Source organism: Methanosarcina sp. MTP4 (genome assembly GCF_000970045.1).
Taxonomy (GTDB): Archaea; Halobacteriota; Methanosarcinia; order Methanosarcinales; family Methanosarcinaceae; genus MTP4.
The window spans coordinates 346029-403699 of sequence record NZ_CP009505.1 but is presented as its reverse complement, the minus strand read 5'-3'; the positions used below and the strand labels follow the sequence as shown (position 1 = coordinate 403699).

Annotated in this window: 48 protein-coding genes, 3 tRNA genes and 1 pseudogene (2 of these 52 cut by a window edge); 22 read left to right on the top strand and 30 right to left on the bottom strand. The window is 47.2% G+C overall.

Features of this window, described 5'->3' with window-relative positions:
* Positions 1-148 carry the 3' portion of a radical SAM protein gene (locus MSMTP_RS01775; RefSeq protein ID WP_048177395.1) on the top strand. Its footprint begins 845 nt before the window's first position, so the window shows 148 of its 993 coding nt (coding positions 846-993); its start codon lies beyond the left edge, outside the window; the stop codon is at positions 146-148.
* A 330-nt stretch (positions 149-478) separates the two neighbouring features.
* Here the strand turns inward: MSMTP_RS01775 and MSMTP_RS20295 are convergent.
* The 10 genes and pseudogenes from MSMTP_RS20295 to MSMTP_RS01730 all read right to left on the bottom strand — a co-directional run.
* Positions 479-652 (bottom strand): annotated as a pseudogene (locus tag MSMTP_RS20295) (SUMF1/EgtB/PvdO family nonheme iron enzyme); the annotation flags it as partial.
* 327 nt (positions 653-979) lie between these two features.
* A complete protein-coding gene (locus MSMTP_RS20290) occupies positions 980-2728 on the bottom strand; it encodes an SUMF1/EgtB/PvdO family nonheme iron enzyme (protein WP_082090454.1) in 1749 nt (582 codons plus the stop codon).
* Positions 2729-2733: 5 nt separating this feature from the next.
* Positions 2734-3132, bottom strand: a complete 399-nt coding sequence (locus MSMTP_RS01765) for a hypothetical protein (RefSeq protein ID WP_048177394.1) — start codon at positions 3130-3132, stop codon at positions 2734-2736.
* Positions 3133-3511: 379 nt separating this feature from the next.
* Positions 3512-6085 (bottom strand): SUMF1/EgtB/PvdO family nonheme iron enzyme, encoded by a 2574-nt coding sequence (locus MSMTP_RS01760; RefSeq protein WP_048177392.1) that lies wholly within the window; start codon positions 6083-6085, stop codon positions 3512-3514.
* A gap of 252 nt (positions 6086-6337) precedes the next feature.
* Positions 6338-7105 carry a hypothetical protein gene (locus MSMTP_RS01755; RefSeq protein ID WP_048177391.1) on the bottom strand — a complete coding sequence of 256 codons (768 nt, stop codon included), beginning with the start codon at positions 7103-7105 and terminating at the stop codon, positions 6338-6340.
* Positions 7106-7438: 333 nt separating this feature from the next.
* On the bottom strand, positions 7439-8959 hold the full coding sequence (locus tag MSMTP_RS01750; RefSeq protein WP_048177389.1) for a HEAT repeat domain-containing protein: 1521 nt from the start codon (positions 8957-8959) through the stop codon (positions 7439-7441).
* Between the two features lie 201 nt (positions 8960-9160).
* Complete coding sequence (locus MSMTP_RS01745) at positions 9161-9949, bottom strand: S-adenosyl-l-methionine hydroxide adenosyltransferase family protein (RefSeq protein WP_048177387.1); 789 nt, start codon at positions 9947-9949, stop codon at positions 9161-9163.
* A 115-nt stretch (positions 9950-10064) separates the two neighbouring features.
* A complete protein-coding gene (locus MSMTP_RS01740) occupies positions 10065-10856 on the bottom strand; it encodes an epoxyqueuosine reductase (RefSeq protein WP_048177386.1) in 792 nt (263 codons plus the stop codon).
* A 212-nt stretch (positions 10857-11068) separates the two neighbouring features.
* A complete protein-coding gene (locus tag MSMTP_RS01735; RefSeq protein WP_048177384.1) occupies positions 11069-11533 on the bottom strand; it encodes a methylated-DNA--[protein]-cysteine S-methyltransferase in 465 nt (154 codons plus the stop codon).
* A gap of 765 nt (positions 11534-12298) precedes the next feature.
* A complete protein-coding gene (locus tag MSMTP_RS01730; RefSeq protein WP_231582876.1) occupies positions 12299-14326 on the bottom strand; it encodes a M3 family oligoendopeptidase in 2028 nt (675 codons plus the stop codon).
* Positions 14327-14647: 321 nt separating this feature from the next.
* On the opposite strand from MSMTP_RS01730, the gene MSMTP_RS01725 reads away from it, so the two are divergent.
* From MSMTP_RS01725 to MSMTP_RS01715, 3 genes are all read left to right on the top strand, one after another.
* A complete protein-coding gene (locus MSMTP_RS01725; protein ID WP_082090699.1) occupies positions 14648-15514 on the top strand; it encodes an outer membrane lipoprotein carrier protein LolA in 867 nt (288 codons plus the stop codon).
* Positions 15515-15585: 71 nt separating this feature from the next.
* Positions 15586-16806, top strand: coding sequence for an outer membrane lipoprotein-sorting protein (locus MSMTP_RS01720; protein ID WP_048182466.1), 1221 nt, complete (start codon positions 15586-15588; stop codon positions 16804-16806).
* Between the two features lie 136 nt (positions 16807-16942).
* Entirely contained in the window at positions 16943-18040 is a 1098-nt protein-coding gene (locus tag MSMTP_RS01715) for an outer membrane lipoprotein-sorting protein (RefSeq protein ID WP_052718462.1), read from the top strand.
* A 233-nt stretch (positions 18041-18273) separates the two neighbouring features.
* Here the strand turns inward: MSMTP_RS01715 and thiC are convergent, their stop codons facing one another.
* Positions 18274-19560: a phosphomethylpyrimidine synthase ThiC gene (thiC, locus tag MSMTP_RS01710; protein ID WP_048177382.1), complete on the bottom strand. Its 1287-nt coding sequence runs from the start codon at positions 19558-19560 to the stop codon at positions 18274-18276.
* Between the two features lie 172 nt (positions 19561-19732).
* On the opposite strand from thiC, the gene MSMTP_RS18850 reads away from it, so the two are divergent.
* Positions 19733-19891 (top strand): hypothetical protein, encoded by a 159-nt coding sequence (locus tag MSMTP_RS18850; protein WP_156153642.1) that lies wholly within the window; start codon positions 19733-19735, stop codon positions 19889-19891.
* 51 nt (positions 19892-19942) lie between these two features.
* Here the strand turns inward: MSMTP_RS18850 and aglJ are convergent, their stop codons facing one another.
* The 11 genes from aglJ to MSMTP_RS01655 all read right to left on the bottom strand — a co-directional run bounded on the left by aglJ (position 19943) and on the right by MSMTP_RS01655 (position 33542).
* A complete protein-coding gene (gene aglJ, locus MSMTP_RS01705; RefSeq protein WP_048177380.1) occupies positions 19943-20851 on the bottom strand; it encodes an S-layer glycoprotein N-glycosyltransferase AglJ in 909 nt (302 codons plus the stop codon).
* 128 nt (positions 20852-20979) lie between these two features.
* Positions 20980-21531 (bottom strand): TATA-box-binding protein, encoded by a 552-nt coding sequence (locus MSMTP_RS01700; RefSeq protein WP_048177379.1) that lies wholly within the window; start codon positions 21529-21531, stop codon positions 20980-20982.
* 195 nt (positions 21532-21726) lie between these two features.
* Complete coding sequence (gene scpB, locus MSMTP_RS01695; protein ID WP_048177377.1) at positions 21727-22842, bottom strand: SMC-Scp complex subunit ScpB; 1116 nt, start codon at positions 22840-22842, stop codon at positions 21727-21729.
* A gap of 170 nt (positions 22843-23012) precedes the next feature.
* The gene (locus MSMTP_RS01690; protein WP_052718244.1) at positions 23013-24146 is read right to left on the bottom strand and encodes a segregation/condensation protein A; all 1134 of its coding nucleotides are present in this window, start codon (positions 24144-24146) and stop codon (positions 23013-23015) included.
* Positions 24139-27666, bottom strand: a complete 3528-nt coding sequence (smc, locus tag MSMTP_RS01685) for a chromosome segregation protein SMC (protein WP_048177376.1) — start codon at positions 27664-27666, stop codon at positions 24139-24141. Before smc ends, MSMTP_RS01690 begins: the two co-directional genes overlap by 8 nt.
* 135 nt (positions 27667-27801) lie before the next feature.
* Positions 27802-28653 (bottom strand): hypothetical protein, encoded by an 852-nt coding sequence (locus tag MSMTP_RS01680; RefSeq protein WP_048177374.1) that lies wholly within the window; start codon positions 28651-28653, stop codon positions 27802-27804.
* Between the two features lie 495 nt (positions 28654-29148).
* Complete coding sequence (locus tag MSMTP_RS01675; RefSeq protein WP_231582875.1) at positions 29149-29325, bottom strand: hypothetical protein; 177 nt, start codon at positions 29323-29325, stop codon at positions 29149-29151.
* A 377-nt stretch (positions 29326-29702) separates the two neighbouring features.
* The gene (gene feoB, locus MSMTP_RS01670) at positions 29703-31682 is read right to left on the bottom strand and encodes a ferrous iron transport protein B (RefSeq protein WP_048177371.1); all 1980 of its coding nucleotides are present in this window, start codon (positions 31680-31682) and stop codon (positions 29703-29705) included.
* A 187-nt stretch (positions 31683-31869) separates the two neighbouring features.
* On the bottom strand, positions 31870-32535 hold the full coding sequence (locus MSMTP_RS01665) for a metal-dependent transcriptional regulator (RefSeq protein ID WP_048177369.1): 666 nt from the start codon (positions 32533-32535) through the stop codon (positions 31870-31872).
* A gap of 208 nt (positions 32536-32743) precedes the next feature.
* Positions 32744-33199 (bottom strand): N-acetyltransferase, encoded by a 456-nt coding sequence (locus MSMTP_RS01660; protein ID WP_048177367.1) that lies wholly within the window; start codon positions 33197-33199, stop codon positions 32744-32746.
* A gap of 265 nt (positions 33200-33464) precedes the next feature.
* Positions 33465-33542 (bottom strand) — tRNA-Arg (locus MSMTP_RS01655).
* Positions 33543-33796: 254 nt separating this feature from the next.
* Between MSMTP_RS01655 and MSMTP_RS01650 the strand changes: the two genes are divergently transcribed.
* From MSMTP_RS01650 to MSMTP_RS01615, 8 genes are all read left to right on the top strand, one after another.
* Positions 33797-34351, top strand: a complete 555-nt coding sequence (locus MSMTP_RS01650) for a biotin transporter BioY (RefSeq protein ID WP_048177365.1) — start codon at positions 33797-33799, stop codon at positions 34349-34351.
* Between the two features lie 178 nt (positions 34352-34529).
* The gene (locus tag MSMTP_RS01645) at positions 34530-35354 is read left to right on the top strand and encodes an energy-coupling factor transporter ATPase (RefSeq protein WP_048177364.1); all 825 of its coding nucleotides are present in this window, start codon (positions 34530-34532) and stop codon (positions 35352-35354) included.
* Positions 35330-36235: an ATP-binding cassette domain-containing protein gene (locus MSMTP_RS01640; protein ID WP_048177362.1), complete on the top strand. Its 906-nt coding sequence runs from the start codon at positions 35330-35332 to the stop codon at positions 36233-36235. The genes MSMTP_RS01645 and MSMTP_RS01640 overlap by 25 nt, the downstream gene beginning before the upstream one ends.
* A complete protein-coding gene (locus tag MSMTP_RS01635) occupies positions 36228-37001 on the top strand; it encodes an energy-coupling factor transporter transmembrane protein EcfT (protein ID WP_048177361.1) in 774 nt (257 codons plus the stop codon). The genes MSMTP_RS01640 and MSMTP_RS01635 overlap by 8 nt, the downstream gene beginning before the upstream one ends.
* Positions 37002-37183: 182 nt before the next feature.
* Positions 37184-37510, top strand: coding sequence for a helix-turn-helix transcriptional regulator (locus MSMTP_RS01630; RefSeq protein WP_231582874.1), 327 nt, complete (start codon positions 37184-37186; stop codon positions 37508-37510).
* Positions 37507-38922, top strand: a complete 1416-nt coding sequence (locus MSMTP_RS01625) for an SO_0444 family Cu/Zn efflux transporter (protein WP_048177357.1) — start codon at positions 37507-37509, stop codon at positions 38920-38922. The genes MSMTP_RS01630 and MSMTP_RS01625 overlap by 4 nt, the downstream gene beginning before the upstream one ends.
* Before the next feature lie 49 nt (positions 38923-38971).
* On the top strand, positions 38972-39529 hold the full coding sequence (locus MSMTP_RS19845) for a PspC domain-containing protein (protein ID WP_082090452.1): 558 nt from the start codon (positions 38972-38974) through the stop codon (positions 39527-39529).
* Complete coding sequence (locus tag MSMTP_RS01615) at positions 39530-39745, top strand: hypothetical protein (RefSeq protein ID WP_048177355.1); 216 nt, start codon at positions 39530-39532, stop codon at positions 39743-39745. It begins immediately after the preceding gene.
* A gap of 66 nt (positions 39746-39811) precedes the next feature.
* On the opposite strand, the gene iscB is transcribed toward MSMTP_RS01615, so the two are convergent.
* A complete protein-coding gene (iscB, locus tag MSMTP_RS01610; RefSeq protein ID WP_052718243.1) occupies positions 39812-40831 on the bottom strand; it encodes an RNA-guided endonuclease IscB in 1020 nt (339 codons plus the stop codon).
* Positions 40832-41377: 546 nt separating this feature from the next.
* Positions 41378-41452: transfer RNA gene (locus MSMTP_RS01605), tRNA-Arg, on the bottom strand.
* Positions 41453-41917: 465 nt separating this feature from the next.
* Between MSMTP_RS01605 and ilvE the strand changes: the two genes are divergently transcribed.
* Entirely contained in the window at positions 41918-42796 is an 879-nt protein-coding gene (ilvE, locus tag MSMTP_RS01600) for a branched-chain-amino-acid transaminase (RefSeq protein WP_048177353.1), read from the top strand.
* Between the two features lie 284 nt (positions 42797-43080).
* The gene (locus MSMTP_RS01595; protein WP_048182450.1) at positions 43081-44997 is read left to right on the top strand and encodes a molybdopterin biosynthesis protein; all 1917 of its coding nucleotides are present in this window, start codon (positions 43081-43083) and stop codon (positions 44995-44997) included.
* A 412-nt stretch (positions 44998-45409) separates the two neighbouring features.
* Here the strand turns inward: MSMTP_RS01595 and MSMTP_RS01585 are convergent, their stop codons facing one another.
* Positions 45410-45598: a pentapeptide repeat-containing protein gene (locus MSMTP_RS01585; protein WP_048177351.1), complete on the bottom strand. Its 189-nt coding sequence runs from the start codon at positions 45596-45598 to the stop codon at positions 45410-45412.
* A 30-nt stretch (positions 45599-45628) separates the two neighbouring features.
* Between MSMTP_RS01585 and MSMTP_RS01580 the strand changes: the two genes are divergently transcribed.
* Positions 45629-46723, top strand: a complete 1095-nt coding sequence (locus tag MSMTP_RS01580; RefSeq protein WP_048177350.1) for a GTP-binding protein — start codon at positions 45629-45631, stop codon at positions 46721-46723.
* Positions 46724-46967: 244 nt separating this feature from the next.
* On the opposite strand, the gene MSMTP_RS01575 is transcribed toward MSMTP_RS01580, so the two are convergent.
* Positions 46968-48080, bottom strand: coding sequence for a methylcobamide--CoM methyltransferase (locus MSMTP_RS01575; protein WP_048177349.1), 1113 nt, complete (start codon positions 48078-48080; stop codon positions 46968-46970).
* Positions 48081-48256: 176 nt separating this feature from the next.
* Between MSMTP_RS01575 and MSMTP_RS01570 the strand changes: the two genes are divergently transcribed.
* From MSMTP_RS01570 to MSMTP_RS01560, 3 genes are all read left to right on the top strand, one after another.
* Positions 48257-48508: a type II toxin-antitoxin system HicB family antitoxin gene (locus tag MSMTP_RS01570; protein ID WP_048177347.1), complete on the top strand. Its 252-nt coding sequence runs from the start codon at positions 48257-48259 to the stop codon at positions 48506-48508.
* 335 nt (positions 48509-48843) lie between these two features.
* Positions 48844-49137, top strand: coding sequence for a hypothetical protein (locus tag MSMTP_RS18845; RefSeq protein WP_156153641.1), 294 nt, complete (start codon positions 48844-48846; stop codon positions 49135-49137).
* Between the two features lie 2272 nt (positions 49138-51409).
* Positions 51410-51482, top strand: a tRNA-Gln gene (locus tag MSMTP_RS01560).
* A 245-nt stretch (positions 51483-51727) separates the two neighbouring features.
* On the opposite strand, the gene MSMTP_RS01555 is transcribed toward MSMTP_RS01560, so the two are convergent.
* The 3 genes from MSMTP_RS01555 to MSMTP_RS01545 form a co-directional block, all read right to left on the bottom strand.
* Positions 51728-51910 (bottom strand): hypothetical protein, encoded by a 183-nt coding sequence (locus tag MSMTP_RS01555; RefSeq protein ID WP_048177344.1) that lies wholly within the window; start codon positions 51908-51910, stop codon positions 51728-51730.
* A gap of 549 nt (positions 51911-52459) precedes the next feature.
* Positions 52460-53707: an ABC transporter permease gene (locus MSMTP_RS01550; RefSeq protein ID WP_048177343.1), complete on the bottom strand. Its 1248-nt coding sequence runs from the start codon at positions 53705-53707 to the stop codon at positions 52460-52462.
* Positions 53700-54731: an ABC transporter ATP-binding protein gene (locus MSMTP_RS01545; RefSeq protein ID WP_048177342.1), complete on the bottom strand. Its 1032-nt coding sequence runs from the start codon at positions 54729-54731 to the stop codon at positions 53700-53702. Before MSMTP_RS01545 ends, MSMTP_RS01550 begins: the two co-directional genes overlap by 8 nt.
* Before the next feature lie 90 nt (positions 54732-54821).
* Between MSMTP_RS01545 and MSMTP_RS01540 the strand changes: the two genes are divergently transcribed.
* On the top strand, positions 54822-55490 hold the full coding sequence (locus MSMTP_RS01540) for a dihydrofolate reductase family protein (protein ID WP_048177341.1): 669 nt from the start codon (positions 54822-54824) through the stop codon (positions 55488-55490).
* Between the two features lie 152 nt (positions 55491-55642).
* Here the strand turns inward: MSMTP_RS01540 and MSMTP_RS01535 are convergent, their stop codons facing one another.
* A complete protein-coding gene (locus MSMTP_RS01535; RefSeq protein WP_048177340.1) occupies positions 55643-56026 on the bottom strand; it encodes a hypothetical protein in 384 nt (127 codons plus the stop codon).
* Positions 56027-56640: 614 nt separating this feature from the next.
* On the opposite strand from MSMTP_RS01535, the gene MSMTP_RS18835 reads away from it, so the two are divergent.
* Both MSMTP_RS18835 and MSMTP_RS01530 read left to right on the top strand, forming a co-directional pair.
* Entirely contained in the window at positions 56641-56877 is a 237-nt protein-coding gene (locus MSMTP_RS18835) for a hypothetical protein (RefSeq protein WP_156153639.1), read from the top strand.
* Positions 56874-57671 carry the 5' portion of a proton-conducting transporter membrane subunit gene (locus MSMTP_RS01530; RefSeq protein ID WP_231582982.1) on the top strand. The gene runs 1158 nt beyond the window's last position, so only the first 798 of its 1956 coding nucleotides appear in the window; the start codon lies at positions 56874-56876; its stop codon lies off the right edge, out of view. Before MSMTP_RS18835 ends, MSMTP_RS01530 begins: the two co-directional genes overlap by 4 nt.

Sequence of the window (57671 nt, the reverse complement as noted above, 5' to 3'; positions counted from 1 at the left end):
CGGGTTTGAAAAGGTGTGGAGAGATTCGAAAGCCAGGCGGGAAGAACTTGTGAGGAACTGTGATGGGTGCCTCTTTTTCGGGTATGCGGAAAATAGTTTGATGCAGGGGTTTAATCCGGAAGTTTTGATGTGCTATGAGTGGATGTAACGCCCGAATTGCGATTCGGGAGCCCGCGTCCTTTTCGGTCGCTGCGCTCCCTCAAGAGGACTTGAAGTTCGGTGAGGGGAGAAATTGGAGCCGGAGCAACCTTGAATATCATCTTCCGTCTGTCTTGTCCCGCACTTTCGGTGCGGCATTTCTCCAAAGTAGAATATAATGAAGCAGCAAGAAAAAAAAGTGTGTAAACCAGAAGAAGCACCTGACTATATGAACCGCTACCGCCTTCGAAACCTCAGCATAATCAGCATTTAGCCCTACCAGAGGCAGCGGTTCGAATTCTCTTTGTCCGGCAGACACCGGCGCAGGACTGCGGTCTGGTCACCGCCGGGGCACTGGCACAGCATCCGTAAACACTGTAACTTCGGGCAGTGGCGGTGAACTCAGAAGACGGAAGCCAACGTTGTTGTCGCGGTTGTCGGGGTCGTTCCTGTTGCGGTTAGCCGACCGGCAGTTCCTGGCGTTGTTGTTCCAGCTGCCGCCCCGTATTACACGGTTGGAGCTATTGACGACCGCTAGCCCTGTACTTTATCAGTAAGAAATCAATAAAAGCATTACTGAAGAATTTAAGGGAATTATATTTACAAAGTGGGGTGGCTCAGCACCTCAGGCTCGGCGGCTTGCGCACCCGAATTGCGCATCGGGAGCACGCGTCCTTTTCGCTCGCTGCGCTCCCTCAAGAGGACTTAAAAAAACGAGGAAGACTCAGGCGCGGCTCAGCACCTCAGGCCCGGCGGCTTCGCACGCTTCGGGCCTTCGGGCTTCACCGGGGTTATTTTCTATGGCCACCGTAAAGTGGTAAAGTGGTAAAGTCGAAAGTGGTTACAGTTTCCTCAGAAGACGGAAGCCAACGTAGCTGACGCGGGAGTCGGGGCCGGGCCCGGCGCGGGAAGCCGACCGGCAGTACCTGGCGAGGTCGCCCCAGCTGCCGCCCCGAATGACACGGTTGGAGCTATTTCCATCTTCCCAGGCACTACCATCAGAAGGAGCACCATTATAATCTGAATGGTATCTGTCCTGAACCCATTCCCACACATTTCCGTGCATGTCGTAAAGGCCCCAGGGATTAGGCTTCTTCTGTCCAACTAGATGAGTTTTACCTTCTTTCAAAATTTTGTCCCGATTTTCCTTCCATTCTTCGAAAGTTGAATAACCACTGTACCATGCATAATCCCCAAGTTTTGACTCGTCATCACCAAAAGAATATTTAGTGGTCGTTCCGGCACGGCATGCATACTCCCATTCAGCTTCAGAGGGTAAAAGGTACTTATCCGTGTCTTCCTTTTCATTGAGTTTTTTGATAAATTCCTGAACATCCTTCCAGGAAACAGATTCTACAGGTCTATCATCACCTTTGAAACTGGAAGGATTATCACCCATTACTGCTACCCATTGTTTTTGAGTAACCGGATACTTGCCCATGTAGAAAGGATTCTTAAATTGTACATTATGAGCCGGAATTTCGTAGTCGTACCTGTCCTTTTCATCAAGAAGGGAGCCCATCTCAAACTCGCCTGCAGGGATTAATATAAATTCCATTCCAGTAAAAGGACTGGTGAAGGTTTTTGGAATTTCTTGTTCCCGATATTTTTCCAGAACATACGATTTTTCAATATCTTCATTTTCCAAGTAGCATTGAACAGTAGGAATATAGGTCTTAACACTAATTCTGCCAGCCAGAAGATCTTCCAGAGAACTCCTTATTTCTTCATCATTTTCTGTTAATTCCTCTGGTTTTTCATAGGCATCAATGAGAACAATCATAGATATATCATAAACACTGGCAGGGAGTTCTTTTCTGATTTTTTTAACCAATTTGTTCTTTTTCTGAATGAACTCCTTCTCTTTAACCTTCAAAGGGTTCTTCCCGATAATGATCCTGCCTTCACCTTCCACTTTTATATATGGAGTTTGAGAGCATCTGGCTGTAGTATTTTTATGAGCATAATTATACAAGTCTACAAGAGATATGTCTCCGTTTCTGTCACCTGCAACTGCCCCACTCCTCAGTCCTTCGACCAGATAATGTGTAAAAACACCATGTTCCAGTTTTTCATCCTCTTTGGCTACATCAAATTCACTTGATGCGGATAGTATAGCCGTACCCGAACCGGAAGACCTGGCAAGGATTTTTTTTAGATTATTACCTTTTATGCCTGCAGCCCCGCTGTAACAGCAATCGAGAATGACAACAAATGTCTTGCACTTTGAAGCATCTATACACTTCCTGATCATTGAGTAGTTTAACGAAGTAGCAAGCAACCGGTCCATTCTGGTGTTGTTAAACAACAAACAGAGATCATGCTGCGTGTCAGGTTCACCATGCCCTGAAAAATAAATAAGGAGTGAATCGTCGTACTCCGCTTTATTAAGTAATCCCTCAATGTCACAAAAAGTCTGTACGCTAGTTTTGTCTGTGGAATCTACAACTTTATCAAATCCACAGATATCAGAGTCAAGAAGAATATTTTTTATTTCTTTTGCATCTTTTTGTGCAAAGCGTAAATTGGGGATTTTGCTGTCGGAATACTCATTAGTACCTATGACAATCCCAAACTTTTTTCCAGCCATAGTACTTACTCTTGCTCATTATCTTCCTGCTGCAGATTTCGGTATATTTCGAGGGCTTCATCAACAGACAAATTAGAGAGAACAAACTCGTCCCCATTCCGGGAATTAAGCTTTACATTTGCCTTTTTCCGGTTTCTTTCCCAGACATCAATAAATTTAATGAGAACGTAAAAAGAGTTTAAAGTAACACCTGTAAACGTAAGAACATCAAATGAGATGATTATATCAGCCTTTTCTCCCTCTCGACCCTTACGACTTGAAGGGTCAATTGAACCTTCAGGAAGTTTCTTACGAATCTGATCATAGAGCATATGGCACTGTTTTTGCCAATAAGTCGAAGATTCCTCAACTTCTTCGGATTCAAGGATGATTTGAAAATCAAATTTTTCAGAGGTATTCTCCATTTGCCAACAGCTCCACATTACCAGGAATTACAATACTGTATAATACAATATAATATATGATTTACTCTTTTACAGATATTAAATTTTCAGTTTTAGTGTTATAGCTTCGATTTGCGGTTTGCTGACCGGCAATTCCTGGCGTTGTTGATCCAGCTACTACCCCATATTACACGGGAAGAGCTATTGACGATCGCTAGCCCTATACTTCATCAGTAAGAAATCAATAAAAGCACTACTGAAAAATTTAATGAGATTATATATAAAGTGGGATGGCTCAGCACCTCAGGCTCGGCGGCTTCGCACGCTTCGAGCTTCGGGCTTCGCCGGGGTTATTTTCTACATCCATTGTAAAGTGGTAAAGTAGTAAAGTGGAAAGTGGTTACGGTTTCCTCAGAAGACGGAAGCCAACGTTGTTGTCGCGGTTGTCGAGGTCGAGCCCGTTGCGGATTGCCGACCGGCAGTTCATGGAGCCGTAGTGCCAGCCGCCGCCCCGCACCACACGGTAGGAGCCATTTCCATTTTCCCAGGCACTACCATCGGAAGGAGCACCTTCGTAGTTATCATGCCATCTGTCCTGAACCCATTCCCAGACATTTCCATGCATGTCGTAAAGGTTCCAAGAATTATGATTCTTCTCACCAACTGGATGAATCTTCCCACCGGAGTTACCTGTATACCAAGCATAGTCTCCAAGTTTTGACTCGTCGTCGCCAAAATAAAAGTTGGTGGTTGTACCAGCCCTGCAGGCATATTCCCATTCAGCTTCAGAAGGAAGGCGGTACTTGTCAGTGCCTTCCATTTTATTGAGTTTTTTGATAAATTCCTGAACGTCATTCCAGGAAACAGATTCTACAGGCAGGGTATCACCTTTGAAACGAGAAGGATTATTGCCCATAACTTTTTTCCACTGTTTCTGAGTAACCGGGTATTTACCAAGGTAAAATAGATTTTTAATGGTTACTTTATGGACAGGACCTTCGTTATCCCGCCTCCCGTCTTCACCATCAGGTGACCCCATCATGAAATCTCCCGCAGAAATCCGCACAAATTCCATATCAGATAGCGAACTAGACAAATTCTCATCAGGAGGTTCAACCACAGGAGAGATCTGCAACAACTTACTAAAGTCAAGACCTGAAAGGGTATAGTTAGCTTTCTCTTCTGAGAGATTGCCCTCTTCTACGCAACCGTACTTCAATAAGCGGATCAACTTTTCATCCTTGGTCCATTCCTCCAAGTTTTTATTTTCACCTTTCGGATCCAGTGCATATGCCTGTAACTGGTTGAGAAGCTCACTGTTAGAACTGAGAGCAGAAATCAGGGAAGGCCAATTCATGCTTATTGCCACAAATTTTGCAAGTTTTCTGCAATTCCACCTGTTTTCAGGATTTGTGCCTGGATCATAGGAAAGGAGTTCCGTTCTTTTGCCTATAGTTCTCTGAAAACGGAACAGGTTGAAGAACTGTTTCATACGACGAGGGTTTCTATCAAGAGCTGGAGCAACCATTTCCAGAATGTGATCCCATTCCCCTGATTTTTCATCACAGTCCTTGTCGTTCAGGATCTTCTCCTCTTTTTCAGGTTCTTCCTTTGCAGTACCCTCAGGAACCCCTTCCTCGGTTTTGGCACTTTCAGTACTTTCCTGAGGGATGCTTTCTTCATCGGTCTGCGAACCGGAGTGGGTAATCTTAAATTTACTGAATACTTTCTTTAAATTATTACTCAATGGATTATCAGATAGCCAGGACTTTTTTGAGGGAGGATCCTGCTTCTTTTGAGGATTCATAAATTCCTTAAAATCCTCATTTTTGGGACTGGGCACTTTAAAAGGAAGCTGGATGAATTTTTCAATATAATCATAACCGTATTTAAGTCCCTTGACACCCAGGTACCCGAGGACTTTTTCGTTTTTAGCTGCAAGTCCTGCAGAGATGACTTTGCGATCTATACCTATGGAAAAATAAACATTTGCTTTATCCGAGATCATGAGGTTAAGCGCCTGCATGAGTTCTGCCGCTTTTGGGACTTCGCAACGGTCAAGGTCATCAACGAAGACATAAACCCTTGAATTTCCTACATAGGATTCAATTATCTTGTCAAAATCAGAATGGAAGTGCTCTATGAAAGATATGTGTGCCGTGTAATTCGGATTGGATATAAATTCACTGAAATCAAAAGGATTTCCAACAAAATTTTTAATTTCTTTAATAAGATAAAATGATTGAAGTAAAAGACCAATAATTCCGGCCAACATTAACAAAACATTAACAGATGTCCTGAATTTAGCATCAACTAAACCAACGGAGGTCGAATTATTTACTAGGTTAGCATCAATAGAAGAGGTAGAATTTGAAGGATTTACCAGATTTAAAAAAAGATCTATTGGGCCTGTAAATGGAGAAACAGAGAATGATATACCCATAGAATATGAGAATAAGCGCTCCATCAAATGCGGAATGGATAAAATAAATGAAGCCCAAAGTGCTAAAATAATTAAGATAAAAATTACACGTGAAAGAATATGAAGAATGATTGAACTTTCATTTTTCCACTTAAACTTAAGTCTTAGCCATACCAGGTTTATCTTTGCCCACTGACGCCCCCTCCAAGAAAGCTGTTCCGACAGCTTCTCCATTAAATTAAGGGCAAAAGCAGCCCATAACTCATCTTCTTTTTCATATCTCCAGCAATTGAACCACACCGTGAAATATCTCTTTCTTTTACTTTTGCGGTCATTTCCCTCTTCGATTTTCTTTTTCAATTGTTGCATGAAAGAAGACTTGCCACATCCCCACTGCCCCTCAATAGAAAGAGTGATCGGAGCTAAAGTGTCCTCATTGGTAAGAAATTCTGCGATAGCCTCGACGTAAGGTTTGAATCCGAGTGAATCATCCTCTGCTGCAGTGTCACGACGCATACAGTTAGAAGCTGAGTTCGATTTATCGCCTGCCAAAAGAATTTAGCCCCATCTTTAGTTCAATTTTCTGAACAGATTCCGAATAAATTTATGCGGAAGATAAGTATTTTTAAACAATATATTCCGGAGGATGTCAATATTGTAAGATTGTTTACCGGAAAGCTGTATAAATATTTACTGAAATATCCAGCCGGATATAAGAGAGAAAAATCAAAATTTAAGGCACATTCTCATGATTTTCTCTTATTATGTATTCCAGAAAAGCCTTACTGCTAAAGGACAATAAAATCAAATTTTACCAAGATCGAACGCAGAATCAGAAGTGCTTATGAACTCTGAAACGTCATCTATTAATTTCAAAACCTCTTCAGGTTTTGGTTCTCTTTCCTTTTGATGTGCACAAAGATTTCTGACATCTCCAAGCCATAGAATATGTCTCCAGAGAGGAACATCAATTATGTTTTCTCTTTTCAGAGCCTCATTATAGTCAGACAAAGTAGGATTTTTCTTACCAACAATTATGTTGTAATTCTCGCACATAGAGTTTAAATGACCTTCTAAAATAACCCCTGCAATTACGCCAGCAGATCTTAAAAAGCCTTTATCATAAAGGTCTCTAGCTTTATCGATTTCACTATCATATAATTCCGCTTTAAGCAGTCCCCTTATATAGGACAATTTCTTTTCAATCAATGGTTTTAAGGAATTTAAGATTCCAATTTGCTGCATAAAATTAATCCTGAAGCTGTTTTTAGGATCAAAAACTTCCTTTCCACCCCAAGTAGTAAAAGTAATTCCCCGGAAGAAATCCTTGATAGTGTAACAATCAAGATTAAAGTCATCAGAAGTCTTTTTTAATTCGTAAAACTCGATGAATTCTTGAGCCCTCTCAGGAAATAACTGCCTTACAATAGCAAGTGATTCAGTATACCAATTCTGATAGTCCAAAGAATGAATTAAAACTTCGTTAATTTTTAAGTTATCAATTTTGAGTAATAAATTAATACCTTCGGCAGTCAGCCTTTCAATTTCTTTTGTTATCTCATTATCGTTCATTTTATCTTTATTTAATAAGATCACATTGATTTTTAATTTATGTGCAACAGATGGATGTGACGGCAGAGTTTCACCAACTGAGCTGCGTCTCAGCAGTGAGTTTTGCCTATTTCGCTACATTACGCTTCACTGATGCTAACCTAAGGATTTGTGGGCATAAGTTTTGTGAAAAGAAAACAGGGAGACTAGAATATCATATCAAAAGTGTTTGGTTAGATTTGAGGATTAGTTAAATTTAACGATATTCAAATTTGACTACTAATTTAATAGTCAATTTTAACTAATGCCCCTCAAACGACCATAAAACCATATAAATTTCAGATTCACCATTTTTTACCTGAAATCCCGGTTTTCGGAAATTATCCCCAGAGCTCCGGCTGCAACTCTCCTGACCTCGGGATCCATGTCATTCAGCTTATTTACGAGGACTTCGACTGCCTTTTTATCCCCGCTTTTTCCAAGAGCCTCAGCAGCACACTTTCTTACCCAGAAGTTACTGTCATCCAGCATTTTGATTAGCGGGTCTATTACCTGCGGAGCTCTGAGGTTTCCAAGAGCATATACGGCAGTGATCCTGAGTTCGGGGTCGGGGTCTTCAAGCATCCCCAGGAGAGGGACAAGCGCCCGTTTGTCCCCGAGGTTTCCGAGAGCGTATGCTGAAGCGTTTCTTACTTCGGGGCCGGGATCGGAGAGCTTTTTGACCAGAGGGGAAACTGCCCTTTCGTCTCCCAAGCTTCCGAGGGCTTCGGCTGCATACTTCCTGATTTCCGGGAAGGGGGAATCCAGGCTGGAAAGAAGGGGTTCCAGGGCTTTTTTATCTCCTATTTTCCCAAGAGCGGAAAGGATTTGCTTCTGGAGTTCCGGAAAAGTGCCTGCCATCCGGCTGCCTTCCCGGGTATCTACCTGAGTTTCTTCCAGTTTTTTGAGAAGAGCATCTACCGCACTCCGGCTGCCCAGGTTTCCGAGAGCTTCGGCTGCAGTAGCCTGGACTTCGGGGGATTTGTCGTCCAGCTTCCGGATTATAGGGTCAACTGCCCTTTCGTCCCCGAGCCTGGCAAGGGCGCGTACCGCCTGAAGCCTGAGCCTCCGGTCTTTGTCCTCCAGGCATTCAATGAGTTCTCCGACCGTATCTTCGGCCCCAATCCTGCCAAGGGCTTCAACTGCAGCTTCCCTGACCCGGGAATTTTTGTCCTTCAGGCAGGAGAGCAGGGCATCTGCTGCCCTTTCATCCCCTATGCGGCCCAGCAATTCGGCTGCAGCCAGGCGGACTTCGGGTTTTTCATCGTGAAGGGCCAGGGTGCACAACTCCGTATCCCCGGCGCTGAGTCCCTCCGTTTCCGAAAGGTTTCCTTCTTTCAGGTCCCTGAGAAGGGAGGAGATATGGGCGAATTTTTCCGACGAAGTCTTCAGCCCGGAAACGTCGCTCAACATCTCCAGGGACAGGTAGACAATCGCGATGAGGGAGGCTATCAATGAGAGCAGGGATGCGAAAAGCAGGAGCTTTGCCTTTGTTTCCGAAGGAGAATATATGCTGAAAATGATGAGCACAAGCCCGTTTAAGTATATGCTCCCGGCTGCGGTGTAGGATACGAGTTTCAGGGGGGGCTTTAACCTGTTTGCAATCGAGTGGATGCTGTCCTGGGTCTTCTGCAGGGACAGGGCAAAAATGGCAATGAACACGGCATATACTGCGGCTATCGACTGCATCACTGCAGAGGGTACCCAGAAGTAGTTGTCAGTAGTCCCGGCTCCGGCCCCGGAATCATTTCCGGAAAGAGCGGCGTAGCTCAGAAAAAACAGAACCAGGAAGAAAAAGAATTCCAGTTTGTACGTTTTCAGGTAGCTGAGTTTCATTCCTAATGAGCATTTTGTATTTTAGACATTATATAAAAACTCTGCCCGGAAAACAAAAAGAAGGAAAAACAGAAGGAAAAAACAGAAGGAAAAAACAGAAGGAAATAAGAAAATCCGGATGCGTCGGTTTCCGATCACCCTATTCTAAAAACCCGACCTCGAATTCCGAGATGTCCAGTAAAAAACGGTTGCTTCACCTTTTCAAACCACTCTTATTTCCACGGGGTCCCCGCCTACAATCCCGAAATAATGCGCAGCACTCCCCTGATTAACCGCAAGTTCGAGAAAACCGTGGCTGCCTATGAGAGCAAGAGGTTCTCCTTTTCCTGCCAGGCCGTAGGTCTGCATGAAGGGCACCTTCCTGCCGTTTACTTCAAACAAAGAACCGTAATCACATAGTTCCAGGATCAAGTCTTCAGGGACGTTTGTCACAACATTTCCGAAGCTGTCGGAAAAGAGCACTTCCCCGAAAACAAAACGCCCGTCGATTCCAAAGTTCCCGAAGTCAAGGTCTACAAAATCCCCGGTCTTTGGTCCGACCTCCCCCATAGGGACACCCATGGAAAGGTGGGCTCCGACCGGTGCGAAGATGTCCCGGCCGTGGAAGGTTGCGGAGACTCCGGAATGGAGGATCAGGTCCAGGTTCGTAATCTCATACACTTCCATACCCCCCAGCCGGCGGGCTGCAGGGATCAGGAGGCCATTATCAGGGCCCACAAAAAACTGTTCATTCCCTGCGGAACCGGCTTTCACGGCAAGAGCCCGGCGGGCAGTCCCGACCCCGGGATCTACAACTCCCACATGCACGGTTTTCGCAGAAAAATAGGGCACAAGAGAATAAAGGGCAAAAGCCCCTTCCCGGATTCCGGCCTGAGAAATACGGTGAGTTATGTCAACGATCTGAGCCCCGGGATTGACACCCAGGATAACGGCTTTCATGGCTGCAGGGTAAAGGTCCCCAAAATCAGTGGTAAGTGTGATGACAGACATATTGCTCCCCGGTTTTAATTCAGCCTTCAAACTATAAAATCTATTTCAGCCGGATACAACGGCGAAAATCCGGGATGCCATTTTTTTCACGGGAATTTATCCGGACGTCTTTTCTTCAGCGAGATCTCAGGGCACAGGGCCCGGTTGCACATTTCCCGCAAGCCATATCCTGCAGTTCGGGAAATGCCCTGGCGTTTTTCTGAAGATACCTGAGACATTTTTCCTTATCAAGCCCTGTGACTGTAAGAGCCCCTGCAGGGCAGCGGTCCACGCAGATAAGACACCTCTCCCCTTTCTTATACCGGCAGAACTCTTCGGTGGGCCGGGGAGTAGGAGGAACTTCAGCAGAGATCAGGAGAGTCCCGAATCTACCTGCACATCCGGCTTTTGTAATCAGCATGTGATGGACGCCAAAAGTACCCAGGCCCGCAGCGTAAGCGGCGCTCTTATGGGACCAGGCAACGTCAAAATCAGATTTGGCATAATTGAAAGCAGCTTCCGGAACCACGGCATTTATTCCCTCTCCAGCCAGTTCGACAGTGAGTTTTTCATTGATTTTTTTGATCAGGCTTTCAGTTTCACTCTTTGCCTGAATCCATTCCCTTACCGGGCCGGGGGATTTTCGGTTCAGGCCCACCAGTTTCTCTTCAAAGGGCAGGAAAAAAGATACCACGGTTTTTGCCCCGGGAAAAGCCTCCTTCGGGTGCATGTGGTGCTGGCCTATGGTTTTCTTCATTTCATCAAATATCGGGTCCTCGGAGGAGGCAAAACCGACAAGTGGCTCCCTGTAACGGGTTTCAGTCCCTGGATTTGCGGCGGTGCTTTTGATGATTTTTTCGATTCTGTTTTTGAGATCCGTGTTATGTAGGTCCGTACTATTCGAGTCCTTGTTCTTTTTTAAGTGCATGCTTTGTTCTCCAGGCAGCAGATTTGTACAGGTGTTTCCACTTAGGACCCGCAGCGAAATAAACTATGCAACATATCATTCAATTATAACTTTGATTGGTGCTCTTGATATTGAAAATCAATATATCTAATCTGAAATATGCATAGGTTATTCTGTGACGAGTCCTTATTACACCCTAACTATTAGATCTTCTAACTATTCTTCCTTACATATTATTCTTCAAGCCTTAATAAAAATTCTTTTACATCAAGCCCGCTGGCATAGCCCGTAAGTTTTCCGTTTGCCCCGATTACCCTGTGGCAGGGAACGATTATCGAAATAGGGTTCCTGTTATTTGCAAGCCCCACAGCCCTGGAAGCCTTCGGGTTTCCGATGCTTTTTGCAACCTCCCCGTAAGTCCTGGTCTCCCCATAAGGAATTTCTTTCAGGGCTTTCCAGACGGATTTCTGGAACTCCGTTCCCTCCGGAGCCAGTTTAACGTCAAAGGATTTGAGTTCCCCTGCAAAATAAGCTCCAAGCTGCCCGGAAACGTCCCTGAAAAACTCTTTGTTTTCCAGCCAGTCGTCAGGAATTTCGACTTTCTTTTTACCATTCCGGATGTTTACGTATTTCAGTCCTTCTTCATCCCCTGCAAGAAGTATGGGGCCGATTGGGGATTCGATTATGTGATAATACATATTTGTATTCTCCTGCCGGTTACTGGTAGTTCTATTGCTTCCGGTAAAAATGTTTATTTAATGCCTGGAATACCGGACAACAGCAGGAAAATAGTTAAACAGCCAGGAGTTTGGACTCGTGGACGACCAGGTTTCTGTGTACATTCTTTTTAATATTCCTGCGTGATCCGGTTGAGATTATTAAGTAAAAAAAGAAAGGGGCTGGCTCTAAACTCCGAACTATGCCCCCATACAACCTGAAATAGCCGTATCATGTCGTTCTTGTCCACGGGCGACGAAGGAGCCCGGCCTTTACAAAATAAAAATTGAAAAAAGAAGAAAGAAGAGAAAAAACAATTTTTTTATTTTTTAATTCCTTTTGGTGAGGGCCGCCAGACAAGCTGGCGGAGGCCTTTGATCCCTCTGCGGGAAAAACGGTTTCCGGAATAATGTGAAACAGGTCAAGTTAAACATTTCCTGGACTCAACATATCTCAAACTAACGAAAAACAATACTTTTCATTTGTTGTTTTCTGTACTCCCCTTTTAGAATTCAGGAAAAAACCGGTCGTTCAGGCACGACCGGTGAGAGTGCGGGGTAGTGCTAAAAGCCGAAAAAAAACCTTTCATGGGGCAAAAATAAGCGATAGGAAAAAAAGTTAGAGGGATGAAGAGGGCACTTAAATGCCCTCGAAAGCCCCAAAGTTTTCAATTCATTGAGCCTTCCAATCGATCAAATTCTAACAGTTCAACATTCAATCAATCAGTCAATCAATCAATCAATCAATCATTCTCCCACCGGAACCTCCCAGAACGAACCCGAATAGACATTCAGGCTTTCCACGGCAGACTTCGTTTCAGGGCTATTGGCTTCTCGATCGAGTTCCTCAAGCTGCTGAATCCTCAACTCCACGACGTCCATGGCATCTTCAAAGAGCTGCCTGTTGATTTCGATCCCGAAGTATTTTACCAGTTTTTCTTCGGGAGTCATTGTACTGCCTGCCGAAAGGTAGTCTATGTAGTTTTCATTGAAAGATTCCGGATCTTCCTTGTACTGCTTGAAGAGGGAGAGAGTTATTGCCTTCGAAACTGCGTAATTGAAGGTATAGTAGTTATTTGTCAGGTAGATGTGGTTGATGTAGGTCCACCCTGCAGAATCTTCGGCATAGTATTCGATGGAATCGCTCCTGTACTCTTTAAAGATTTCGGTCCAGAGGGCATTGAGTTCCGCTCCGCTGGCATTACCGTTTTCAGCGCATAAGCTGTGTGCCTTATATTCGAATTCCGTGATCATGGGCTGGAAGCCAAAGTAGTTCTGGTATTCCCCTACATGCTGGGAGAGCACCGCAACAGCGGTATCCCGATCGGAGTTTTCGACCACGTAATCGACAAAGAGTTCTTCATTGAAAGTGGAAGGGACCTCCATTTCGTAGACCGGAGCATTGCAGTAAAGGTAATCAACGGACTGGCCCATCAGATAGAAATGGATCCCGTGCCCCAGTTCATGGGTGAGAGCCTTCTGGTCCGAGATCAGGCCGTTATAGTTCATGAAGATCAGGGCAGGGGACTGCAGGGCACGGAGCTCGTAACAGTAACCTCCGGGCTGTTTCCCATTTTCAGGATCAGGGTAAACGTCTATGAAATTCCCTGTCACCATCATTAAAAAGATTTCATTGAAACAGGGGGCCATTCCTGCATAGGACTTCTGGATGCTATTGAGCGCATCCTCATAAGCATAATCTTTTCCGGGCTGCCCTGTCAACTGCAGGTGGAGGTCGTAAGGTTTCAGGGTTTCAAGCCCGAGCTTTGTTTTCCTGAAATCGTTATAGCCTTCAAATACGTCTTTTCGATCCTTGAAGACCGCATTCATCTCATCAACCTGGGAGCTGGTAAGATAGAGGGCATAGAGGCAGGATTCATAGGAGTCGGAGTAGTTAAGTTCCCGGGCAGAAAGGTCATCAAGCCGGATTTTTTCGGAATAGAGAGCCGCCATTGAATCCGATTCGTCAATCAGGTGGTAAAACCTCTGGTCATAACATGTTTTCCTGTTGCCCCGGTTAGGGTCCGTTGAAAGCAGAGTATAGGAGGACTGGGAGTTGACTGCATATTCTTCCCCGTTCTCGAGGGTTATGTTCCCTGACCTGGTGACATTGTTCGTAATCTTCGAAAATGCCTCGGTCTGGAGTTTCATGCGCTGGTTTCCGATATCCGCAAGGTATGCAGCCTGCGCCTCGTCCCTGGGTCTGTGTTCTGCAAACCTGATATAGCCATCGAGATAGGGGCGGTACTCTTCAAGCCCCGACTCCTCGGAAAAGAGCTGCTCCCATTCCTCAGTTGAAAGCGAGGTCAGCTTTATAGTGGCAAAGGAGGTGGCTTTTCCATGTTCCGTAGCGAGGTCCTGGGCGTCTGCAAGGAGAGAAGCAAAGAACGGATCATTTACGTTTTTGCTGAGCCCGGTATACCCGTAAATATACAGGATTTCAAAGGACCTTGAAAACTCCTTATTGGTTTCAATGTAGTCCAGCAAAGCAAGCCCCGAAAGCTCCTCGAATTCCGGGCGGAAGGTTTCGCTTATCTCCACCGATCTTTGTCTCAATTCCTCAAGCTCTTCCTGCGCATCTTCCCTGCTGCTGAAGAGATAGGATTCGTCCCATTCCGTCGTAATCTCATCGGGATCGATTTCTTCAAATTTGTATCCCTCACCTACGCTTTTAGAAGCTTCCTCGCTGTCCCCAGGGGCACTGCACCCCGAGAAAAAAGCAAACAATAAGAGCATTCCGAGAATTGTGAATCCCGCAACTATTTTCTTTTTCATAAAAATACCGCCTCGATTTGCATGAAAATCTATTAATTACCATTTCCTGCCAGAGTTAGTCAAAACTTTTAAAGAAATAGTTAGAAAGATAGGAAGTAATTTCCGGAACGGGGTAAAAAACTTCCTATTTTGAATAAAACAGGATTTCAAAAGAGGAGTTGAAGTTCTGAAGCGAAAAATTCCCAATCGGTAAGAAGGAATTATCAGGAACATCAAAACAGTTGGAAGATTGGGCCAGAAGAGATATATTAAATAAAATTAAAATGATGGAAAGTTAGAACTTGAAAGAGAATCGAAAATGAAGATTAATGGATGAAAGAGATGACTACAAGAAAGAGACTTACAACACTTATATTACTGCTCCTGCTGGTCCCGGCCCTTTTTGCATCGGGCTGCGAAGATAAGGGACTCGCCGCAGAAAAGGAACTTACTTTAGAAGAGATAGCAGCCCAGATGCAGCAGAAAGAGGACAATATCAATGATTATTCTTATACCCTTAACCTGAATTTGGATTTTGAGGGGGAAACCCTGGAAAATGAATTTGAGGTTCTGGCCAGGAAACCGGACATGTACAGGATTCTTACAAAAAAGCCGGGGAAAGAACCAGAGAAAGTAGAGGTCTCAAACGGGGAGTACATGTGGACCTACTACCCCTGGAAAAATACCGCTATAGAAGTAAAACTGCCTGAAACTTCCGAACCTGAAGAAAAAGAACCTGCAGAGAAAGATTCCGGAGAAAACAGCGAAATCGGGCTCATTGGAGGGCTCTTGAATGAAAACAGGACAACCCTTCTCGGGACAGAAGAAATAGACGGCAGGCCTGCATATCTGCTGGGGAAGAACCCCGAAGAAGAAAGAGACGAAAATGAAGAAGGAGAAGGAGAAGAAGAAGAAGAAGAAGAAGGAGCCCTTCCGGGATATAGAGAAAAGTTCTGGATAGACAAAGAGACAGGAATGCTTCTCCGGTATGAGACTTATGACAGCAGCGGAAACCTGACAGTAAAATACGAAATACGAGACCTGAAAATCAACACGGACATCCCGGATTCAGAATTTGAATTTGAGGTCCCGGAAGGGGTAACGGTAGAAACCAGGGAGTTCGGGAAACGCTATCCCCCTGAAAACCTGACACCCCCTGACGGAGACAGGCAGATTGCCTCAAGCCTCATCATAGGCCTTTGGCCCTGAAGGGAATCGGCAGGATTCAACTTTCAGGAGAGAAGAATTCAGAAGGTCCGGGAAACAGAGTGGTGAAGAAAATGACAAAGAGGAAAGCACTTACAACACTTACATTACTGCCCCTGCTGACACTGGCTCTCCTCGTATCGGGTTGTGAGGAAAAAAACAACGCAGAAGAAAAGGAAGTGGAGATGCCGGATAAACGGAAATTTATCCCTGATTATGAAGAGAAACAAAGCGCAGAAGAAATTGTAACAAAGATGCGGGAAAAACAGGCGAGTATAGAAGACTGTTCCTATACAGCACATATGAAATATTCATTCCTTGAACAAAAAGAGGAAACATATGAGGTCCTGTGGAAAAAACCGGACCTTATGAAAAATACGATTCGGATACCGGAGAAAGGCACAGAGTCAGTAATAGCTTCGGACGGGAAGTTCCAGTGGATATATAACTCCGAATCAAATATCGTCCTGAAGACAGAGCTTTCTGAAGAACCGGATAGGATAGACACTGAGGCCTGCCCCCTCTTCTTTGGGGAAAACCTGAACGGGAACAATAGCAAGGTATTCCTGTGGGGGACAGAGAAAATCGAAGGGGAAGACGCGTATCTGCTTGAGTTTACCCCTAAAGAAGAGCATGAATTATACCTCCTGCGAACAAAAATCTGGATTGACAAAGAGACCTGGCTGCCCACCCGATACGAGCTGTACGATAACAGGGACAGGGGGGCGGTTGAAATTGATATTCTTGACCTGAAAATAAATTCAGGCATCCCGGATTCCGAGTTTGAATTCGAGGTTCCTGAGGGCGCAGAGGTAAAATCCCTGAGTCCTGAAGACTATAAAATCGACCTGGAGAAACTGGCACTTGAAGAAGCCGAGCAGCGGGCAGGGTTTGAAATCCTTGCCCCGGCGTACCTGCCCGAAGGCTACGCATTCAATCACTCAACGGTTTTTAACAGCAGGGACAGGGCATATTTCACGGTAATTAACAGCGACCTTAGCACATTTGCGGCAATGCCCTGCTACAGGAGGGTTACTCTCGAATATATCGGAGAGAACGACCGGATAAGAATCACCGAAACCCTGTATGAAGAAGGCAAATACACATACCGGCTTTTTGAAGAAGAAGGAGAAAACATCACGGTAAACGGCAGGGAAGGAGTGCTCTATCCGGTATTTGGGGGGAATATGAAAGAACTTGAGTGGACAAACGGGGAACTTGAAATTAGCATAATGGCCGCTCTTGATAAAGCTGAAATGCTGAAAATTGCGGAATCCACCTCAGCGAAAGAATAAACGGAAAAAAATGAACGGAAGAAATGAACGAAAAAAATGAACGGAGAAGTATAACCATTAGTCCAGACATGGCACCGTGATGAAAAAATATAACTTTTATTGGAAGATGGAACACACAAACGGAGGAATAAAAAGAATGACAGCAAGAAAAACCCTTGCAGTGCTGCTCCTGCTGGTATCGGCCCTTTTTGTATCGGGCTGTACCGAGGAACTCAGCGCGGAAGAGATCGCAGAACAGATGCAGGAAAAAGAATCCAGTATTCAGGACTATTCGTATACGATGCACATAACTTCACACTTCGGGGAACAGACCCTGGAAAACGAGATCTTGACCCTGCAGAAGAAGCCAAACAAGGTAAAAACCATTGCAATCAAACCTGAAGAAGAAGCAGGAACCATGGTAGTTTCGGACGGGGAGGTCATGTGGACCTATGACCCGAAGACAAATACGGTCATGAAAATGGAAATGCCGGATACTCCGGTTTTAGGGGAGATGGATTACGCCGGAATTATTGGCGAGTTCCTGAACGAAACGGATGTCTCTTTGCTTGGGATGGAGGAAATCGACGGAAGGTCCGCATACCTGCTGGAGACCAGCCCGAAAGGGGATGGAGAAGGAATCCAGCTTGTAGACGGGATGAAACTCTGGGTGGACAAAGAAACCTGGATGCCCCTTCGGTATGAGATGTATGACAGTGACGGGAGCCTGATGATAGAACTCGAGATCCGTGACCTAAAAGTCAACCAGGGGATCCCGGACTCCGAGTTTGTATTCGAGGTGCCGGAAGGGGCAACCGTAAAGACCGTAGACCTGGACTCTTTTGAACTTCCCGAAGAAATGACCCTCGAAGAAGCCAGAGAATCCGCAGGATTTGAAATCCTGGTTCCGGAATACCTGCCCGAAGGATATGCCTTCAACCATTCAACAGTCTCCAACAACAGCTGGATAGCTTTTGAAGGGCATGCCTGCGAGACCGTCTCCCTGACATACGAAAACGAAGAGGGAGATATCATTTCCCTTTCGGAGACCGTATACGAAACTGAGGCCCCGGAAGCTCCAATCATGAATACTGCCGAAGATGTTTCTATCAATGGGGCGGAAGGAAAGTACCTTACCCTGGGGGACATGAAAATCCTGAGCTGGGAGATAGGGGATATTGGTCTGGGCCTTAGCGCCTCCCTTGAAAAAGCCGAGCTGCTGAAAATTGCAGAGTCCGTACGGGAAAATGCCTGAAAGTGAACCAGAAAAAAGCCGGTCGTAACCATGACCGGCAAAAATTATGAGAAATACAAAGGAAACAACAACATTAACGAAACACAAATACAAATACAAACACAAATACAAAAGATTCTATCAAGATAAAATCAAAAGTAAAGCAGGGGAAGGCAAAAGCCCCATCCTGCTTTTTTGCGAGCTGCCCTGCCTGCTTATTGCGAGACGTGCTTTGCAGGGCTTCTCAACAAGGTTTATTTTGCGAGGTTGTAGTTCTGGTTGACGATCTTCAGGGCGCAGTAGTTGCCGCACATTGTGCAGGCATCGGTGTCTTCGGGTGCCCTGTCGTTCCTGATATTCCTTGCGTGTTCGGGGTCGATTGCAAGGGAGTACATCTTTTCCCAGTCGAGGTCTCTTCTGGCACGGCCCATGTCAAGGTCCCACTGTCTTGCTCTTTCAGGGTACTTGACCATGTCTCCGATGTGGGCTGCGATCTTGGAGGTCTTGACTCCGGTGATCACGTCTTCAAGGTTCGGGAGAGCAAGGTGCTCTGCAGGGGTCACGTAGCAGAGGAAGTCACAACCATAGGAGGCTGCAAGGGATGCCCCGATTGCGGTTACGATGTGGTCGTAGCCAGGAGCGATGTCAGTTGCAAGAGGGCCAAGCATGTAGAAGGGCTTGTGATCGCTCATTTCCTTCATGATCTTGACGTTGGTCTCGATCTGGTCGAGGGGGATGTGACCCGGACCTTCGATGATGACCTGCACGCCTGCGTCGTGGGCTCTCTGGCCAAGTTCGGTATTGATGATCAGTTCCTGGATCTGGGCACGGTCGGTTGCGTCGTGGGTTGCTCCTGCGCGCATCCCGTTTCCGGTTGAGAGGACTACTTCGTGTTCCTTGAGGATCTCAACAAGGTAGTCGAAGTTGGCGTAAAGAGGGTTTTCCTTTTCGTTGTGCATCATCCAGGCGCTCATGAAAGCCCCGCCACGGGAGCAGAGACCACCGTATCTGCCGTGGGCTTTGAGCCTGTCAAGAGTGATGTTGTTGACACCTGTGTGGATTGCCATGAAGTTGGTTCCGAGCTTTGCCTGGGCTTCGGTTGCATTGAAGAGCTCGTCTTCAGTCATGTGCACGATTGAACCGTACTTCCTTGCGGCTTCAATGAAACCCTGGTAAAGAGGCACTGAACCGACTGAAAGGGAAATGCTGTCAATGACTTTTTTCCTGATTCCGAGGAAGTCTCCACCGGTACCGAGCTCCATGAGGGTGTCAGCGCCTGCTTTTTCGGCAGCGATTGCCTTCTGAACTTCCATATCTTCGTCAACGATGTCAGAGGACACACCGATAGAAGCGTTGATCTTGGTCCTCAGGCCTTCTCCAAGCCCACAGAGCTTAACGTCCCTGTAGGGGGAGGTGGGGATTACGACTCTTCCGGCTGCGATCCCGCGGCGGATGAATTCAGGGTCAAGACCTTCTTCCTTTGCAACGATCTTCATCTCTTCGGTGATTATTCCATTTTTGGCATCTTCCACAATTGTCATATTTATAACCTCAAGTTAGTTTCATCTGTAATATCAGCTGTAATATCAGCTGTAATATCAGTTGTATAAGCGTAGGTAAGGATCTTTGAACATAGAAAGTGCGTAATTATATATAACAATTGTTAAAAGATAAACTTTAATCAAAGACAAATTAACTTGAGTTTAAAGCCACATGATTCCGAAATTGAAAACCAAGAAGGCGTCAAATCAAGTAAAATTGATTTATTCAAGAGAGAAAGAGGAAGGAGAGAGGTGGGGGAAAAAAGAAGAAAAAGCAGTGAAAACAGATGAAAAAAGGGAAGAAAAAGAAAAAAAGGAAGAAAAATATTAGCACCACCTATAATAATTGGTAAATTCCCAAAAAAGAAGAGAATTTGAATCCTCACTTATTTTGTTCTTTGATTAAACGGAGGGTCTGCCGGTGCAGGGAAACTATCAGGTCGCTAAGCATCCCGAAAATAAACATCTGCAGGCCGAAGATAATAAGCAGGGTCGTGAGGATTGAAAGGGGGATGCGGGTGATTCCCTGGAACCACTGAAAGACCACGAAGGTCCCCGTGAAAAGCCCTGCCAGGATAAAAAAGGAGCCAAGGATTCCGAAATAGAACATGGGGTTATGGACTTTGGCAAGCCTGTAGATCGTGGAGCCTATCCGGAGCCCGTCTTTCAGGGGATTTAGTTTGGTTGCACCTTTCTCGCTTCTCGGGAGATAGGTTATGGGAATTTCCTGAATCCTCTGGTTTTTCAGAACACACTCAACCGAGATTTCGGTCTCGATTTCAAACCCTGTCTTGTTCAGTTCCAGTTCCCTGATGCTTTCCAGGGTAAAGGCTCTGTAGCCTGAAAGGATGTCCTTTAGCTGCGCCCCGTAAGCAAGATCAAAAAGCATGTTTATCAGGTGGTTGCCAACGAGGTTTAGTTTTGTAAAGGCCCCTGACTCATAGTTTACAAGCCGGTTCCCTACCACATGATCAGCCCTGCCTTCAAGAACCGGGGCAAGCAGGGAATGGGCATCACTGGCAAGTTCGGTCCCGTCCCCGTCAATCAAAAGGACATACGGGCTTTTTATAAGCCGAAAGGCCTGGATCATTGCCTGCCCCTTGCCTTTCCCGGTCTGCAGGACCACCTTTGCCCCTTCGGCCTCTGCAATTTCCTTCGTTCTATCCCTGCTATTTCCGTCAATTACCAGAATATTGGAAAAGCCTTCTGCTTTGAAATCCTTAATGAGCTGGCCGATGGTGGCGGCTTCGTTCAGGGTGGGAATCAGGATGCAAACGTCTGCGCTGTTCAAGGTTCACACATATCCTTTGCCGGACCTCTACATATAAATGTGGAATCCGTTTTTATTAAAAAACTCCTTTCCGCAAATGGTAACCGTCGGAAAGGAGGCGGGATTTTTGTAAAGGTAAGGAATTGTTCTTATAAAAGCCCCATGTTGTCGAGCTGTGTGCGGACGACTTCCACACCCTTTTCACAGTCTTCGGGGGATTTGCCGCCGGTTACCACCAGTTTTCCGGAACTGAAGATCAGGACTACCACCTTTGGCACATCGATCCTGTATACAAGTCCGGGGAACTGTTCAGGTTCATATTCAATGTTTTCAAGCCCGAGCCCGATTGCAATGGCGTTAAGGTTAAGGATTGTGTGCAGGTCAGCTGAGGCGACAATGTTCTGCACCGTTATCTGCGGGTTCTCTATAGTCGTGATCCCTATGCCATTGAGCTTCTTTGCCATGTTGCCTATAACGGTGTGTACGTCAGCCACGTTCTTTGCCCCGGTGCAGACCACTTTCCCTGAGGTGAAGACAAGGAATGCGGCCTTGGGGTCAGAAACCCTGTAGACAAGCCCCGGGAATTTCTGCTTGTTATACTCGGCCCCTTCGAACTCGGATTCGATTACGGTTAAGTCGAATTCTTCAGCAAGTTTGGTGGATGCAACCACGTTTTCGATCTTGATGCTAGATTCACTCATTGGACAACCCTCGGTATATAAAGCAAAAGTAATATCCTCTAACCAGTATATAAAGCTATAGTTAAATGACACGCATCCTATATAAATGATATATAAAGAGAGTATATATACTACGGAAAAACTTAAATCGAAGGCGCAAGAGGAACAAAGAAATTTAGAAAAGAAAGGGAGGAGAAGAGCCGATTACAGGATCATTCAGTCCTCAATTTTTTTCAGGCCATCGAGCACAGCATCGTACTTCAAACAGACCCGCCGGAAAAGGTCTCCTTCCACAGTGCGGTGAGTGGGAAGAAGGATTTCCGCCCCTTTTCCGATTTTTGCCCCACTTTTCGAGGTCCCGTAATCAGGGGCTATCAGGACCCCGTCCGCCGAAACCCCCAGATTCAGGTCATTTACGATTTTCGAGACCATGTCCGTGGCAGGCTGAACCTTCTTTTTGATAAGAAGGGTTGAAGACAGGTATTTTCCCCTTGTCTCCCTGAGATTATCAAGAGTCTTTTCCACGGTTTCCGGATTCACTTCATCCTGAAGTTCTTCAGCAATTGTGGAAACTGCCTCGATCAGGTCTTCAAAGGTCGTGGAGTGCATCTCAAGAATCTCTCCATCGCAGTGCTGCCGCACCTCCTCCAGGTAGCCGGCCGAAATGACCAGGACATCCACTTCAAGCAGGCGGGAGAGATCTTCTTTAGAGGGGGAATAGGCGTTTATCACCAGGTAGTCCTTAATCCCGCACATCCCCATCAGGGACTCGTACATGGGAGTTACGGCAACGGTCTTTTTTCCGATCCACCGGTTGATTTCACTCTGCCCGGCGTCCTCTTTCAAAAGCCCGATGATTTTTTCCTTTATAGCCTGAGGGTCGTTTCGCTTGAGCCCGAAATAATCCGCAAAAAGCAGGGTTGTGGAAAGCTGTCGGCTCCTCCCGCAGGGCACGGAATCGACAAAACCCCGCTCTATCAGGTCCCTGATATGCTCGTAAGCCCCACTGCCCCGCATTTCTATAAGGTCAGACTGGAGCAGAGGCTGGTGATAGGCGATCATGGAAAGGGTCCGGAGTTTAGGCGCGGAAAGTTCTTTCGGGGCGACCATCCGTATAAGCTCGGAATACTCAGGTTTGACCTGCATGACATAGCGTTCCCCTAGGTCCACAATCTCCATCCCGGTTTCCCGGGAAGCATAGTCCTCCATTAACTCCCTGAGAACGGAAAGTATGGTTTTTTTGGGTTTGCCGCTTATTTTCGCAAGCTTTTCAAGGCTTACTGCCCTTCCCGCGGCAAAGAGGGCCGCTTCAATGATTTCAAGCTCACTCATAAGGTTTCACTTCCGGAAAAAGGATAAATGTCATAGAAAGATAAGAATTACTCTTCAAGAGGGTTCTTTTAGTTTAAAGAGGAGACTTACTCTTTAAAATATCAGTTTAGTTTTTAAGAAAGATCATTTATTTTTATAGAGGGGGAATTTAGTTTTGAAGATAGGGTAGTTTAGTCTTCAAGAGGATTTGATTCTACCGGACTTACTTCGACGGAGAAAACCTCTACAGGTTCGGAATTCAGGGCATCCTTCCTTAAAGAACTTTCGCCAGAACCTTTACCGTCAGATGCCAGGACAGCAATAACCGGAGAGACAACGGTATCCGAGGAAACAGCAGCATCCGGAGAGACAGCAGTTCCCGGGACTTCATGCCCTGAAACCGCCCCGTTTTGCAGGCTATTTTCATGGAAGGAGGACGGGTTGTGTTCAGTGGAAAAACCGGATTCTGCCCCGGGGTAGATGAAAAGCTCCCCGAAAAGTTCCTTCTGACAGAGCCAGACTTTCTTGCTGGAAGCCAGGAAGAGAAGAGAAATGTAATCCATGACCCGGTCTTCACTCTCCTCCATTAGAACGGAAAAGACCACATAAGGCTGCATCTGAAACAGTTTTGAAAGCCTGTCCCAGATAAGGTCCAGCCGGACACTGATAGCTTCATCGTGAGCGATGTCCAGAACATCCCCGGTACTGAGTTGTGGCCCTTTCGGCGCTTCACGTGCTTCCGAAGCCTGCCGGGCTTTCTTATCATATTTCCTGGAAAGGGCTTTTTCAGCTTTCCTGAGTTCGGAAATCAATTCGTTCAGAGTCACTGGACGGGTGGACAGGCGGCGGACAGGGAGTTTCGGGATAGGGAATTTTTCGGGCTCAGGGAATTCATCGTAATCGAAAAAGTCGGGTTCCTCTTCAGGCACATCTTCCTCAAGAATCCCGGAGGATTTCATGCGGAGCAGGATCGCGGAATAGAGAAGCGTCCTGGAAGAAATCCGGAGGTCCATTTTCTTGAGTTCCTCCACCCTTCCCAGGAAATTATCGGTCAGTTCCACGATGTCAATATCCCAGGGATCGATCTTTCCGCTTTTTGCAAGTTCGACCATGATGCCCAGGGGTTCGTAGGTCTCGAACTCCGAAAGTTCAAGCCCCTCCCAGTCAACCCCCATATTGGAGAGAGTGGAAGGAAGCCCGAACGGCCCGGGGTCAGAAAAAGAAGAGTCGCCATCAACCGGTTCCGAAACTTCAAAGGACACATCCGGAGCCTTCAACTTAAAGATCTCCAGCGCAGTCCCGGCATCTTCCGCAAGCTCATCCATTCAGCCTTACCCCTGTAATGCTCGTAATATTGTTTTCCTGCATGGTGACGCCGATGGTCCGGCTTGCAGCCTGGATCATGGGCTTTCTCAGGGAAACAACGATAAACTGGACTTTCGAACCCGAGGTCCTGACCCTTCTCGAAACCCTTTCCACGTTCCAGCCGTCCAGAAACATATCGATCTCGTCAAAGGCGTAGAAGGGCGCAGGGCGGTACTGCTGGATCGCAAAGATAAAAGCAAGGGCTGTAAGACTCTTTTCTCCCCCGGACATGGCCTCGATCCTCTGCAGGGTTTTTTCCTTGGGCCGGGCTCTCAGAGTCATGCCTCCCGCAAAGGGGTCATTGGGGTCGGTCAGTACAAGTTCACCCATCCCATCGGAAAGCTCGTGGAAAATCTCCTTGAAATTGGCATTAATTCCTTCGTAAGCCTCCAGGAAAGTGTCCCGCTTGAGCGTCTCATACTGATCGATGCGGTCCAGGAGCTGCTCCCGCTCGGTAAAGAGGGTATCGCGCTTTCCCTGCAGGTCAGAGAGCCTGAGTTCCACCTCGTTATATTCGTCAATTGCCCGCATGTTCACAGGCTCAAGCTTGCGCAAAGCCTCCTCGATCGCCTGGATCCGGAGGTAGACAGTCTCATAACTCGGGACTTCATCGCTTTCTTCTATACCCCTGCGCTCAATTTCTTCAAGGAACTGTTTTTCCTGTTCAAAGAGGGCATTCCGGGTAGCCGTAAGCGTCATAACCTGCTGGTTTGCTTTTTCGAGGCTGGTCTTTGCCGCACTGACCCTGCGCTTCACGGCAGTATGCCCCTCCTGGACTTTTTCTCTCTCTTTCTGGAGCTCCAGGAGTTCATCGGAAAGTTCAAGTTCCCGCTTCTTTTTCTCTTCCAGCACTGCCTCGAGTTCTTCGATCTTTATCCGCAGGGACCCTACCTTTTCCCGGAGGGTTGTTTTCCGGGAATCAAGCTCTCCAATCAGTTCCTTGGATTCGGTAATTTTCTGTTCGGCATAGATTTTTTCAAGTTTCAGTGCGTTTAGGCCTGCTTCAGTGTCCCTGATCCTGCCATCAAGCCGCCGGATTTCCTCGTCCGCAAACTCCGCTTTCCTGTTGATCTCCGGAAGCGGGGAATCGGCAATTTTGACTTCAAGTTCGGCAATCTGCCCCCCGAGTATTGAGGCGGTTTCGTCCATTTCAGCCTTTTCGGCAATGACCTCGTCCATTTCGGTTTTAAGTTCGCCCCTTGCCTTTTCGATCGCCTGGAGGTCGGCCTTTTTGGAATGCAGGAGTCCTTCAAGTTTAGCTTCCCTGCCTGCAATTTCTTCGAGCTGGAGTTCTTTCCTGGAAATTTCTTCCTCGCAGTCCCGGACCTTCCGGTTCAGCTCGAAAATGTGGCTCTCAATGTTGTCCTGCTTTCCTATTGCAGCAGTCCGGCTGGCGTCCAGGGCCTGGATCTCGTCCCTGAGCTTGAGAAGCTTGTCCTTTTCCGCCGCCGCAAAAGAAAGTCCCGATTTAGAAGAAAGGAACCCACCTACCATTGCCCCGCTCTTTTCCAGGACCTCCCCTTCCAGAGTGACCATCCTGTACCTGCCCATAAGGCGCCGGGCATTTTCCAGAGTGTCAAGCACGAGGGTGTCCCGGAAAACGTACCAGAAGGCTGACTCAAAAGCCGGGTCGAATTCGATGAGGTCAATGGCATATCCTACAATCCCGGAATCATAATTGAGGTTCTCGAGCCTGCCCGCCGCTTTCATCTTGTTCAGGGGAAGGAAGGTAGCCCTTCCACCCTTTCTCCGCTTCAGGTAATCGATGGCTTCCGCGGCGTCGGCGTCCGTGTCCACCACCAGGGCCTGCATCCGGCTCCCTGCGGCGACTTCCAGGGCTTTCGAGTAGCGACGGTCAACTTTCCCGAGCTGGGCAATGGTCCCGTGCACCCCGTAGAGTTCGTTTTGCCGGGTCGCCCCGAGCACCGTCTCCACGGCTTTTGAATACCCTCCCCCGTGTTCCGCAGCCCGTACCCGTGCTTCGGTGAGGGCAAATTCCTGCTGGAGCCCATGAAGCTTGCTCTCAAGTTTCCTGAGATCTTCCTTAATCCTGAAATGGCTGCTTTCGATATCGTCCCGGTCCTTCAGGAGAGACTCCTTCTTTTCGGAAAGCTTTTCAAGCTCGTACTGGACCGAACGGGTATCGCTGTCCGAACTCGCAACCGCAGCCTCTGCTTCCTGGATCTCGTTTTCGATATCCCGAAGTTCTGCGGACTTTCGCCGGAGGGCATCGAGCAGGCGGTCCTCATGCCGCATGAGCTCGTTCTTTTCGTTTTTCACGCCTTCGAGTTTCCCTTTGGCAGCCGTAAGTTCGTCCCTTGTTTCGGCAAACTTCACGTCTACGTCGGCGATTTTGCTCTGGAGCAGCATGCGCTCGGTCCTGCGTTCCGAAAGCTCGGACTCAAGGCTGTCTTTCCGGATCTGTTCGGCTTCGATTTTCTCGTCCAGGTCCCGGACCTTTCCTTTGGTGGAATCGATCTCCACAAAAGCTTTCCTGCGCCGCGCATCGCCCTCTTCGATATCGTTTTCGGTAAGTTCGATGCTGTCAACACACCTGGATATCTCCCCTTTTGTCCCCTCGATATCCTTTTTGATCTGGAGCTGTTCGGCTTCCCCTTTCTTCCGGATCTCCAGGGAAAGATTTTCCAGGGCTTCATCCAGGGCTTCGAGTTCCTGTTCCCGCTCTTCAAGGATTGCCCGGATCTTTACAAGGTGCTCCTCCTTTCCGACAAGCTCCTTATCCACATTTCCCAGTTCGGTCCTTGCGTCTTTCAGTTTGGAAAGCAGGACATAACCTTCAAATTTTATCTTCTCGGCCTTGAGAGCCTGGTATTTAAGGGCCTGGTCACGCTCCCCTGACAGCTTTTCAAGCTGGGCACGCACCTCTTCCAGAATGATATCCACCCGCTCAATCTGCTGCCTGACGACTTCCAGCTCTCCGAGAGCTTTTTGTTTGCGCTCGTCAAACTCCGCGACCCCCGCAATCTCATCAATGATCTTTCTTCTTTCCACAGCAGTCATGGAGATAATCTGGGTTACGTCTCCCTGCATGACCACGTTGTACCCTTCGGGAGTCACGCCGGCTTTGGCAAGCTGGGAATGGACCTCAGTCAGGCTGACGGATTTCCCGTTAAAATAGAAGTAGCTGTAGTATCCGCTCTTTGTCTGTCGGATCTTCCGGGACACCGTAAACTCCTCCAGGTCCACCGGAAGTTTGCGGTCGCTGTTGTCAAAGCGAATAGTGACCTGAGCAAAGTCGGGCTTTTTCTTCTCATCCCCATTGTAGATGAGGTCCGTGAGTTTTTCGGCCCTGAGCGTCCTGGAACTTGTAAGTCCGAGAGCAAAGAGAATCCCGTCTATGATATTGGACTTCCCACTCCCGTTAGGTCCCGAAATCGTGGTGAAGTCGTTATAAAAGGAAATTTTTACTTTTTTCCCGAAGGACTTGAAGTTAACGAATTCTATTTCTTTTATATACACAGGATGCCTCTGCAATTTCGCGTTTTTTTTGGAGAGAATTTATTGAAAACATTATATAGAATTTGATCAAAGTTCCCACAAAAAAGATTTATCTGGAAATTCCTGTATTTTCGGCTATCTCTGCGCCTTTGGGACTTATCTTTCACAGGTGATAATCTCTGCGTCTTCGTCATCCCTTGCAACAACGGTCTCGTTTCGTTCAATATGAGTGACAGACTTTTCGGCGATGATGTATTCGCAATCATTATTTTCTCTGGACCGCTGCACAGTTCTTGCAACTTTCTGCCGCTTCAGCTCCCCGCTATCGGCAATGATGTACTCGCACTTTATTTCCTCAACTTCCTCTTCATCGAGTTCTTCAGGTTCTACTTCCCGGACCTTTAACCTGACCCTGGCATTGGTCCCTGGCAGAGGAGCGGGAACTTCCCTTACCTCGATTCTTGCACGTGGAGAAGGAATTTCTTTCCGGGGTTCCGGTTTCTGTTTAGGCTTTTTGGAAAGGGGAGGGAGGTCAAGTGGGTCTTCGAGCATGGAAAGGGAGACCGAAGGAGCAACATCAGGAGTGGAATTCTGTAATTCTTCGAGCTTCCGGGAAAGTTTTTCAACATCAGCTTCCAGCCTCCTTACCACTGATTTCTGGTCAAGGAGTTCTTTTACCAGCCCGTCCTGGATGCCTGCAAGTTCTTTCAACTTATTTTCAGCCGCCCCTCTCTCATGGACAGGGGCATGATTCAGCTCCATGCGCAGTTCATTAAGGACTGAAGCTTTAAGGGAAGCAGGACTCGGCATCCCCATAAGCTCGGTCCTGATATCGGAAAGGATAAGATCCTTCAGGGAATCCAGGTCGGAGCTGCATTCCATTTCGGTCCGAAGTTCATTGAGAACCGAAACCTTAATTGATTTCTTGAGAGTCTCAAGCTCTTCATAGCTAATCGACAAACGCCTTTTAAGCGGCTTATTATTCAGATCCCTCTGTCCAGTCCTCATAAAATTCCTCTTGCAATAAATTCGGGTCCCGGGTAATATGCAAAATTTCTGGTTATGGGATTAGATCATAGTAACTATAATTAGATGGTATTGTTTAGACAAATTTAAATAATGTGTACAAAGTACATGTAATCCCACTTTATATATAATGGTAATCGATGGCTTTTCTCAGGCGGGGAGAACTTTCAATTAAAATATAAGAAGAGGATGCTTATTAAGCTTTCTGAAAAAGGGAGAAAGATTGGCCTTATTTTGCGGATAGGTCATAAGAAGTATGAAAATATCATTAAAAGAATGTGAAAAAATAGGGGGAAAATAAAGGTTGACTTAATACCGGGACCGGAATCAGAATCCCCCCATTTTTAAAAAAATAAATGAAGAAATAATAAAGAAAGAATTAAAAAAACTCAAAAAATGAATCCAGAATTACCCGAAAAACTTCCTATAAAGAGGTCGGATTCCAGAACCGAGGTTCAAAATTATAAAGATTTAGTGTTAGTTAAGGGATGAGAAAGTGTCATCGGAATCGAATAATACACTCTGGCGGGACTGAATTCTGGTCTCGCTACAGTCGATTTCCAGGGCACTTTCACTGACCAGGGAACCATGGGTACCCGTGCTTTCCAGGAAAAGCTGCACCTCTTCCGGCTCAGGCTCACGGAAATGATCCATTTCAAAAATATCCATAATAACACTAAACACGTTTTTGTGCAGGTGATTGGTAATTCGGGTCATCGGAAGTAATCAGGAATTGCTGAGTATAAGTAATTTGTGGTGATGAGAAAAATAGATTGAACTGGGATATAGTAAAATATAAATATATAAACATTACGCCACAGAGGTTCACCGTTTATCCCGTATGGATCTGAGATTCGCCGGTGCTCACACCCATACTTCATGCACCCATGCCATTAAGGAAGGGCCGGATGAAAAAAGACAGAACCGTCCCCAACACACACCGAAGGCTCGGAAGGGGGAAGGTAACCGTCCCGGACACACATTCAAAAGTCAGGCAAACCGGTTGAACCGTCTCCTCCTGCATAAAGGGATCAGAGGAAGGCAGGTCCGAACATCCGGATCAGGACCCCGATCCCGAGGGCAAGGAAAGTGGTGAAAGTCACAATCAGCGCAGTGTCCTTTGTTCCCAGTTCATGCTTCAAAACGGCTATCGTGGCCACGCAGGGCACATAGATGGTCGTTATCACCGCAAACTGGTACATCTGGAGGGGGGTCATCACCAGTGCAAAGTTGGCGGTGCCTGCAAGCACGGCAAGGATCTGGAGAGCCATTTCTTTTCTGAGAATTCCGAAAACCAGCGCTGTTGCCGCAAACGCCGGGAGGCCCAGAAGGCCTACGGAAATGGGTTCCACAAAGTCCTGGAAGATCGTGAGCAGGCCCAGGGCATCTAGGATACCCAGGAAGGCACTGCCTACAAGCAGCAAGGGGAAGGCAATGTAGACAAACTCCCGGCTTTTAAGCCAGGTCTTCTGGAGGGTGGATTTAAGCTTGGGTTTCCTGAGGGGAGCCATCTCCATGATAAAGCCGCTTCGTTCTCCAGGGAGCGTTCTTGCAAGGATCAAACCCATGGCGGCAATGATAACCACCTCCATAAGGTAAATTGAAACCGCAGGCCAGAAGCCCACAAAAGTCCCAACAAGCCCCAGGATAATCACCGTCCGCGCGGAACAGGGCACAAGGGAGATCAGAAGGGAAGCTATCCTCTTTTCCCTCCGGGTCCCAAGAGAGTGCACCGCCATGATCGCGGGGACGTTGCACCCAAAACCAAGGACAAGGGGGATAACTGCCCTTCCATGCAGCCCCAGTTTGTGGGTCACGTTGTCCAGGAGGAAAGCTGCCCTGGTAAGGTAGCCGGAGTCCTCGAAAACGGAGAGGATAATGTAAAAGACCGCTATGTAGGGGATGGCAATTGCAATCCCGGCCTCTACACCCCGCAGGGAGTAGATGATGAGGTTCCTGATAAGAGGAGACATCCCCAGGGTCATGGCTTCCACGGGCTCGATAATGTAAGGTTCGAATAAATCGTCTACGATCCAGGCTTCCAGGAAACCTCCGATCCTGAAGACCAGGAGGAAAGTAAGGAGCAAAGCCGAGATAAGCACGGCAATCCCGAAGTTTGGAGAGGTAAGGATCCCGTCAACCCGGTCCCTCAGACTTTTTTTAGGCTCAAACCTGGAGACCACGCTGTCCACAATATGCCCGGACTCCCCGTAAATATCCCTTGCAACCGTATCCGGGACCGAGATCCTGTGTTCAAGTTCAAGGTTCTGCCTGAGCCTCCTGCCGGTGGACAGCAGAGCATTGGCCTCCGGAGGCATACAGCAGAGTTCGACAAACTCCGCATCATTCAAAAGCGCCGCCATCTTCACCCTCGGCGGAGAGTCCGGAAAAGCCTTGTCAAGCCCTGTTAGAGCCTGCCTGATCCATGGGCTGTATTCGGCCCTGTGATGGTCCTGGACCTTGCCTGCTTCCTCCATGGCCACCAGCACCACCTCATCAAGCCCCTCTCCCCGGGTTGCCACCGTGGGAACCACGGGCAGGCCGAGCATTTCCGAGAGTTTGGAGGCATCAACCCTGAATCCCAATTCTTCGGCAAGGTCGACCTGGTTCAGGGCTATGACCATGGGTATGTCGAGTTCGAGCAGCTGCAAGGTTAGGTAAAGGTTCCGCGCAAGCCGGCTTGAATCAAGGATGTTGATAATCACATCCGGCTCGTCCTGGATCAAATACTCTTTTGCTACTTTTTCATCCTCATTTGAAGTTCCCAGGGAATAAATCCCGGGCAGGTCCACCACTTCTATCGTCCTTCCTTTCCCTTTCACCATACCCCTGACAAGCTCTACCGTTGTGCCGGGATAATTCGAAACCTCGACACCAACTCCCGTAAGCCGGGTAAAAAAAACACTTTTTCCCACACTGGGGTTGCCTACGAAAGCCAGAGTCATGTCATAGGAAGAATTTTTATTTTCTTTGTCACGGATACTGCAAGATGAGGATGAAATTTTGATCACGTCTCCGGTGTTTATTTGCGTATTCAGTACGTTTCCAGTACGTTTCCAGCATGTCTCAAGTAGGTCTTCAGTATATCTCCATTGTGTCTCTAAAGGTCCAGTATTTTTGAGATGTCTCGGATCTGTCCGGCATACTCCGTATTTCTTAATAGTCCGTATTACACGCCAGGTTTTTGCATAGATCAGTTCAAGAGCTGCCGCCGCAAGGAGTTATGAAAATTTTTTTGGCTACATCCCTGCCCAGGGCAATTTCCGACCCAACGGCTATTACCGAAATGCATCCCTGCTTCTGCTTGCGCCGGACTTCAATTTCTTTTCCGGTCAGGATCCCGAGGGAGTTCAGACGTTCCTTTGCTTCCCTGGGAAGAGTCACCCGGGCAACAGTCCCGGAGCTCCCTTCTTTCATTTCGTCAAGAGGAATGAAACGTTCCTGCTCCCCAAGGGTGCATTTATCAATGTTAATGGGATGCCCGTCAGGGCAGTACTCGGGACTGCCAAGGAATTCGTACAGCCTTTCAAGCACGTGATCCGAAACCGCGTGTTCGAGTTCACAGGCTTCCCTGTGAGCCACCTTCCGGTCTAAATCAAGGACATCTGCAAGGAAAGTCTCAAGCACCTGGTGTTTCCGCTTGATTTTTATAGCCTTTTCAGTCCCTTTATAGGTCAGTTCCACACCCTTGTAAGGGATATGCTCCACAAACCCCATGGAGGAAAGTTTCTTGATCATTTCCGTCACACTTGGAGGAGCAACGTTGAGCTCGTCGGCTATTTGTTTGGTCTTGGCCGGGCCCTGGTTTTTCATTATGAGGTATAAAATTGTCTCGAGGTATTCTTCCAATCGTTCAGTGTGCATAACACCATCCCGCCACTACCCGCCCGGAAGTCCGGTGTGGATGTCCAGTAAGGATAATTAGGGCAACCTAAAAAATAAACTGCATAAATAAATAGCTTTTGGTTTTTTTCATAGCATCTTAAAATAAAATAAAATAAAATAAAATAAAATAAAATAAAATAAAATAAAATAAACCCGGAAAAAATCCAGGAGAAATTCCTGGAAAAAATTAAGATAGTATCGGTCTGATAAGGGAAATTTCATCACAGTCAGGGAATTTCGGGCAGTTGAGGCACCCGACCCAGACCTTCCTTGGGAGCCTGTTTTTGTCCACAATCTCAAAGCCCAGGCTTTCGAAAAATTCAGGGACATAGGTTAGGGTAAAGACCTCCTTCATGCCAAGTACCTCTGCTTCCTTAAGGCAGGCCCTTACAAGTTCAGTGCCAATCCCCTGCCTGGTATAATTCGAGTTTATGGCAAGAGCACGAATCTCAGCCACGTCTTCCCAGAATACATGAAGTGCACAGCAGCCTGCGACCTGGCCGTCTACCTCATAGACATAAAAATCCCTTATATTTTCGTAAAGTTCGCTCAGGGAGCGAGCGAGCATAAGTTCCTGCCTCGCATAAGTGTAGATGATATGCTTCATCTCAACGACATCGTTTACCCGGGCTTTCCTGATCACGGTTAATTTTCCTCTATTTGCTTTTTTGGCATTGCCTTTAATTCATTCCTAAAATATCCGGAATTACCCATTAAATTCAGAGCAATTTGATTTGGTCAATTAATACTCGGAATAGTCAAACAGATCTTGTTCAATTAATATCCGGAGCAGCTTACGATTCATCTGCCGCTTACAATATTCGGAAATTGATTACAATCAGGGCTCAGGGTCGAGAGTCTGAATGGTAAAACAAAACCGAAAAGAAAACAGATGAAAGAAAGTGAAATGGCGGGCGCGAAGGGATTTGAACCCCCGATTTACAGCTTAGGAGGCTGCCGCCCTATCCTGGCTAGGCCACGCGCCCACTTCGATACTCCTGAAACACATGAACATGAAAGTTCTCTGCTGAGACTGCATTCCAGACGAGATGTGCATTATAGCAGTCATAACATATATATTTAATTATCGCCCGGAAAAGGGAAAATGGACATCACATGAGAGAGATAATTACCAGGTGAAGAGAAAACTATAATAAGCAAGTCCGGGATTTAACGTTAACCGCCCCATAAAAAGAGGTTAACAATACAAGACAGTTTCAATAAAAGTAGAGATGAAAGAATGGAAAGGAAAAACAAAGAAGGAAGCGTTGCCCAATCCTCGGAACTTAGAAAAATGGTGTTTGCGTCTCTTTTCGCCGCAATGACAGCAGCCGGGGCATACATAAGGATCCCACTTTTCATATCCCCGGTGCCAGTTACCTTGCAGACCCTCTTTGTCTTCCTGGCAGGGAGCATGCTTAAGAGCAAATGGGGCACCCTCTGCATGCTGGTATACGCCCTGCTGGGGATTGCGGGGATGCCCGTCTTTACAGGCGGGGCTTCGGGACCAGGAGTAATCCTGGGGCCAACCGGAGGATATATAATAGGCTTCATACTTGCGGCATTTGTAATCGGGTACCTGAGTGAGAAGAGTGGAAAAACCGACTATCTCTCAAATGCCCTGTATATCGGCATAGGGCTCGTAATCGTCTATGCCATGGGGGTGGCCCAGCTGGCACTTGTCGGTAAACTGGACCTCCTGCAGGCAATAACCCTGGGGGTACTTCCATTCATCCCCGGAGACCTCCTGAAACTGGCAGTTGCGGCCCATATAGCATCCAGGCACAGTATATGAAAAAGTAAGCAGGACGGGAAAAGCGGCAAAAAGATAAAACCAGCAAAGACCCGAAAATCGCAAGAAGCCAGAAACAGCAAGAAGTCAAAAAAAGCCAGAAGCCGGAAACAACAAAGAGCCGGAAATAGCAAAAAGTCAAAAAAAGCAAGAAGCCGGAAACAACAAAGAGCCAAAAACAATGATCAGGATAGAGGATCTGAGCTACAACTTCCCTGATGGGACACGGGGCCTGAAGAAAATTAACCTCGAAATAGAAAGAGGGGAATTCCTGGGAATAGTTGGCAGGAACGGCTCGGGAAAGTCCACCCTTGTTCGGCACCTGAACGGGCTTTTGAAGCCGACGGAAGGGAAAGTATACGTAAAAGGAATGGACACGGCAGACCCTTCAAAGCTCCTCGAGATCCGGCAGACCGTGAGTATGGTCTTCCAGAACCCGTATACCCAGTTCGTGGGCACAACCCTGGAAGAAGACGTGGCTTTCGGGCCTGAGAACCTTGCCCTTTCCCCTGAAGAAATCCGAGAAAGGGTGGACAGGGCTCTTGAAGTGGTTGGGCTTGAGAATTACAAAAACCATTCCCCAAAAACCCTGAGCGGAGGGCAGAGCCAGTGTGCGGCTATCGCGTCGGCCCTTGCGATGAAATCCGAATGCATTGTTTTTGACGAAATAAGCTCCATGCTGGACTCAAGGTCCAGGGAACAGGTCCGGGAAATCCTCCGGAAACTGCGGGGAAAAGCCCGGACCATCGTGTATGTTACCCACAGGCTCGAAGAAGTCCTGTACGCCGACAGAATTCTCGTGATGGACCGGGGGCAAATAGTGCGGGAAGGAAATCCGAAAACCGTTTTCAAAGCCCCTGAACTCGGAGAATTCGGCCTGGAACTGCCCCCAATCGTGGAACTGCTGAACAGCCTGGAAGCAGGCGGACTTGCCCTGGAATGGGCCCGGCTGGCTTCAATCGAAAACCTTGCGGAGGATATATGGGAATCAAGGTGGAAAATCTGAGCTATTCCTATTCCGGAAACCGGAAAGGAAAGCCTGCCCTGGAAAATGTCTCCCTGGAGATTGAAAAAGGGGAATTTGCCGTCATCTCCGGAGCCGCCGGAGCCGGGAAATCTACACTCATCAAACATTTAAATGGGATTTTCCTCCCCCAGGAAGGCAGGGTGACCGTGGACGGCCTGGACACCCGGACCCGGGAAGTGCGCAGAAAGGTAGGCATGCTTTTCCAGCATTCCCAGAACCAGCTCTTCGAGGAAACCGTATACAGGGAAATTGCCTTCGGACCTTCTAACTTCGGGATCCTGGGAGAAGAACTTGAAAAAAGGGTGTATGAGACCCTGTCCCTCGTACACCTCGATACCGGAATCCTGGACCGCCCCCCATTCAGCCTGAGCGGGGGAGAGAAACGCCGGGTTGCGCTTGCGGGAATCCTGGCGCTTCGCCCGGCCTACCTGGTGCTGGACGAACCCACTGCGGGCCTGGATCCCGAAGGCAGGGCCAAACTGCTCGGAAGGCTTCAAAATATCCATCGAAAAGGAGTAGGAATCGTCGTTGTGTCCCACACCCTGGAAGAAATCCTGCCCTTCGCCCAGAAGGTCATTTCGATGGAAGAGGGCAGGATCGTGTTTACAGGCAGCCCGGAAGAATACCTAAGGGCAGGGTATTCCCCGGTGCCTCCGCTTGCCAGGCTGATGAAAGAGCTGAATAAGAAGGGAGCCAACCTCAGGGAGAGCATCTTTACGGCAGAGGAGGCCTTGAAAGAGCTTCAAAAGTTCAGGCTGGAAAAGCCGGAGAGAGATCGGGGAATATCAGAGAAGGGAGCAGAGGAGAAGGGAGCAGAGGAGAAGAGAATAGAGGAGAAGGAGGCGCAGGACAATGCCTGAGACTGCATTCAACTACATCTATGGGGATTCCCTCCTGCACAGGCTGGACCCCAGGACCAAGCTTGCAGCAGTGATGTGCCTGAGCATCCTCGTCTTCAGGGAGGAGAGTTTTGCCGGGATGGGGCTGCTTATTGCATTTTTCCTTTTGCTCACGTGGATTTCGGGAGTACACCTTTCCTTTTTGCTCAGGTCGGTCCGTCCCCTGCTCGTCTTTATTTTCGTCATCTTTTGCTTCCAGCTCTTTGCAACGAAAGGGACGCCTATTGTCCCTCTGCCGGTGCTCTCGCCTACCTTTGAAGGACTGAGGCTGGGGGCCCTGCTTTCCTTACGTTTCGGGCTGCTCCTGCTCTATGCGGCCCTCCTTACGGCAAGTACCCTTCCGAGCCAGATTACTAACGGGATCGAGCACCTACTCCGCCCCCTGCCCCTCCGCCGCCTTGGGGTGACTTCCTTCGACCTGGCCACCATGATGTCACTCTCCATCCGCTTCCTCCCCAGTTTCCTGGAAAATGCGGCAACGATCAGGGCAGCCCAACTCGCCCGGGGCCTTGACCTCAAGCACGACCTGCGCAGGGGGATCACGGCAATTGCAGTGCCCCTGATAAGGAGGTCGATCCTCTCGGCAGAAGAAGTGACCGAAGCCATGGAAAGCAGGTGCTACCAGGGACAGTGCCGGACCTCCCTCCACGAACTCAGGATGCAGAAACTCGATTGGATAGCTCTACTGGGGCTCGGGGTATTTTCCCTTTTCATTTTCTTGCTTTGAAAGTAATCCCTAATTATTCCCAATTCGTTTTCCTGCTTTGAAAGACCCCTCTTCTCGCTTTGAAAGGCATCCACTAATCGAATTGTGAGTCCTTCACTTGAACCCCTGAATGCCGAAGTTTTTCGAAAAAGATTAATACATGAATAGTTGTTCATATATTCATGAAAGAAAAGTGTGAAAGAATGAATACCCGGGAGATAGGGGAGATGCTGCAAGCAGTCCCTGAAGCCGAAAAAATTTCCCGGGTAGCAGAGGTATTCAAAGCGCTTCATTCGGACACCCGATTAAAAATTCTCTTTCTACTCAGGCAAAAAGAGCTGTGCGTTTGTGAACTCGAACAGGCCTTGGACGTCACCCAGTCTGCAGTCTCGCACAGTCTCCGGACCCTCAGGCAGCTTGACCTGGTGCGGGTCAGGCGGGAGGGAAAATTCACGGTTTACTATATCGCAGACGAACACGTGCGCATGCTGATTGAGATGTGCCTGGAACACGTGGAGGAAAAAGCATGAGCCTTGAAACCCTCCCCCCTATCCTCGCCCTGTTTTCGGGCATCCTGCTGGCCTCCTGGGAAATCTTCGTGGAAGCCGCCCCTTACCTTATCTTCGGGTTCGGAATTGCGGGGCTCCTGAACATCCTGGTCCCGGACCAAAAAATAGTGGAATACCTGGGAAGCTCCGCCGGGAAAGTCCGTTCGGTAATCAACGCCTCCCTGGCAGGCCTGCCTCTCCCTCTCTGCTCCTGCGGCGTAATCCCTGCTGCCATGTCAATCCGGAAAAGGGGAGCGAACAGAGGAGCCACCCTCTCTTTCCTGATCTCAACCCCCCAGACCGGCGTAGACTCCATAGCCATCACCTACGCTCTGCTGGACCCCCTGATGACAATATTTCGCCCCATTGCAACCCTTGTGACGGCCATCCTGGCAGGGCTTGCAGACAACCTGCTGATAGGAGAGGAGGAGAAAAAAGGGGAGAAAAAAAAGAAAGACGGTTCTGGGAAACAAACAGGCTTATTTGCCGTCTCCACACTCCTTGCAACTTCGGCCCGGACTTCAGTTTCGGGCAGGGACGGCTATTCTTCTTGCGACTCTGAATGCGGCTCTATCTGCAGCCCTACTTGCGGTTGCAGTTCACTCGAAAACCCCGTACCCGGAAAAACAGAGGCTGTAAACCCCATGACCCTCAACAAACCCTCCACTGAAAAAATCAGCCATCTTACCCTTTCCACTCAAACAATTCCAACTAAAAATCATTCTGCAAATCTTCCACAAGACGAAACGGCCTCATGCGGATGCAGCTGCGGGTGCGGCGGAAACGAAAGTAAAGAGGACAGGAAAAGCCAGGAAATCGGGAAAGGCAAAAAACCCTTGCAGACCCGGCTCTTCGAAGGCATGAAGTATGCTTACATCGAACTCCTTGGGGACATCTCGAAATGGATGCTTATAGGAATCCTGTTTGCAGGCATCATTTCCTACCTTGTCCCGGAAAGCCTGATCAGGGACTACCTGGGAGGAGGGCTCAGCTCGATGCTGGTCATGCTTGTGGTGGGAATCCCCCTCTACATCTGCGCAACCGCCTCGACCCCCCTCGCCGCGACCCTGGTAGCCAAAGGAATGAGCCCGGGAGCAGCCTTCGTCTTCCTTCTGGCAGGCCCGGCAACCAATGCCGCAACCGTGACAATGGTCGCCCGTTTCCTCGGGAAGCGTTCTGCAGCCCTTTACCTGGGAGTGATCTCCCTTTGTGCCCTGGGGGCAGGGGTCCTGCTGGACTTCCTCTACCTGAAACTGGGGATCAGCGCGACGGCGACCCTGGGAAGCGCAGGCGAAATGCTCCCGGAAACCGTAAAGCTTGGATTTGCAGCCCTCCTCCTCCCCCTGATGCTTTACGGGACCTTCCGGCAAAAAAAAGAATGTGGGTGCCATTGAAAAAAAAGGTATACGAATGATATAAATTCGCATAAATTGAATTACCTGTATGCAGGAAAATCCCAATCCAATCGAAAAAAAGGATGTAGAAGCAGATACCTCCGAAGCCGCCCCTGAGCCGGAAGAAGGAGCCGGAAAAAAGGCTGAAAAAGAAGTAGAGGTAAAAGCTGAAGTGGAAACTGCAAAAGAAGAGGCAGAAGAAGCAAAAGAAGAGGCTGCTGAGGAAGAAAAGGTTATCGAGGAAAAGCTTCCCGAAGAAGAGATAGTTGTAGTAGAAGCAGCTGAAGAAGCAAAAGAAGCAGCTGAAGAAGCAGCCGAAGAAGCAAAAGAGACCGCTGGAGAAGCTGAAGAAAGAGTGGAGGGAGCCGAGGAGACTAAAGAAGAGCGCGCCTCCTACACCATGAAACGCACCCTGACAAAAAGCAAAAGCAACAAGATGATCTTTGGTGTCTGCGGGGGCATCGGGGAGTACTTCGGGATAGACCCGACACTTATAAGGCTTGCCTTCGTGCTCCTTGCTTTCCTGAACGGGATAGGTATTGTCATCTACATCATACTTGCAGTCATTATGCCTTCAGAAAGCGGCGTCGAGATGGGAAAAGAATAGATGGGGCCCGAACAGGCAGGGAAGACAGCAGGAGTAGAAAAAATAGACAGGGTGGAGCGCGGAAAGCTTCTTGGTGTTATTATATTGATAATTGGTATTTACCTCGTGCTGGACGAACTGAGCGAATACACAGCTTTCTGGTGGCTCAGAGAGCTCTTCTTTCCCGCAATATTCATCCTTGGAGGAGCCTGGCTGCTACACAAAAATCGGGAGTGAAAGCGAGAGAATTTTTGGGAATTTCGATCCCATTCATGAAAAACTAAGCAGGATACCCCTGTCTTTTTAGACAGGGGAGGAATGCGTACACTCTGCAAGTTCCATTTTTTGAATTAATGTGCTTGTCCTTGCCCTCAATCGTTTTGAATTTTTCTTAATATTGACACTATCTGAAATTTTGTTTCCAAAGAGATCTGAGATCGAAAAATACCCGCTTGATCGTTTGCCTCGGACAATACCAATTCCCTTTTCTGTTTTTACAAGATCGAATTTCCTGAGTCCAAACAGCTTTCCTGTAGGTATTTTCTTCTCAGACCGTTTCCCTTTTCTTTGCTGATAATCTCCCGCAGGAACATGTTTTTTGAAGTAGACCGTATCATCCGGTTCTACTTTCTGTTTATCCCCACAACAGATAGCAAGCGCATCAAAATAATGCATTTTTTCGAGTCCCAAAACCTGTTCTCGCCGGAACTTTGTTTCGTATCCGAACACTTCCTCAAAGCTCCAATCGGATTTCTTGATTTGGGACTTGACAATGCCAACTTCTGTAGCGTGTTTCGTGTTTGACCTTCTCCCTGAAAGCTCAAATTCCCCAGCATGAAGGGCAATGTGACAGGTTTCACAAAGCGTAATCAGGTTTTCCGGAGCATCTGACCCCTGCTTTGACCTGAAAACGATGTGATGGCAATGTAGCCGGGAATCCTTTGACTTTCCCCTGCAATGCTGGCAGGTGTACCCGTCCCTGTGCAAAACGTAAGCCTTGACATTGTAGAAACCTTTTAGGTCCCCTTCCTGATACCCTGTCCCGGAAACTTCCGGGTTTTTGATTTTGTGGATATCAAAGGAAGCAAGTTCGACCTTCCACTTCGTTACCAGAAGCAGGGATTCCACAAACCGTTTTTCCCTGAAATGAGATTCGAGTTTGCTTTTTATGGAAGGAGCTAACCTTCCTTCTCTCCTTGAATTTCCCCGGTTATTGAACCTTGCTGGCCTGTACCTTGTCTTCCGGCTTCCTCTCGATCTGATATGGAACGGTTTGTATGATGCAAGCACTGTCCCTACCTCCCAGGACTGTTTAACCGGCATCCTTAGAGCCTGAAACTGAGGCGGCATTTCAGGGTAACTATGAAATTCGTTCCTATCGTTTCCCGATTTTCCAAAGCTCCTAATCGGGGATCTGGTCAACCAGGGCACATTACATGCCCGTCAATTTATTGGCGAGTGGTTGACTTCAATATTTTGTTGAAGCAATTCAACTACCTTTTTAACTCCGAAGGCGGGAAGTCCCCTTCCTCGACAGCTGAAGGAGGTGGGGAGGGGTAATTCACTATTTTCTGTATACACCCTGCCAGGGGCGATTCTGTCCCGACCCTTTCTATTCTAATCCATTCCCCGGACCCGCACCATAAAAATCCATTCCACACGCCCCCGTTAAATTATAAAACATTCCGTCCCGCCAAGCGGTTCCGAACCTCACCTTCCCTACACCCAAAAAGCTTCCAGATAACGAAAAAAGAACTCCAAAGTAAAAAGGGCTCAAAAAAGAGGCGAGAAAACTATCCGAAAAAGAAATTAGAGAATAAATGACTGAAAAAAAGCGATTGAAAAAATGAAACAAAATGAAAAAATAAGCGGGCCCGAGAGGATTCGAACCCCTGACATTCGGGTTAGAAGCCCGACGCTATATCCTGGCTAAGCCACGAGCCCACTTTGCTTTTCATACTACGAGAGTACGAAATAGGCCTTTAAAGATAAAAGCCTTTTGCATGAAAGCGAATCCGGGTATTGTAAAAAATCTTAAAATATTTATGTGGAAGCGGAATTGTAATATACATTCAGTAAATACCCGCTATAGTCCGGATCTTTCATAATATTGTAAATATGCTCATTCCTGAAAGCTTTTGGGTCCCCCTTGAAGGCTTTGAAGGGAAATGAAACATTAAGAGCCCGCAACGAAATAACCTGTGCAACTTATTATTCATTGCAACTTCGATTGGCGACCTTGATCGTGAAAATCAATATGTTCAATCGGAAATGTACAGAGGTTGTTTAGTGACAGGGTCCGAGACCCGGAATTTTGAATTGAGGATTATACATCAAAGATTATATTAGATTGAAAGCATCAAGGAAGTACAGCATACAGCTTATCAAAATTTCAGAGAAGATGATGGTATGAGTGAGTTACTGATTTATATAAACGGTGAGTTTGTCCCCCAGGCCGAAGCAAAAGTTTCCGTTTACGACCACGGTTTCCTCTACGGCGACGGTGTGTTTGAAGGTATAAGAGCTTACAACGGACGTGTTTTCAAGTTAAAGGAGCACGTTGACAGGCTTTATGACTCCGCAAAGGCAATCGCAATGGACATCCCCATCTCAAGGGAAGAAATGAGCGAAGCAATCCTTAAGACGTTACGCAAAAACAACTTAAGAGACGCCTACATCCGCCCGATTGTTTCCCGCGGGAATGGGGACCTGGGGCTTGACCCCCGCAAGTGCGACAGGCCCAACATTATCGTGATCGCCCAGGGATGGGGCGCCATGTACGGCGACCTCTATGAAGTGGGCCTGACCGGAGTTAGCGTGGCAGTCCGGAGAAACGCCCCTGACGCCCTTTCCCCGAACATCAAGTCCCTGAACTACCTGAACAACATCCTTGCAAAGATCGAAGCCAACGAGAAAGGCGGAGACGAAGCCGTCTTCCTGGACAACAACGGATTCGTTTCCGAAGGCTCGGGAGACAACATCTTCGTCGTGAAGAACGGCAAAGTCCTGACCCCCTTCACCATCAACAACTTAAAAGGCATCACCAGGGCAACAGCAATCGAACTCCTGGAAGACATGGGCATCAAAGTCATCGAAACGAACCTGGGACTTTTCGACCTCTACACCGCAGATGAGATATTTGTAACCGGCACGGCTGCCGAATCCGCCCCCCTTACCAAATTAGACGGCAGGCACATCGGAACCGGCAAACCAGGTCCCCTCACAAAGAAGATGGTCGAGGCCTTCGAATACATCACCCAGAATACGGGCACCCCCATCTACGACTGAGCCCGCAGGCCGGAAAATTAAAAGAAAGAATAAAATGCGGGACCTTCTCCCGCAACACCTTCTTTTTTTACTACCGGGACCTAACTGCCGGCACCTATTTTGAATACTGAAATTATTTTTCAATCCCCACCTTTCCGGTTCCTTTTTCCTTTTCAATCCCTACCTTTTCACCCCCAATTTACCATATTATCAAAAAAGTATCGAAAAAGTTGAAAAATTTCCGGGAAAACGATATTAAAGTAAAACATGCATCTGAAAAACGAAAAAAATCGGGTTTGAGTCTCATGAAGCGCAAGGAATTTCGGCAACTGGCCTCCGTTGAGGAGGCACGAAAGATAATAAACGGACTTCCTGTCCGCAGGGACCGGGAAAGCGTAGCTCTTGAAGCCGCCCTGGGAAAAATCCTTGCAGAGGACATCATAACGGAGATAAACGTCCCTCCCTTCCCAAGAGCGATAATGGACGGGTATGCGCTAAAGGCGGAGGACAGCTACACCAGCAGTGAAACCGAACCTGTCAAGCTCAGGCGCATGGGAGAGATCGCGGCAGGTTCGGATGCCAGGTATAAGGTTGCGGCAGGGGAGACCGTGGAAATCTCAACAGGAGCCCCGATCCCTGAAGGTGCGGATGCTGTGGTGAAGGTAGAAGACACCGAAACCACAGGGAAAAATGAAGAGGTGCTCGTTTACAGGCCGGTAACCGTGGGCGAAAATATCATGAAGGCCGGCTCAGACATCCTGAAAAGAGAACGGGTGCTCAGGAAAGGTAGAAAACTCGGAACCCGGGAGATAGGGGTACTGGCATCAATCGGGAAAAAGAAGGTGCCTGTCCTCAGCCTCAGGATTGGGATCATCTCTACCGGGAACGAACTCGTGCAGCCGGGAGAAGGGCTGGCTTTCGGGCAGATCTACGATGCAAACTCATACACCATCCATGCAGGAATTAGGGAATGCGGGGCCGTTCCAGATATGTACGGGATCGTAAGGGACGAAGAAAGCGCCATGAAAGAAATCCTGGAAACCGCAGCCTCGGAATCCTCCCTTATCCTTAGCTCGGGCAGCACATCTTCGGGAGCAGGGGACGTGATGTACAGGCTGATAGAGGAGATGGGAGAGACCCTTGCCCATGGCATCAATATCAAACCCGGAAAACCCGTGGTCATTGGGATAATAGAGGGGACCCCGATTATCGGACTTCCCGGAAACCCGACTTCCGCACTCATGATCTTCAATGAATTCGTAGCCCCTCTTATAAGGAAAAAGCTGGGGGCTGAAACAGGCTTGAAAATGACCGAGAAAGGAGTTATGGGCACAAACTTCCGCTCCGAAGGCAGGCAGCAGCTCCTCCCTGTTGGCCTGGTGAGGGGCAGGGTTTATCCGGCAGACCGGGGCTCGGGAGCGATCACTTCGCTGGCAGGGGCAGACGGGTTTATAGAAATCCGCCCTGAAACCGAGTTCATAGAAGCCGGCACACCTGTGGAAGTGACACTTTTCGGGAAGGTGGAAAAGCCGGACCTCCTGATAGCAGGGGGCTCCTGTCCGGGCCTGGACATCCTGGAAGACCTGACAGGCCTGAACCTTAGGGTCCTTGTAACCGGTTCAAGCGGGGGTTTCAGCGCGATCGCTTCAGGGACTGCCGACATTGCCGGCGTGAACATGCCCTCGGAAGCAGGCGAATACAATGTGCCGACAATCGAAAGCATGGGGCTTTCCTCCACGGTACTCGTGAAAGGATACAAACGCGAGCAGGGACTGATCGTCCCGGAGGACAGCAGGATATCCGGACTTTCGGATTTGCCGGGAAAGCGCCTGATCAACAGGAATCGGGGGTCGGGCACAAGGGCGCTCCTGGACCTAAAACTTTCCGAACTTGCCCGCGAACGGGGAAGCGGCAGGAAAGAACTCACGGCTTCGATCCAGGGCTATAACTCGGGAGCAAAGACCGAAGTAGCCGTCTGCGAAGCTGTAATTTCAGGGAAAGTCGATGCAGGCGTCGGCACCAGGACCTGCGCCGAACGAAACGGCCTTAAATTCATAAAAATAGCAGAAGAAGAGTATGATTTACTTATAAGAAGAGAGCTACTTGATATCCCGGAAGTCAGGAAGTTTCTTGAGACCCTAAAATCCAGCGAGTTTGCAGCAAAGCTGCCGGCAGGGATTCGGGTGTATGAAAGGACCGGAGAAATAGTCAATATCGAGTGAACGGATCTCAATTTTGATTGAACGGAGAGTTATACTCCTCCAGTGTGAACTACCACCCCTCCCTGCCTCCCTTGGAGTCAAGGAAGGGGACTTCCTGCCTTCGGAGTTAAAACCTAGAATTTTTGCCTCAAAATGCAAGGCAATAACCCGACATAATTCTGAAAACCAGATCCTAATGAGTATAATTTTGGGCGAAGATAGTTTCCGGATGAAAGTTTCCGGATGTAAGCTTCAGGGAAAGTTATCGAGAGACAATGTATAAATACTATTATATTTATTGAGTTATATAAATGGATACGATTGGATCTGAAAATTCGAACCCACGAGAAGCATTCCATAGATTTATATATTGCATCCAACTATCTGGATAAAAAATCCAGAGTAGCGAATCTGTTTTGGATCAAAAAAGGATTCAATAGCTTCCTACCGTAATCTCTCCTAAATCACTATCATCTAAATCACTATCACCTAAATCACTATCACCTAAATCACTATCATCGAAATCACTATCACCTAAATCACTATCACCTAAATCACTATCAACTAAATCACTATCAACTAAATCACTATCAGCTAAATCACTACCACCTATCAAGATCATTTTTTCACTCTTGAAATCGGCAGGTTCCAGATGAGCAGCATACAGGAACAAATACAGGAAATCGAAGACGAAATCCGAAAGACACAGTATAACAAGGCCACCTCCCACCACATCGGCCGGCTGAAAGCTAAGATAGCTCGCCTGCGGGACGAAGTTGAGAAAAAGGCGTCTGCAAAGGGCGGGGGGGAAGGGTACTCGGTCAAGAAGTCCGGAGACGGGACCGTAACCCTTGTAGGGTTCCCTTCGGTGGGGAAGTCCACACTCCTGAACAAGGTCACCGGTGCCAAGTCAGAGGTAGGTGCCTATGAATTCACAACACTTACTGTTGTCCCCGGGGTGCTCGAGCACAAAGGGGCAACTATCCAGTTCCTTGACGTGCCGGGGCTTGTGAAAGGAGCAGCTTCCGGCCGAGGGCGCGGGAAAGAGGTCATAGCGGTTATCCGGAACTCCGACATGGTAATCTTTTTGCTTGACGTTTTCCAGCCCAAACACTACGAAGTGCTCATGGACGAGCTTTACGAAGCCGGGATCAGAGTCGACCAGATCCCCCCTGACGTCGTGATAAAGAAAAAGGACAGGGGCGGTGTCCAGATCCATACTACCGTAGAAATGGACCTGGACGAAGAGACCATCAAAGCCGTCCTGGACGAATATAAGATCCACAATGCCCACGTCCTTATCAGGGAAAACATAAACGTAGACCAGCTTATCGACGTAGTCCTGAATAACCGTAGCTACGTCAGCTCCCTGATCGTCGTAAACAAGGTGGATCTGGCCTACCCGGAACTGCTCAAGAAATGCATGGAAACGTATCCGAGTGCGATTTATATCTCCGCCCACGAAGGCACTAACATCGAAACCCTCAAGGAAGACATTTACGACCGTCTGGGCTTCATCCGGGTCTACATGAAACCCCAGGGACAGCCCGCAGACATGGAAGAGCCCATGATCGTCATGAGCGGCACGAACATAGGGGACATCTGCGACCGCCTGCACCGCGACTTCCGCAGGAAGTTCCGCTACGCTCAGGTCTGGGGCCCCTCCGCAAAACACCCCGGGCAGCGGCTCGGGATGGAACACATGCTGGAAGACGAGGATATCCTGACCGTCATTATTCAGAAATGAGATTAACTAAAAATAAACTAAAAACTAAAGATAAACTAAAAATAAACTAAAAACTAAAGATAAACTAAAAATAAACTAAAAACTAAAGATAAACTAAAAACTAAAGATAAACTAAAAATAAAACTAAAGGTAAAAACAAAAATTAAATCGGGGGAAAACAAAAGGTTTTCCCGAATCTCTAATTACTTCTTTTTACTGATTCCCTGGGTATCGAAACAGGACCTTTATCAAAATCCGGACATCATCAGAATCTGGACTTGATCGCATCCCAGAGCATTTCCATTTTCTCAAGCGGCGTGTTCAGGGGAATCTCACAGCCTGTGGAAAGGATGAAACCTTTTTCGGGGGCAGCCTCAAGGCAGCACTTCACCTCATGCTCGATCTCAGCCCTGCCTCCGACCAGGGGGGCGTCCGGGATGATGTTTCCCATAAGGCAGATGCCGGCATCGGAGAAAGTTTTTAACTCCTTGAAACAGTGCCTTGGGCCACAACCGATGTTATTGTGGTTGTGGAGCTTCATGCATTCGACCCCGTACTTTTTTCCGAGCAGCCTGACGTCCCCGAAGGCAAAGTTCAGGGCATGGGGCTCAAGTTTCATTTCCAGGTCGTGGAAGGCAAGGGCTGCGCAATTGTGGGAGATTACGTACCCGCCTTTTTCCTTGATATGGTCGTAAAGTTTCTTTGTGTAGGGCAGCATGAACTCTTCTGCCATCTGCGGGCTGAAGAGGTCGCCGGTGCTCTCCCCATTTTCGACAAAGATTCCGTCAGCTCCGGCTTCGAGCATGGAGTCGGCAAAAAGGATGCAGCATTCCATAAGTTTTTCCAGCAGGGCATGGAAAGCTTCGGGATCTTTCATCATGTCAATGCAGAGCCTGCTCCCGCCCAGGACCTGGGAAGCAAGCATAAGGGGAGCCAGTGTTGCCCCGGTAATAAAAACCTCGTCCCCGATTTCTTTCTTGAGGATTTCGATTGACCCGGCTACGGTCTTTACCCGTTCGGACCGCTTGATATTATCCGGATTGATTTTTTCATATTCTCCTGCGGATTTCAGGACGTACTCAGCCACGGTAGGGTACCCGTTTTCCTTGATGTTCACCTTCGTCCCGAGCGCCTCCGCTTCCACAAGGAGGCAGCCCCAGGGGGACATCACGTTGTCGTGGTGGTACATCTCCCGGGCAAGGATTTGTGCCCGGGCAATTCCTTCTGCCGAATAATACACATCTTTGAGGCTTACGCCCATCCGCTCCAGCACCGCATGCCCGGCGCCGAACCAGAGGTAACCGTAAGGGACACGGTCTACTTCTTTTCTTTCGAGAGCATTGATAAACCGCTCCCTGGAGGTCATTTTTTCAACCATGAGATTTTGTCTCCGCTTCCTGATAGCTTCCTTAAGTAAGTGTTTCCAAACAATAATCAATATAAAAGTACTTTTATAAATATTAGCCCGGAAAGCCCGGGCCTGCAAAAAAACTGCAAAAACTCTGCAAAAAAACTGCGAAATATTTAACATAGCCGCCAACCCTATCTGGAAACATGAAAGAAACTTTCAAACTAACTGCAATAGTGAACAAAAAAGAGGAATCTTACGAGTCGCTCTGCCTGGAACTGGACGTAACGAGCCGGGGAGAAACAATCGAAGAAGCAGTTACAAACCTGAAAGAAGCCGTTGAACTTTATATTGAAAATGAAAATATTGCCCTTCCAATCAAGCGCCCCTTTATGACCACTTTCGAGGTGATGGCCCAAAGTAGGAAAACGAAAAAGCAAAGAAAAGAATCACAGTAAAAAAATAGAGGAACCCAGTAAAAAATAGGGGAGTCATAATAAAAACTTGAGAAATTAAGTAAAAAAGCAGTGCAAGAAGAAGCCCGAGGATGAAGATCCTTTTACTGCATTCCCCAATACAGCCGTTTCGAATATATGCTCCCCCAAGCATACGGATCCGGAACAGGACCACCACCCCCAAGTATTTCTTTCTGTTTCTCAGTTTCTCCCCAATTTTCTTCCCATTTCCCAATTGAGAATTATCTCATAAATTATTTTAAATTAATTCGTTGAAAACTTTTAACGCCACAAAAAATATCTTTGCTCCAAATATTTCGAACTCTGCATAGAAACTAATGTCGAAAAAAGGATATATTTTTCAAAAAAGTAAATCAGAAAACCAGGAGCATAAAAGTAAAAGCAGAAAAGGAAAGCAGAGAAAAAATAAAAAAGAAGAGATGTACATAGAAAGAAGATGCCCGAGAACGCCTCATCCTTTCTGCTTTATCCCCTCATACAGCAGCTCCGGAAATCCACCCTCCCTCAAGAGTGGAATAAGGAGCAGGATTAAGCGACCCCAGGCATTTCTTCCACAATCATCATGTCTTTTTCTTTTCACTTCCCATATCCAGTATACAATAATCATCTAAATTATTTTAAATTAATTCGTTGAAAATTTTTAATCTCATAAAAAATAATATCCCTGAAAAAGTTTCTAAACCTGCATAGAATTGTACAGGGTGCATATTTTCAATCAGATAGACAACTTCCGGAAAACCCCCTCCTTTTCAAAGAAACAGGATACAAGATCGAAGGCAAAGGATGAAAGAAGTTGATAAATTAAACCGTAAAAAAGCAGAGACCGTAAACACGCAGAAAATAAGAGCCGAACAACCTGCAGGAAAAAACACAACCGGAAACAGGCAAACAAAATGAAAAAAATAAAAAGACGGAGGAAAATGAGAGCAATAAGAAACCCGGAAACCCCTGATCTTTTTTACTGTATCCTCGACTACAGGCGCTCCGAAGATGTGCTCCCCTTAAGCACGGGTCCGAAGCAGGACCAGTAATTTCCGGGTGTTCATTTCAATAAGTTTTTTCCCTTATTCGTGTTCCCATTTCACTTACCATTTCCCAATCATACAATTATACCGGAAATTATTTTAAATTAATTCGTTGGAAATTTTCAATTGTACAAAAAACTTCTCCCCTGAAAAACTTTTGAAGCCTGCATAGAATTGGACATGGAACTTATTTTTAATCAGAAACACCACGCAATAAAAACAGAACGAACAGAAACAAACGAGAAATTACCTCATTTCCAGAGAATTCAGACCTGAAAAGCAGGATAACAAAAGAAAATCAAAAAAGCAGAGAAAAAAACATCAAAAAAAGGAAAGATTCGCAGTGTCAGAAGAAGCCCGGAAATTCCTGATCCTTGTTACTGCAGCCCCCACTGCAATTCCTCCGAAAATGTGCTTCCCTTAAGCACGGATCCGGACCAGAATCGGCGATTTCCAGGCATTTCTTTCAACCGGTTTATTTCCCCTGTTAATTTCCCCGGTTCACGTACCATTTCCCAATCATACAATTATACCAGAAATTATTTTAAATTAATTCATTGAAAATTTTTAATCACAAAAAAAAGTTCTCCCCTGAAAAACTTTCAAGCCCTGCATAGAATTGGACAGGAGAGTTAATTTCAACCAGAAATACAGTACAATAAAAACAGATTCGAAAGGGGAAAAGAATCTCCTTATATTAGAAACCCCTCCTCTGAAGCACGTAAAATCATATCGTGAAATCGAATATCTCAAGCACCCTGGAGAGCATAAGTAAAGAGAAACAGAAAATGGCCTCATTTCCAGATAATTCAGGCCGGAAAAGCAGGATAACAAAAGAAAATCAAAAAAGCAGAGCAGAAAACATCGAAAAAAAGAAAAGATTCGCAGCGTAAGAAAAAGCCCGGAAATTTCGGATCCTTGTTACTGTAGCCCCCACTACAGTCCCTCCGAAAATGTGCTTCCCTAGAGCACGGATCCGGATAAGGATCGATGATTTCCGGGCATTTCTTTCAACCGGTTTATTTCCCCTGTTAATTTCCCCGGTTCACTTACCATTTCCCAATCATACAATTATACCAGAAATTATTTTAAATTAATTCATTGAAAATTTTTAATCGCAAAAAAAACTTCTCCCCTGAAAAACTTTCAAGCCCTGCACAGAATTGGACAGGAGAGTTATTTTCAACCAGATATCCTGGATATAGAGGGGCTACGGAACTGGAGGAATCAGGGAAGCAGTAGATTCTTCGGCTTTCAGGTTTCCTACAGCCACCTAAACTTTCCCTCTACTTAATCCCCCGGGAAAACTGAATTTTATCGACATGTCAAAAAACATACCCCAAAGAAAGCCCTTTTCAAAAGAAGACGGAGCAAAAAAAAGATAAAAACACAGTAAAAAAAACATAAAAACGCACAATCACGCAAAAAAGGCACACAATAAAAAAGCACAATCACACAAAAAAGCATAGCAAGAGAAGTAAAAAAGCAGAGGAAGAAGAAGCCCGAGAACGCCACACCTTTTCACTATATCCCCCAATACAGCCGCTCCGAAGATATGCTCCCCCAAGCATAATGATACGAAGCAGGATCAGAGTCCTCAGGCATTTCATTTTGTGTCTGATTTCTCCCTTATTCTCTCCCAGTCCCAATTACACAATTATATTGGAAATTATTTTAAATTAATTGATTGAAAATTTTTAATCGCACAAAAAAGTTTTTCCCTGAAAAAGTTTCGAAACCTGTATGGAATTGGACAGGACACGTATTTTCAACCTGAAACACGGACTTCCAAAAGATACCTTTAGTGGCACAAAAATTAAGTACCATAAATAAGGTATAGCTAAAAGCCTTCATGCGCAGTCCTGTAGGGTAGTGGTCAATCCTTCGGGCCTTTGGAGCCCGGGACAGCGGTTCGAATCCGCTCAGGACTATACTATTTATTTATGGATAATTAAGATAAGAAAATTAGCCTGAAATAAAGATATTTTTCCCTATGTACCGGACATATCCAGCATGTTCATTCCTTTTAAAAAAAATCGTATTCAGGACATGCAACATGAAACTCGTAACCACATGTCCTTTTGCTAAGAAGTTTTCCGTTTGGCGATAGTTTTTTCAGAGACTTTGGCACTTATCGCCTAATTCAATTAAGTACTATTTGGGAACCGGTAGTGAATTAGAGTTTATGCCCGGATTTTTGTTCGCAAATAATTGCATCCCAGTATTTTTCTACTCTTTCTGCAGCAATCATAGCTCCTGTGACTTTAATGTCCTCGTTTATTACTCTACAATGGGTGGGGCATAGATTTTCTTCGTATTCGGGACACTGACTGCATTCTCTGTAACATAAAAATTCCATTACACTAACTCCGTGGGGTTTTTTAAATTATGGGGAATATAATAAATTCAGTATACCCACATACATTATAAATATGTTCATTTGTATTCAAAACTTTTCACAGGAGACGTGTGGGGACACCCTCCGGAGAAAAACCCATTAAACCCTTTCCAATCTTCCTTAATTAAAACAACAGATCTGAATCCTCACCCAGTCAGCAGATTCTCAAGGAAAGAAAAAAACGATGCTTGAATTAGAAACCTGAAGTGGAAAAAAGCTTGATATAGGGGTGATCCATAAGGATCTTCCAAAATTGAATGAAGTCCCATACTCATCAAGTTGTACGGCTTCTCCATTCTTTGTATCTCTGTCCTTATGGATCAGTCAATAATATGTGCTGAATAATATAAAACTATGACCATAGAATATATGTTTCTTCAATTAGTCCTGTTATTTTGCGGAGCAGGGGCTCCCATAATAAGGACAAAAACATATTCAAGGGTACCTGAACCGAAGCCTTGCTTATCTCTTCCCCGGATAATCTCATCACTGCATTATCTCTTCCCTGAATTACCCTCCCCGCATATTCCTAAGGATTTCCCGAACAGCCGGCCTTTTACCGTACATAAGGAGGTAGGCCCTGAAAAGGCGGCTGGAGAATATGATTACGCCGTGGATTGAGAGCATCAGGATGAAAAGGCTTGCTGCGACCTGGTAAAAAGGCACTTCCGTAGCCCCTATCCGCACCAGCATGGCGACAGGAGAGGTAAAGGGAAAGAGAGAGAGGGAGACGGCAAGGGGACTGTCGGGTTTTGTGAGCAGGAGCTGCATGAAGATTAGGGGAGCTGCGGCTGCGAAGGTGAAGATCCCGGCTATCTGCTGGCTTTCCTGGAGGGAGGAAGCCATGGCTCCGACGGCGGCCATGAGGCTTGCGAAAAGGAGATAGCCAAAGAGAAAATAGACCACAGCCAGGAAGAGCAGGAAAGGGTCCAGGCTTAGAGGAAGGGCATACGAAGCCCCGAGAGCGACTGCAGAGATCCAGACCACGATCTGCAGGAGGCCGACTGCACCCAGACCCAGGACCTTACCGGTCAGGATTTCGGTGGGGGTTGCGGAAGAGAGCAGGACTTCGATAACCCGGTTCTCCTTCTCTTCGGAGACACCACGGAGGAGATATCCTGATGACGAAAAAATGCTGAAGAAGAGGAGAAAGGCGGTTAGGAAGGGTAGGCCCAGGTCGCCCAGGATATCCGCAACGCCCTGTTCGCTGGTCTCCCCACCCTCCCCAATATCGAATAGCTTAATGTTGACAGGGTCCTTGACCCTCCGGAGCACAGTTTCGTCAACCTCATCCTGCAAGAGAGAGGTGACAACGATATCGGAAAGGTCTGCCGCAAGATTGACCCTGGGCACGGGGACTCCTTTTTCGGAAACATAAAGTTCGATTACCCCGGCTTCCAGGAAGTCCTCAGGGATTACGATGTAGGAAGAGATATCCCCGGCTCTAAGTGCCCGACTGGCTTCAGGGTTATCCTCGTATCTGACAAACTCTATTGTTGAGCTTTTTTCCCCGAAAGGTCCCACCGCAAACCCGCCGTTTGTGACTTCCCCGGGAAAGTCAAAGGACCCTGTCATGTCGACATAACCTACGCTCTGGTCCTCGGAAGGGGTCATGCCGGCAAGCAGGGCAGGGACAAGGGTAATCCCTGCCAGGAAGACCGGAAAAATAAAAGTCATGAAAAGAAATTCCTTGCGCTTCACGGTTTTCAGGAACTCGTGCCTGGCAACCGTAAACGCCTTTCCTGAGAATTTACTCATTGGCATTGGCCTCCACCGTGTCAATAAAGATCTCGTTCAGGGACGGGAGTGCCTGCTCGAAACGCAAGACTTCGACCCTCCGGACAAGCTCCTCCAGTATCGCCTGCGTCCCTGCACCCTCCTCCGGAAAGATCTCCACGAACTTTTTATGCTCTTCTTCGTGCTCCACAATTCTCCTGACCCCCGGGATTCCCCTAAGCACGCTCAAAGAGTCACCTCCTGTACCGGCTCCTGCACCACTTCCAACATCGAGTACAACATCGAGTCCTGTCTCATGCCCTGCGCCGTATTCCGAACCATGTCCCGAACCATGTCCCGAGCCATACCCTGCGAATTCCACCAGCAGGGAATTTTTCCCGCGCTCTTTCCGGATCCCTTCCACGCTGCCGTAAAGCACCCTTCTTCCCCTGTCGACCACCAGGATCCGGTCACAGAGCGTCTGGGCCTGTTCCATCATGTGTGTGGAGAGGATGACCGTCTTCCCGGCATTCCTGTACTCGATAATCCTTTCCTTGACCGTCTTTGTGCTCACCGGGTCAAGCCCTGAAAAGGGCTCGTCCAGGACTACAAGGTCCGGATAATGAATAATTGAAGAAAGAAACTGAATTTTTTGCTGCATCCCTTTGGAAAGCTCTTCAACTTTTTTCCCCCTGTGTTCATAGAGCCCCAAGGACCGCAGCAGGGACTCGGCATTTACCCGGGCTTGCTTCCCGGAAACGTTCTTAAGCTGCGCCAGGTAGACCAGCATATCGACAAGTTTTGTTTTCCGGTACAGCCCCCGCTCTTCCGGGAGATAGCCGATACGGTCCTTTCCGGCAGGGTCCAGGGATGCCCCAAAAACCCGGATCTCCCCCGAATCGGGCCTGATAATATCCAGGAGCATCCGGATAAGCGTGGTCTTCCCAGCCCCATTTGGCCCGAGCAGCCCGAAGATCTCTCCCTTTTCGACAGAAAAAGAGATGTCCCTTATGACATCTGTTCCCCCGAAGGACTTTGACACTCCTTCAACTTCAACAACATGCATCCGATTAACTATATCCTCGTAGGGCAATAAAGTTAATTCAGTACGGAATACGAAAAATACCCACAGGTCAAAGTCTCCAGGAGATACACAATGCTCCCGAAACTAATCATCCACAACAGTATAAGCCTCGACTGCTCGATAAGCGGCTTCGAAGCCGACCTCAAACTCCACTACGGGACCCTGAGAAGCTACAGTCCCGATGCCATGCTCGTCGGCTCGAACACCGCAAAAACCGGAATCGAACTCTTCTGTGAAGAAATCCCCCCCGAAGAGGGATACGATTTCGTAAAGCCGGGAATCCAGTCCGAAGACCCACGGGCCTTCTGGCTGCTTGCAGACTCCCGAGGGACTCTGGAAGGGCTGCTACACATCTTCAGGCGCTCCGAATACTGCAAGGACGTGATTGTCCTGATTTCGGAAAAGACCCCTGCTGCATACCTCGACTACCTCAAAGAGAGGAATTACGACTTCATCAGGGCAGGGGAAGCCCATGTTGACTACCGGGAAGCGCTGGAAATAGCAAACGAACGCTACGGTTTCAGGCTTGTAGTCTCGGACAGCGGCAGTACGCTGAACAGTATTTTGCTGGAACAGGGCCTGGTAGAGAAAATCAGCCTGCTTGTAAGCCCGGTGCTTGTCGGGAAAACAGGGAAAAACCTCTTTGGGAACATTGAAAAAAGCGGAATCGAGCTTGAACTTGTGAAAAACGAAAGGATGGAAGGAAATTACCTGCACCTGCTTTACCGGGTTTTGAAGTGAAAGGTGAAGCAGAAAAAGGCAAATTCAGGAGGAAAAGAGAAGGATGAAAAGAGAATTTGCAAGCTGAAACTGAGAGCTAACTGAGAGCTATAACTGCAAACTGCAAAGAAATTGAAAACTGAAACTGAAAACTGAAACTTCAGGATAGAGTCTTAAGAGGCGACTCCCTCGTGCACGAACTTTTGGTAAACAAACTCTGAGATTGCAAACATTGGAAGTTTTGAATATTTAATAAGCATGTGTTTTTTACCCTCAGGGATATAAACCCCAATTTTTCCAGCCTCCTCCAGGGCATTATTGGCAAGGCTGTAAGTGTAAATTACACCGTCATCATGATATTCGGTCTTTTCACTCACAAACCCGGTTATAATCATATCCTCAAGAATGTCACTTAAATCCCAGGAATATGGTCCGTAATGATATTCATCGAACTGAAAAAGCTTTGGAAGCTCCAGTTCTTCCTGTCCAAGAAAAACCACTTTTTGAAGTTTGGTTATTCCTCTTATTTTACCGAGGCAAGAGAGCAGTTCAATCAAAAACCACTTTCTTGAATCGAAAATATACTCCCCGTTCATAGTTATACGGATAAGGTACGTACGCAGGCTTTATATTATATTCGATTTAGTTTTGCTGCGTAAGAGAACATTACCGTGTCATTGCTGAATAATTAATGCAGCCGGGATAACTGCTGAATAATTAATGTAAAAGAGCTCAAAGCGTAAAAGCACGAATCCATGCGTGGCATTGGGAGAGAAGAAAGTGAGCCCTGCTATCTGGCAAGTGCGCAACACGACAGGGATGCCCCATCTTTTCAAATTTTTCTAGGGGAAAGACCGGGAAAAGGGTCTAAATAAACTTTTTTAAGGAAAGCTCATGGAAGATAATTATAATTCCGGAGTGATCTGATGTTTTTTACAGACTCTGACCCATATAGAGGTCAAGATCCAGAAATGAAGCCGGCATAATCTGTTTATTCCACCGGGTTTGGCGTTGTTCCGGAAGGAAAATTCCAGGGAACCTCCATCATGATCATTAGTTACCAATTTTTAGAAAAAAGTTCTCAATGAAAAGCTATATAATCCGAGGGGATATCAGGCGCGCAAACTCCCGGAGAAAAAAACTGCCCGGGAAAGGATATTAACGGTGGAATGTGGATACGATTAAAAGATTCCTTTGTATTATATGTAATAGAGAGAACTGTTTCAGGAAAACAGCGTCAGAAGGATGCGGAACTGAAAAACCTGCAAACCCTTCAAAATCTGGAAAAATATTAGGCTATGCATTTTTAATTACCGGACCCAAGTTTCGGAAATATGCATTTTTAATTACCGGACCAAAGCTTCGGGAATATGCCCATTTAATTGCCGTGCCCCGGCTTTGGGAGTGAATAGCTTGCTCGAAGCCCTGATGTACGGCGCTTTTGCCGCACTGTTTTCCGGAACCGTCCTCCCTCTTTTGTACCGCAGTAAAAACGCAAGAAAGGCCTCCTTTGGCCTGTCCTTTATTTCTTCAGTCCTGCTCCTGGGTTTTGCAGGGACAATCCTCTACACAGGAAAAGGAGTCCTATTTCCAGCTATCAGCTTTCTTCCGGGGCTGGACTTCACACTGGGAGCAGACCGGCTCTCGGCAGGGTTTGTCCTGCTGATCGCGGCAGTCGTGCCAGGGGTCTCGATCTATTCCCTGGAATACACGGAACACGCAAAAAGCGAAGCTGGAAAAGACCTTCAGGCAGCCCTGACAAACCTCTTCATCCTTGCCATGCTGCTGGTCGTGCTTGCAGGCAACATGGTGGTTTTCCTCATATTCTGGGAAATCATGTCTCTCTCCTCCCTCCTGCTGGTGCTCCACGACTATTCCTCGGAGGAGAACAAAAAAGCAGGTTTCTTTTACTTCGTGATGACGAACCTGAGCACGGCCTTTCTTTTCCTGGGCTTCATAAGCCTTTTCAGGCTGACCGGCTCTGCCGAATTAGGGCTCGGATCGGTGGAGCCCGGAGCCCTGACCCTACCCTTCCTCTGCCTCTTCACAGGCTTCGGGATCAAGGCAGGGCTTGTGCCCTTTCACAAATGGCTCCCCTATGCCCACCCTGCAGCCCCTTCGGGGGTCTCAGCCCTCATGTCCGGGGTAATGTTGAAGGTTGCAGTCTACGGTTTCCTGCGCTTCCTGCTTGCAGTTCCCTCC

Excerpts from the sequence above, each read along its gene's own strand:
- MSMTP_RS20290 (WP_082090454.1), bottom strand. The coding sequence starts at position 2,728 with ATGGCTGGAAAAAAGTTTGGGATTGTCATAGGTACTAATGAGTATTCC.
- MSMTP_RS01765 (WP_048177394.1), bottom strand. The coding sequence starts at position 3,132 with ATGGAGAATACCTCTGAAAAATTTGATTTTCAAATCATCCTTGAATCC.
- MSMTP_RS01755 (WP_048177391.1), bottom strand. The coding sequence starts at position 7,105 with ATGAACGATAATGAGATAACAAAAGAAATTGAAAGGCTGACTGCCGAA.
- MSMTP_RS01750 (WP_048177389.1), bottom strand. The coding sequence starts at position 8,959 with ATGAAACTCAGCTACCTGAAAACGTACAAACTGGAATTCTTTTTCTTC.
- MSMTP_RS01745 (WP_048177387.1), bottom strand. The coding sequence starts at position 9,949 with ATGTCTGTCATCACACTTACCACTGATTTTGGGGACCTTTACCCTGCA.
- MSMTP_RS01740 (WP_048177386.1), bottom strand. The coding sequence starts at position 10,856 with ATGCACTTAAAAAAGAACAAGGACTCGAATAGTACGGACCTACATAAC.
- MSMTP_RS01735 (WP_048177384.1), bottom strand. The coding sequence starts at position 11,533 with ATGTATTATCACATAATCGAATCCCCAATCGGCCCCATACTTCTTGCA.
- MSMTP_RS01730 (WP_231582876.1), bottom strand. The coding sequence starts at position 14,326 with ATGAAAAAGAAAATAGTTGCGGGATTCACAATTCTCGGAATGCTCTTA.
- MSMTP_RS01725 (WP_082090699.1), top strand. The coding sequence starts at position 14,648 with ATGACTACAAGAAAGAGACTTACAACACTTATATTACTGCTCCTGCTG.
- MSMTP_RS01720 (WP_048182466.1), top strand. The coding sequence starts at position 15,586 with ATGACAAAGAGGAAAGCACTTACAACACTTACATTACTGCCCCTGCTG.
- MSMTP_RS01715 (WP_052718462.1), top strand. The coding sequence starts at position 16,943 with ATGACAGCAAGAAAAACCCTTGCAGTGCTGCTCCTGCTGGTATCGGCC.
- thiC (WP_048177382.1), bottom strand. The coding sequence starts at position 19,560 with ATGACAATTGTGGAAGATGCCAAAAATGGAATAATCACCGAAGAGATG.
- MSMTP_RS18850 (WP_156153642.1), top strand. The coding sequence starts at position 19,733 with ATGATTCCGAAATTGAAAACCAAGAAGGCGTCAAATCAAGTAAAATTG.
- MSMTP_RS01700 (WP_048177379.1), bottom strand. The coding sequence starts at position 21,531 with ATGAGTGAATCTAGCATCAAGATCGAAAACGTGGTTGCATCCACCAAA.
- scpB (WP_048177377.1), bottom strand. The coding sequence starts at position 22,842 with ATGAGTGAGCTTGAAATCATTGAAGCGGCCCTCTTTGCCGCGGGAAGG.
- MSMTP_RS01690 (WP_052718244.1), bottom strand. The coding sequence starts at position 24,146 with ATGGATGAGCTTGCGGAAGATGCCGGGACTGCGCTGGAGATCTTTAAG.
- MSMTP_RS01680 (WP_048177374.1), bottom strand. The coding sequence starts at position 28,653 with ATGAGGACTGGACAGAGGGATCTGAATAATAAGCCGCTTAAAAGGCGT.
- MSMTP_RS01675 (WP_231582875.1), bottom strand. The coding sequence starts at position 29,325 with ATGGATCATTTCCGTGAGCCTGAGCCGGAAGAGGTGCAGCTTTTCCTG.
- MSMTP_RS01665 (WP_048177369.1), bottom strand. The coding sequence starts at position 32,535 with ATGCACACTGAACGATTGGAAGAATACCTCGAGACAATTTTATACCTC.
- MSMTP_RS01650 (WP_048177365.1), top strand. The coding sequence starts at position 33,797 with ATGGAAAGGAAAAACAAAGAAGGAAGCGTTGCCCAATCCTCGGAACTT.
- MSMTP_RS01645 (WP_048177364.1), top strand. The coding sequence starts at position 34,530 with ATGATCAGGATAGAGGATCTGAGCTACAACTTCCCTGATGGGACACGG.
- MSMTP_RS01640 (WP_048177362.1), top strand. The coding sequence starts at position 35,330 with ATGGGAATCAAGGTGGAAAATCTGAGCTATTCCTATTCCGGAAACCGG.
- MSMTP_RS01635 (WP_048177361.1), top strand. The coding sequence starts at position 36,228 with ATGCCTGAGACTGCATTCAACTACATCTATGGGGATTCCCTCCTGCAC.
- MSMTP_RS01630 (WP_231582874.1), top strand. The coding sequence starts at position 37,184 with ATGAATACCCGGGAGATAGGGGAGATGCTGCAAGCAGTCCCTGAAGCC.
- MSMTP_RS01625 (WP_048177357.1), top strand. The coding sequence starts at position 37,507 with ATGAGCCTTGAAACCCTCCCCCCTATCCTCGCCCTGTTTTCGGGCATC.
- MSMTP_RS19845 (WP_082090452.1), top strand. The coding sequence starts at position 38,972 with ATGCAGGAAAATCCCAATCCAATCGAAAAAAAGGATGTAGAAGCAGAT.
- MSMTP_RS01615 (WP_048177355.1), top strand. The coding sequence starts at position 39,530 with ATGGGGCCCGAACAGGCAGGGAAGACAGCAGGAGTAGAAAAAATAGAC.
- iscB (WP_052718243.1), bottom strand. The coding sequence starts at position 40,831 with ATGCCGGTTAAACAGTCCTGGGAGGTAGGGACAGTGCTTGCATCATAC.
- ilvE (WP_048177353.1), top strand. The coding sequence starts at position 41,918 with ATGAGTGAGTTACTGATTTATATAAACGGTGAGTTTGTCCCCCAGGCC.
- MSMTP_RS01595 (WP_048182450.1), top strand. The coding sequence starts at position 43,081 with ATGAAGCGCAAGGAATTTCGGCAACTGGCCTCCGTTGAGGAGGCACGA.
- MSMTP_RS01585 (WP_048177351.1), bottom strand. The coding sequence starts at position 45,598 with ATGATCTTGATAGGTGGTAGTGATTTAGCTGATAGTGATTTAGTTGAT.
- MSMTP_RS01580 (WP_048177350.1), top strand. The coding sequence starts at position 45,629 with ATGAGCAGCATACAGGAACAAATACAGGAAATCGAAGACGAAATCCGA.
- MSMTP_RS01575 (WP_048177349.1), bottom strand. The coding sequence starts at position 48,080 with ATGGTTGAAAAAATGACCTCCAGGGAGCGGTTTATCAATGCTCTCGAA.
- MSMTP_RS01570 (WP_048177347.1), top strand. The coding sequence starts at position 48,257 with ATGAAAGAAACTTTCAAACTAACTGCAATAGTGAACAAAAAAGAGGAA.
- MSMTP_RS18845 (WP_156153641.1), top strand. The coding sequence starts at position 48,844 with ATGTCGAAAAAAGGATATATTTTTCAAAAAAGTAAATCAGAAAACCAG.
- MSMTP_RS01555 (WP_048177344.1), bottom strand. The coding sequence starts at position 51,910 with ATGGAATTTTTATGTTACAGAGAATGCAGTCAGTGTCCCGAATACGAA.
- MSMTP_RS01550 (WP_048177343.1), bottom strand. The coding sequence starts at position 53,707 with ATGAGTAAATTCTCAGGAAAGGCGTTTACGGTTGCCAGGCACGAGTTC.
- MSMTP_RS01545 (WP_048177342.1), bottom strand. The coding sequence starts at position 54,731 with ATGCATGTTGTTGAAGTTGAAGGAGTGTCAAAGTCCTTCGGGGGAACA.
- MSMTP_RS01540 (WP_048177341.1), top strand. The coding sequence starts at position 54,822 with ATGCTCCCGAAACTAATCATCCACAACAGTATAAGCCTCGACTGCTCG.